Source organism: Zavarzinella sp. (assembly GCA_041399155.1).
In the GTDB taxonomy this organism is placed as follows: domain Bacteria; phylum Planctomycetota; class Planctomycetia; order Gemmatales; family Gemmataceae; genus JAWKTI01.
Genome location: JAWKTI010000001.1, coordinates 1,441,787 through 1,499,457, shown reverse-complemented (window position 1 = coordinate 1,499,457; position 57,671 = coordinate 1,441,787). Strand labels below are relative to the sequence as shown.

Genomic DNA, 57,671 nt, shown 5'->3' with positions numbered 1-57,671 from the left:
GTTGATTTTCCAATGGATCTGCTCAAATCAACTTCATCAGGAGTTTTGGCTTTACAGAGTGCTATTACCAGACTGGATCATGTTCTTGGTCACGACGCGGCTGGCGAATTAATCGATCACGCCAAATACTCCCGTGATGAGGTGATACCTGCAATGAGTGCGGTAAGAGAAGCAGCTGATGCTTTAGAATCGATTATTGCAGATGATTTGTGGCCATTGCCAAAATATCGCGAAATGCTTTTCATCAAGTAATGTAATTGAAAATACTTCTCGATTCACTTGTATTTAAAAAACTGTAAATGAACTTGAAATGCCAAGTCACACCGGTTAAGCAAACAATTCTTTCACGACACGCCCGTGCACATCGGTCAGCCTGAAATCCCTTCCTGCATATTTGTACGTTAACTTTTCATGGTCCAGTCCCAGAGCGTATAAAATTGTGGCGTGCAGATCGTGCATGTGTACTTTGTCTGTAACCGCTTTGGAACCAAACTCATCGGTAGCACCGTATGTCAATCCTGGTTTGAACCCACCTCCAGCCAACCATACAGTAAACCCACCCGGGTTGTGGTCTCGCCCAGTGCCATTACCCTGGGCATAAGGTGTGCGTCCAAATTCCCCACCCCACCATACAATTGTGTCTTCAAGTAATCCCCGTTTGCCCAAATCTTCCAGTAATCCCGCGATCGGTTTGTCTACCGCACGTGCGTGATCGCCATGTTTCGGCATGTTGGAATGCTGGTCCCATGCTGGGTTCGCGGAGTTGTCTCCATAAGTCACTTGAATGTATCGAACTCCAGCCTCACAGAGACGGCGAGCCATTAAACATTGTTTGCCAAAATTGTCAGTGGTTTTTTCCCCAATTCCATATAGTTTTTGCGTTTCTTTTGATTCTCGAGAAATATCAAGCACCTCGGGTGCATTCTGCTGCATTCTCCAACCAAGCTCAAAAGACTTAGCAACGGCTTCATAATCCTGATCACCAGGACGTGCTCGCAACTGCTCCTGATGAAGTTCTTTTAATAATTCAAGCCTTGCTGTTTGTTCTGCCAGAGAAAGCTTGGCTCGAATATTACGTATGTTCGCATCCGCTGCTGGTGAGCCCGCACTGCCTAAGCCAGTTCCCTGAAATATCGCGGGCAAAAATGCATTACCGTAATTTCGTGCGCCACCATTGCCTGAAGAAGGTGAGATTGAAATGAACCCAGGTAAATTCTGGTTTTCGGAACCTAAACCATACAAAACCCAGGAGCCCATACTGGGGCGGATGAAGTTTGTTGAGCCACAATGCAGAAAAAGTGTCGCAGGACCGTGGGCAACACCTTCGGTATGCATGGAATGAATCATGGTGACTTGATCCAGCTTCCGACAGGTATTGGGAAATAATTCACTACCCCATTTTCCTGCCTGACCGTGCTGTGAAAACTTCCACAGCGGCTTCATGACTCGTTGATTCGTATTTTTCTTTCCAGTATTAGCTCGAATCCTAGCATCATCAAAACCGAACTGTTTACCATCTTCCTTGATCAGCATCGGCTTATAGTCGAAAGAATCAACATGACTGACCCCACCCTGCATGAAAAGAAAAATGACTCTCTTGGCACGTGCAGGGTGATGAGTTACTGGTGCTGCCTGTAATTCACGTGATGCCAGTGCGGATAACGCCAGAGCACCAAAACCACAACTCGTATTCGCCAGCCAGGCTCGTCGATTGATTGTAAGTTCCATCATTTCCTCTCTTTCAATTTGGGCAGAAAGTACGTTTCTAATTCACATAGTTGTTACTTGACAAATCGGAATTCAGCAGACGAAAACAGCGTGTGGAAAACCCCTGTCCATGCTGTCTGCGGATCATCACTACTCAAAAGATAGTTCGAAATTAATAACGTTTCTTTCTGACTGGGCTTACGACCATACACAGAAAGGTATGCTCGGTTGATGAGTTCCTGTTCCGTTTTCAGTGGCAGTTTTCGCAATTGTGCGGCCGCGTAAGTCGCCTGTTCCTGTACGAATGGACTGTTCATCATAAACAATGCCTGTGGAGCTACGGTGCTGGAAGTTCTATTTCCTGTCACCATGTTTGTATCTGCAGGATCAAACACTGAAATTATCTCTGGCAGTGCGTTGCGGAAATAAGGAAGATAAACACTTCTAATAGTTGCTTTCGTGACGAACGTGTAATCAGAATTCAGTGAATCCGGAAAGTGCTTACCTCCATGAGTCTCCTGTAACTGGCCACTCACTGCCAGGATTGCATCACGAATGCACTCGGCCTCTAATCTTCGATGGTTCATTCTGCCAAAAAATCGATTGTCAGGATCAGCTTTGATTGTGTTTTCTTCTGCTGTAACTGATTGCTGATATGTTTGCGACAGAACAATCTTTCGGACAATTTTTTTTACAGACCAACCTGAGCGAACAAATTCAGTGGCTAAATAATCCAGCATTTCCGGATGAGATGGCTTCTCGCCAGTGGTTCCAAAATTATCTGTGGTTCGGACAATTCCAGATCCCATCAACCAATGCCAGACTCGATTCACCATAACACGTGCAGTTAACGGGTTATTATCATCAGCAATCCATTCTGCAAGTTCTTTTCTGCCACTTTGGTCCTTGGGTAATCTCGCTGGCTTATCCGTGATCACGCTCAGAAATCCACGTGGGACAATCGACCCCAGACTGCTGGGGTTACCACGGATATGTATCGGCATGTCTTCTATCTTCGATTCTTCTATGACAGCCATCACCATTTCTTGTTTAGGTAACGTTGTTTGGAGCTGCTTTAACTCTTGCTGTAATTTTGCCACTTCGTTTTGCACATTGTCAGGTGTAGTTTTTCCTTGATCAACAGATTTTAACAAAGTAGTTTTTCGATTCACCGCAGCAAAAATCACTGCGTCGGCGGTAACATGCCCCGATGTTGCTTCTGTGGTAATCATGACATAAGCCTGGCCATCTTTTTCGAAGCGATATTTCCCCAGGCTGACAAAGCGGCCTTCGATTGCTGGCAAAGGTTGCATGTTAATTTTTGTCGTCTTTTCACCATCAGCACTGAATACGGTCACGGGAACAGCTTTCGATCTGCTCTCACCGTGGGAATATGCCAGCAAGACTTCGTATTCTCCCGGAGGCAAGCTTACAGGTTCAAATGTTAGTGTTTTTGACCCTTTGTCTGCGTTCATATCGTGCAGATAACCCGTATTGATATAGGAGCCTGAATGCACGGATTGCTGCCAGTCTCCTACCTTCTTTGCAGCTGAATCGTCTACCACTATAGCATCGATTTGATTTAGCGGAATGATTCGATTAACAGTCTTTTTGGAGGACTTTGCAGTCAGTGCTTTGAGTGATGCGTTGATCTGTGCAATACGAACTTCAATCCGTTTCGCATCTTCCTGCATGTTTGCCGGCAATGGCAAAGGCACTTCCATCCATTTCGACACATTGGAATTTACCAAGGCTTTGGAATTCCGCAGGATACCTGCCAGTGCATAATAATCTGCCGTAGGTATTGGATCAAACTTATGATCGTGACATCGTGCACAGGTCACCGTTTGTGCCAGAAATCCTTTTGTAATGACATCCAGTTGCTCATCCACAACGTCCAGTCGAAGAAGGTTTTTGTCTTGATTTTCCAGATTCGAATTGCCCATTTGTAACATTGTAACTGCTGTCAGCAGACGGTGCTTTTCCTGAAGAGATGCCGCAGGCAACAAGTCGCCAGCGATTTGTTCCAGAATCATCCGATTGAATGGAATATCCTGATTGAAACTGTCAATCACAAAGTCCCGGTAACGCCAGGCTTCTTGAAAAACCAGTCCGCGCAAAGTCACCGAATCAGCATATCGCACAATGTCCAGCCAGTGCCTCCCCCAGCGCTCACCAAAAGATCTTGAGGCGATCAACTGATCAATTAGTTTTTCATATTTCTTTGGATCCTGCGATGTTGTGTATTGTTCGATCGCTTCTACACTGGGCGGTAAGCCCGTTAAATCGAAATACACACGGCGAAGCAACTCAAGATCGTTAGCTCGTTTTGCGGGTTTTAAGTTGTTTTGTGAGAGTTTCGACCATACAAATCGGTCGATTTCTGATTGATTCCAGTTTTCGTCGCTTACCACAGGTGCTGGGGATTGTTTTACGGACTGATAAGACCAGAATTTTCTGCCTTCTGCAATCGTCAATCCAACTTGTTTGCTGGTTGTTGTTGTAGAAATCCTGGGATCAGGCGCCCCCAACTTGATCCACGCCTCGAAGTTTGCAATTACTTCCTTGGGTAATTTCCCTTTCGGTGGCATTTGGACATCGTCTTCATAATTCAGAGATATAAAAAGCAGACTTTTTTCAGGTTGCCCCGGATGGATCACAACACCACTGTCACCACCTTTTTCCCATCCAGACTTACTGTCCAGCAACAGGCCCCCACGCAACTTATTTGTTGCTTGTGCCACGGCTGAATGGCATCGATAACAATGTTCCACCAGAACTGGCCGTATCTTTTCTTCGAAGAAAGCAAGGTCCTTTCCAGAAGGTTCTGCTGCTGAACCAACTACTGTTGCAAGTACAAATGAGATCAGGAACAAGTTGTGCCGTAAGGGAGAACACAGCATAAGAACTACCACCAAACTAAAATTGTATTTTGACATAATCGGCGGATCTTTACAACCAAAAGATCTAGGCAGATTACGAAACAAGGTCAATGAGAGATTTCGATAGATGAAATCATGTGAACTTTAATTCACTAGTAGTATAACGTAGATCAAAGGAAAAAGTTTGTGAAAAAAATCTAATTTTTAGTGTTTTTTTCTAAGCCCTTGTTTATTAAGCACTTAGAACTGTATTTTTTATACTTCCAGCGAAACCCAGTTTGAAATATCCACTCGGTTGTGGCACCCAGCATCATGAACATCAAATGCTGCGTTATAAGCAGATTCAGCCAGATGGCCTAATTGTGGGATGGTATCCACCGGAATGTTGTAAATCAGACGCATCATTACAATTTCCTGATCAGCCAAACCAAATTCTTGAATTGTACCCGGCAATTGGGCTTGAGCTAACTGCTTAATTTGAGCACCGGATTCCCCAGTGGGGATGTTCATGATTACTTTTTCAAAACATTCGTGCGGTCCAAGCTGGAACCAGGGACCAGCCAGATTGTACAACTGATCGATTGCATCCGTCGCTGAATATTGGTCCGAAAATTTGGCAAAAAACATTTTGCCTACATCGAGGGCCCCCATTCTCTCCTGCAAAAAACTTTTTGCCTGTGATTCCACCACTTGTCGGAAACTGTTAATTACCCCACGCGTCGTTGAAACACAAACATTAAAGAGTGAGTTGAACTCTTTTTCAATCCGTATTTGCAACTGTTTATCGAATCTGCGAATGTCATCCTGCGTGATTGCTTGACGAAGCATTTGTTCAGCCGCTTCAAACGTCGGTATCCCTTGGGAAGAAGCATTCGGTCGGGAGTGGGCATCCGCTGATCGATCACTGCTTCCACTTCTCGACACACTTCTTCGAGTTTGGTTTTGCTGAACTGAAATTGTTGTTGCTGATCACCAATTCGTTGTTTGATCGCACTAAAGAGTCGAAATGCCTGACGTTCAATCAGGCTCTCGTATCGATTGACCGCAAACGTGTGCAATGCTTTTCCAAGGTCTGTATTACTGCTCCGTTTCGCACCTTCTGGTGGATTGAGGTAATAGAAAATGGCGTAATAGGCCTCCAAACAACTGCTTGCCTTAGTTGTGAAATTGTTTTGTAGATCCGCAAGAAAACTCTCAATGATTTCTTGTACTTGAACGGTGGCTTGTAATGCACCGATCAAACGATAATCCGGGTGTTCAAATAAAGTCATTGCGAGTCGTAAAAACCGAGATTCCAATTCTCCAGCCAGATTGTCAGCGCTTTGTTCAAGGAAGTTTTCCAGTGTTCCGACAGTACGCTGCATCGAGCGTTCATCTGGCATCCCAAGAAATGCGACAAGTCGAGATAATGCAGCCTGCAGTTTGATCGGATCGGGGTCTTTCGCAAACCACCCTTTCTGAATAAATTGTTCAGCAGCTTCGCTGAACATATCTTTGGGTGGCGATTTCAATTTCTGCTCAATCGCCTGGGTGAATTTCTGCATCAAAAATTTGGGCAGTAACTGCTCTGATTCCCATCGGGAATGCAGCCATTTCTGCACATACTCGCTGATGATATCGGCTCGACCACTTAACCAGCGTGAGAGCACCGATGCTGACAACCAACGTGCAGAGCGGCTCAGCAGTGCATGTTGTGGCCAGCAATACGACGCGAGCCCCAGCACCTGGAATGGGTTTGTTGAATTGTCAGCAACAATATTTTTGCGGAGTTCATTGAGTCCGCGACTGGAATTGGAGAATAATTCCTGCTGCAATATGTCGCACGTTTCAATTACCGTAGTTAACCTGGTTTCGAGTTGTGAACTGGATCGGCCAGACTTGCCCGGTTCAATTGGAACCAGCATACATCTGGAAAATGGACCTGCAGACTCCGAAATTGCACCATCTTTGTCTTCATACTGTGCTTTAAATGTCGTATCTGGTTGAGAAAAATGAAAAATCTCTCTCAATGCCGTATAGCTGTTCGCCATTGCCTGGGAAGGAGTCGTTTTAATCGCAGCTGGCAGCAAACAGATACCAACAACTTCCGGATTCTGGTAACCAAGATGACGCAACTTTAGTTGTGCCATGTAACCCAGATCAAGCATCATACCACTACCGCTGCCACCTCCTAGTCCTGCGACCACGTAAACAATCGGGCGATTGGTCATCATTCCCAATTTCAAGAAAGAATCCGTACGAGTGATTGCATCAGGTGTTGTTGCTTCCTGAATCGAGGTGGATAATTTATCTGAAATGACCCGATAATGATCCAGAAACGCAAGTCGACCCAAAGAGCGCATGCCATTAGTTACAGGATTTCTCGGGATTTTGTATAGTTGGGATGCATCAAACCAGCCTTCTATGAGACTTCGGCCATTTCTGCGTGGTTTGAGATAATGTGCTGGGCGGTTCAGTCTGGCGGGGACTACTTCGTTTGGCAGCAGTGCTCCAGCTCCTTCAATGATCGCATTCTGAAGGTCTGTCGAATCAGTATCGATATAAATCAGTTTTAATGTCTGAATTTTACGATGGTCACCAAATTGGTCACGCAATTGAATTCGGAATGCTTTCAACATTTCCATTGCAACCCCACCCGCGCCGATAATGATTGCTGGGCGTAGTGCACCATTTCCTGTAATTTCCGGTGGTGCATTTTTCACTGGGATCACGAAATCAGCCATTGAAGTGCCCGCAACTGCATCGCGTTCAAACGGCTTTGAACGTAGCTGAGTATGCGGGGTTTCCATCGGATCTTGCAATGGTGATCGGAACGCCTCTTGCTGTGGCGTAAACATGCTCACAGGCGTATTTGTCGTCGAACTACCGCTGGTGCGCAAGGGCTCGCCAGTATGTTGCAGTGCATTCACAAAGTCCATGCAGGTTGGAAAGCGGCTTGAAGGCTCTTTTGCGAGTGCCTGTCCCACAGCAGCACGATCGGCGGGAGGCAGCGGTGCGAGATTAGGGGCTTCTTTTAAGTGCTGAAACAATAATTGCTGTCCCGTAGTTCCGGCGAAAGGTCGAACACCGGTTAGTAATTCCTGATAAACGATTGCGAGACTGTATTGATCACAGAAACGGGTAATAGTACCATTAAAAGTTTCAGGCGCAGCATAAACAGGCGTGACTCCACCCGTAATCGTACCCTGAATCCCTTCCAGATCCTTCACTAGACCAAAGTCAGCTACCTTGACGTGGTTATACACAAGAAACAGGTTTTGTGGTTTGATATCGAGATGCTGTAATTGATGCTCTTTGTTCATCATATCCAGCACTTCAGCGGATTCCCTTAGATAGCCGAGCAATTCAGCGCGTGGAATCCCCAGCTGGCCTTGGTTACGGTAGTGCTTGAAGCGATCCCACAAATTGCAATCGGCCAATTCCATCACAATGAACAGCCTACCGTCAATAATGTCGTAGCGTTCCAGGGAGAGAAGATATGGATGGCGAATCGCCTGTAAGCGTTTTAAAGCTTTTAGTTCCTGCAGTGCATGATAATTGCTGTCATCATCAACTGCATGCATGCTTCCGTGGATAATTTTGACTGCCTTGTGCAGTCCACCTGGTGCCTCGGCCTTCCAGACTTCACCGAATCCCCCACCACCTAATCGATCGATCAGGCGATATCCAGGAACCGGTTCGGCATTCGCAGTTGCTTGAAAACCCATTGTTGTACTTCAAGATGATACGTTTATCAGAATTGTGCACGCCACTACGCGGAACACTACGTACTGGAGCATAGTTCACACAGTTGCATTCCGCAAATTTGTTAAATCTTACTTTCCAAAAATGTAGCAAGTTAAATCTGTTACAACCGGAAATTCAGGCAGGACCGGAAATTTTTACCACCGTAGATCATAGCGGGAATGGGGAAATGGAATTGAACCTAGATGTTCTTCAGCTTCATTGATGATACGTATTTGACGGATCAGTTCGTTCAAATTCGTCTTCTGATCTTCTAGAATAATTAAGCCATCGTCCTTGGCGATCGTGTGGTAGACTGTATTTGTGAGTCGTGCAGTAATTGCTTGTTGGACGGAATCGTCTTTGCAAAAGGGTAGTCCAAGGAGAGTTTTTCTTTCACTTGGCACCATAGCAAACGATGACAGTGCGATCCCACACTGATCAATTAACTCTTGAATCTGTTCGAATATCGATTGCCTGCTGTGCAGTTTAGACGTCAAAACCTGGGTAGTAGTTTCTTTTGGGACATATTTTTCAGCAGCTTTGATGCACTCATCGGTCAACAAAGAAATGAGCGATCTTTCATATTCGTGCGGTTTCAAACAGATATTTACAAGAGAATGAAAATCAGCTTTAATTTTTGCACCAATGTTGGCATCAAGCTCATCAAGCGTCGTTCTGGGAAGTATCTTTGCGAAATAGTTGATCTCTTCTGCAATATTCGTGGCGTCTGCGTGGAGGAGAAAATCGCTGATTTTTGGCCGTACGAGTGCCCCCACGGTGATGGTGTTGGTTCTGATCACTTCCTGAAAATGTGACAAGCTAGATTGACACGACTTAAAATCTCTCACAAAATCGGTAATCTGGTTGTGCAAAGTGGAATAAAACTGGGCAACATGTGTCAAAATTGTTGTCCGGTATTTAGCAAGGTACCATTCTTTGATCCTGTTGATTGCGTCTATTTCAACTGCCTTCTTTGAAGTAGTTTTTTTTGCGTTCAACAATGTCAATATGTAATTTTCGACTTCAAACGAACTTTCCTGGAGGATACTGGAAATCGCCTGTTGTTCGAGTTGAATTGACGACACCTGCTGCTGCAATTCCTGGTCCCAATTTTGGATCAGTTGGATCACCCCGCCCAGTCTGAATTTGGGATTTTCAGCCACATAGATGAAGAATGCAGACAACCGTTTGCTTTTTGACTGCAAGATAGCCTGCAACGATTCGGTACACCAGTTACTCAATTGACTTGGTACAGTCAATTGAACAGAGATGGGCATGCCCATCAGCATGGTGATACGCGATATGATTTCTGATTCAGGTACAATCATCGACCCAATTGGCTGAGAGAGCATATCAAAAGTCTGATTGATGTACTGGGTTGCATTCCCCTTGAGCGCCATACCAATCGATTCTTCAATCGCATTTTCTATCTGAACCTGGTTCAACCCAACTTTCTTGGGAAGCGAAGCCATCATCTCCTTCATATCTTCCGTATTAGGTATCGCAATTCGCCATTTTTCCAATAATCGATCCACTAAGTCTCTAGCAGTCATTGTGACGATTGTTTTTCGAGGCCAGATGCTCTTACGATAACCAACCAGATGGACCGTTTGTGGATGAATATTGTTGCTGATCGTTTTGGCAATCGGACTGAACATCAACGAGTGGGTCAATTGAGCAGTCGCAACGGGACCATTCGATTTTGCAGAATTCTCAGGCTCTCGATAAGGCTGAAAAAACATTCGTGAAAATGGCGGGCCATCATCAGCAAAATTTGATTCACTACGCAAGAATTTTGGCTGGTAGTTGGATGATGAATTACAGAAATAGGACAATTCCTGCAGCAATGCATTTACATTTGCATCGGTAGCTGCTTTTGTAAGTTCGGGCAGTGCTATGACACCAGCAACACTTGCAGGAAATCCAGCAAGATAAAGTTCATATTTCAAGTGGTATGCTAAGTCAATTAACATGCCAGAACCAGTACCACCTCCACACGAACTGATGATGCAAATCTCCAGATCCCGGCTTCGGGTTTCCAATCCAGTAAGTTTATTTGATTCTTCTAGCAACTTTGGATCACTTAGTTCAGAAATAAATCGTTTGATTTTTTTTAAAATCAACGCAAAGTGATCTGCAAAAGCTAATCTACCTAAAGCTCGATACCCAAGAGTGCTGTGGTTTCTCGGGATGGCATGTAAAATTTCAGATGGCACCCAGCGTTCGACATCACTCAGCTTGGAGTGCGTGATGTAGTATCCTGGACGTTGCAATCCCACATGAACCACTTCGTCTGAATTCAATGGATAGCGGTTTAACTGATTTGTCTGCTGTTCAATATGCCCGGGATCAGTGTCAATCCCAAGTAATCGCATGTGGGGCAGGGTAGAGCGTCCAAATCGTTCGGCAATTGACCTTTTCAGGGAAACAAGTGTTTCAAGTCCGAAACCGCCCAACCCCACAACGATAGTTGGTGCTAAACAGTAGCATTTTTCAGAACTTTCATTCGTGTGGAAGTGTTCAGAGGATGAAAAGTGCTGTTTCGCGCGTTCTGCTTCTTCAGCAACTTTTGTCGATAATTTCTGTGAAACAGTTACTAAGCCCGGTAAAGGCCTTGAGTGTGTACTCAATGGCTTGTTGATATTCGTGGACTGAGCTGGCTGGGCTTTCGTTGACTTCGCTTGTGGAACAAGATAATTAGTAGGTGTACTTCCAGGAACATAGTTTGCTGTTCGGTGGTTACCCCGTTTCAGCTCTTCTACAAACGCTGCGCAGGTGGGGTAGCGGTCGTCAGGTTGCTTTGACAAAGCCCGATGAATGACATGTCGATCCGAAGGATCTAGACTGGTTAAATCGGGATTTGCAGTCATGTGTTGCATGATCAGATGGCGTGTATTTTCTCCCTGGAAAGGTCGAGCACCTGTAAGCATTTCCTGGTAGACAATCGCCAGACTATATTGGTCGCAACTACGGCTTACCCACCCTTCAAACGTTTCTGGTGGTGCGTAAGTAGGCGTGACACCTCCGGTCATTTTTGAACGTAGACCTTCCAGATCTTTGGCCAGCCCGAAATCTGCCACCTTAATATGGTTGTGGATCAGGAAAATATTCTGCGGTTTAATATCTAAATGTTGAATCTGGTATTCGATATTCAGGAGATCCAGTGCTTCGGCTGCCTCCGTCATGTAACGCAACAATTCTTCCCGTGGGATCCCTTGGAGTCCACGCTTTTTGCACTCGAGAAAGCGATCCCACAAACTACGGTCAGCCAACTCCATGACAATGATCAGTTGTCCTTGAACGATTTCAAAACGTTCGAGTGACAACACAAATGGGTGGCGGATCGACTTGACGCGATTGATCGATTTGTATTCCTGCTCTGCACCTTCGGCTTGTTCGCCGATGGTTTCCATGTTTCCATAAACAAGTTTGATTGCTTTGAGGATACCGCCCGGGGCTTCCGCTTTCCAAACCTCGCCAAAGCCACCTCGGCCAATCCGTTCAATTAATCGATAACCAGGAATTGGTTCTGTATTCACCAGTAACGACAAGCAGAAACCCTCCTGCAGTAATTACCCGCAGTTCTATTTACCCATCTGAACACTAGCTTAAAACTGGAAACCTTAGAGCAAAAATGGCATCGAAATTTGGAATATTTGAACATGATTCACCACGCGAGCAAATTTATTTTGGTCAGAACTGAATTTTGGTGATTAGTTTCTAATCCCTATTCGAACGTGGTGCATAAAATTCGGCAAAACTCATCGTGGTAGTTGCACTGCCCGAATTACTTTGATTGCAGGGCGCAGACCAAGTGTGGTTTGAATATAGTCTGGCGTATCCTCGCCATCTTCCGCATCTTGCGTGGTATGAAAGCCGGTAAGGATTACTGGCAATGACTTTTTTGCTGGACTGGAATCGTATATTGAATTGTTTGCTGGATTACCATATTGCGAAATTGCAATATTACCATTTGATGGCAGCATTCTGGCAGTAACTACCGGACCTGCTTTGGGAACGTATACAGGACGAGCCACTGAGTTTGCCATTACTCCAGTTTTCTCATTTATTCTTAATGAGTTTTCACCAGGCAGCACGTAAGTGGGGCGGGGCAGGGGGGAGCGGAATTCAAATTTTCTTTCGTAAGCACTTAATCCGTAACTACTTGGGTAAGAATATCCTGTGATTGACAGCGAGATACATTCCAACAACAACACAGCAACGTTTGACATGATCAGTCCCAGTTTACACATTTGATCATTCGGCAGTTCAGGATCTTCTGCAAAACAGGAATACGGAACTTATTGCAAAAACAACTTGAAAATGGGTGAATTTTTCGATCAGGTAATTTTCTGGCGAGATGAGCACTACTTCAGGGGAAAAATCACGATTGCACCGACTGAAAAGCCGATAAATTCGTAAATTGAAATTTTGTCTTAGGTAGTTATTCGATGTCGGAACAAAACGAACTTTATCGGCTCGTTGAAACTTTTGCGGACGATCCCAACATGCGTGCAGAATTTGTTACCAAACTCCTCGGAGAAGGTGCTGCCCGCCAGATTGGAATTTATCCCATCCCTGTCGGCTTCAAGTTGAGCGTGGTCATTCCCGTATTCAACGAAGAAAGGTGGGTGCGAGAGATTATTCGCCGGGTACAGGAAGTACCTATTCCCAAAGAAATTATCCTTGTAGACGACTTTTCGAAAGATTCTACCAGAACCATTCTGCAGAACGAATACAGCAACATACCAAACATTACCATCGTCTATCATGAAATGAATCGCGGAAAAGGTGCTGCACTTCGTACTGGTTTTCAGCACGCAACCGGGGATATTGTTCTCGTGCAGGATGCTGATCTGGAGTATGATCCCGCCGAATATCCCAAGTTAATTCAACCAATCATCGAAGGAAAAGCAGATGTGGTGTATGGTTCCAGGTTTATCGGCGAATCCCACCGCGTGCTTTATTATTGGCATTCAATCGCCAACAAAATGCTTACTACACTGTCCAATTTTTTTACAAACCTGAATCTTACCGACATGGAGACTTGTTACAAAGTTTTCCGTAGGGAAGTGATTCAAAGCATCAAGCTGAAATCCAATCGATTCGGTTTTGAACCAGAAGTGACCGCCAAAATTGCCAAAAAACGCAACCCAGCCTGGCGAATATACGAAATACCAATCAGTTATTCTGGTAGAACTTATGAAGAAGGGAAGAAGATTAAGTTAAAAGATGCGTTTAACGCCCTATACTGTATTTGTCGGTATTGGCTAAAAGATTAACTCTTTGTCATGTTTTTGCTGGCTAAATCAAGAGTATTCAGGATGTTGGCGAGAATGAGATTTCTCTCATTTTTTTGCCGGAACTATCACCAACCGATTGAAGGCGCCAATCTGGGTTTTCGCATTAAACTAATGACCAAACAACTGTTCGAATGTCAAAATCGTTAATCTGGATAATTTGTGGAGTCTTTGCTGTTTACTGGATAAGTTCTTGGGGTTCGGTAGGCGTTAGAAAACCCCAGACAGGGCTAGTTTCACCCCAGATATCTGAAATATTCAGCAAAGAAAAAGGCGATCGGAAGATCAGGGGAGTGGTGACTTGGAAAGGCGATCCACCTGTCATTGTGCCTGAATTGATTCCTCCTCGCCCATATTTGGCAGAACAATTGCTAGATATACCTCCAGCATTTGTCCCACAGATTCATGAAAATTCTGGCGGGTTGGCTGGAGTCGTGGTTTATCTGGAACCCGACCCACAACTAAATGAAATTGCTGGCAGTTTTCCCCCACTGACCATTTGTTCTGAAAAGACTTCGCTACGAATTCTTCAGATTGGAAATCCTTCAACCCAAGTAGGTCTGGTTCGACAAGGGGAAGAGGTTTCACTTACTGCGTTCACTGCACTGCAGGAATCGATTCGATTTCGGAATGCCGATTTTTTTACGCTGAAATTGCCCACGTCCCATGAAGTCGTTCCTTATCGGATGAATTATCCGGGTAGAGTAGAAGTAACAAGCGGATCTGGACATTTTTGGAGTGGGGCATCAATATACGTTACTCGGCACCCGTTTTATACCATCACAAATCAAACCGGGAATTTTGAATTGAGCGGTATTCCAGCTGGTCGCTATCGGCTGATTGCTGAATTATCGAGTTGGGAAATCCACAATGAGTTGCTCGATCCGGAATATCAGACAATATACCACCGTACCTGGGCTGCACCATTCCGCAAATCTGCAGATATTGACCTCGGTAACCAAGGTAAAGATGCAACAGCCTCGTTCACATTTCCATGATAACGTGGGGTTCATTTTTCCAGTTTCAACAACTGCGAAATTTCGGCAACCAATTCTGGCTCCTGGGCTTGCACTTTCTTAACAAATTGAACTGCAAGCGGTTCAGGGCAAGAGAGGGCATATCGAATAATCGCTGATTTCACAATCGGGGACTGGTAATCCTGCTGCCCATACTTGCGGAGAATTAATTCAGTGTGGTTCCAGTATTTCCAGTTACGTAAATCTTCGATGATAATGTCGGCCAGATCAGATCTCGACAGCACCAAGAGAGAGGTTCGAGTTAACTGTTCCTGATATTCTTTCTCATGAAAGTTCTTGGTATAGCGCATCATGCTAAGAATAGCCAGAATATCTTCGTAGGGTCGTTGGCTCTCTTGCAACATCGTTTGCGTAACTTGCCAGCCTCGATTTGCATCTAATTGGATCAATGCTGCCAACGCTCCGGTAAGCATAGCCGTGGTTCTTGTTGAAGATCGTTCCAATAAATGTTCAAGCAATTGAACATCTTCTTTGGTACCTACTTGACCTAACAGAAATGCGTACAACGAAAGCCTTTCATTTGGAGTCTCTTTGTTCAGCAACATGCTGCGTAATTTTTTGAGGTCGAATCGTTTGGCCGCTTTGATAACATCTCCATCACTGCTTTTGGCAAATTCCAGAAAGGCATCCTGGGCAATTGTTTTATCTGGATGATCGAGATAACGAAAACAAATTTCTAAGCGTGCTACAGAATCTTTGCTGTTAGATGCTATCACCTCCTGAAGGTACTCAACTGAGCTGTTTTTAGAAAGTGGCTCCCCACGGAAAGGATCGATTTTTCCTTCATACTGGTCAATAAACACCAAAAAAATTGGTGGGGCTTTAGGATCGAATGGAATCCATTTGGGCAGGGTAATCGTTCGCTTGTCGGTAACTCCCTCGTGTGCTTTTAATACCTTCGTAAGTACCAGATCGGTGCTGCCTTTCTCTGCGATGATTTGTGGATTATCGAGATACCCAATCACAACAGCACGACAAGTAACCGCATCTTCCCGTATTGTTCGTCGATTGCGAAAAGCTGGATCGCAATAACTACAGCCAAATATGATTCGAGATTCCCCAAGCAACAACAGAAGTGCAATTAACCAGCTACGCATTTCATTCCGAGGATGGTATTGAACTGGACTTCATCTCCAATTCTAGAATATTCTCTATATCGTCTAAAATCTCTTTGCTGTCAACGTCAGATCGCATTCGTTCCAACAATTCAACTGCCGGCCAACAGTCCCCTGGTGCAGCAAGAGCATAACGCATGATACTGCGTTGGATCAAAGGGACATCAAATCCTTCTTTGTCAAAATATTGGACAATCTGGCCTGCCAGTGACCATACTTCCTGCCGACGAAATTCTTCAATGACCAAGTCAGATAAATCCTCCTGGTCGAGCAGGGGGGTGAGTACTTCAACAACTTCTGTTCGAGAAATGATATCCTGGCGATAATCCTGAAAGAACTTCAGTCCCCGCATCACAGCATACCGCAAGAGATATTCATTTTTTGTATCGTACAAAAGATCTTTCGCATACTTCATGCCAGACTGTTTGTTCAGAAGAATAAATCCTGCAAGCAGTCCATCAAATCCGGATGCTTCTCTGACCTTGGGATCATCCAGCATTTTTTTTAAAGCTGAACCATGTTTTTCCCAGGTGCCCGCATGTCCTAACAACATACCGTATAATCCGTATCGCACTGAGGAAGTATTGGGATCCCGAAGCCATTTCAGCAGTTGATCTGGTGAAAAATTCGCTGCAACTTTTGCCACATCTTTGTAATCAGCAACGGCAAACTCACGAAGGGCATCAGCAGACACAGACCAGTCAGGAGACTCGAGGTGAGAGAAATAGAACTTCAGACGGGTTTCGATCGGTTTGGTTTGTAATGCCATTGCATCCTGAAGATATTTTGCGATGGGACTGTTGAAATCCACCGCTTCTCCACGATATGCATCTACCTTGCCTTTATACATTTTGCAGAAAACCAGGTACTTTGTCTTATTGTCTGGATCGGTGGGGATATATCTGGGAATCAAGACAGAAGCCTTGTTTTTTAGATATTCGTGGCTTTTCACAACGGTATCCAGAACTAACTCCGTTTCACCTACTGCAAAGTTTGCAGGGTCAGTTCTTTTAGGATTTTGCAGTTTGCCAAAGATTACAAAATCTGCCTGCTGGATTTCGGTTAGGAAAGATTCGCCTTCCGGTGCACAAAAAGGACAGCTTAACAGTACCGTAGTGGGGCAGATCGCAAAAATGGCAACAAATAAAATTCGGATCAACATTATTTCCCTCCCGCCTTTCTTTAATTTATTCTAAGCGAACTAGCACTAATTACACGAACAAGCTGACAGGGAATGTGGAAATTCTTTTCAAAATTGCCAATATTAATCGTAGTTGACCGGTTCCACCCCAGTAACTATGTCGTTCATATCTTCTACAGTGATGATAGGAATCCACTCTCCTTCGGACTGTTGAAATGAAATTACCCCTTTCACACGCACCCATTCCGACTTTTGGGCACCTTGCAGAGTCTCCGGTGCGACAATGGTCACCTTTACAGGAACAACGTCAGCCCGACAACAGGTCATTTTCAGGTAATACAAAGTAAACTGTTTGTCACCCTGGGGCCAGAACTGACCCGAAATCGTGCCCACACGATCGGTATAGTTTTCTCGCATTGTTTTCCGTGGAGCAGCATCAGCCAATTCTGGGAATTTCAGATTGATTTCGCCACGATTTGGCATCGCCTTCGTCCAGGCAATCCCACCCACCACTGAGGAGAGGGGGACGCGGACATTGCCGAATTCCGCATTTCCCAACTGCATCGCCAGCCGCTTTTCACTGTAGCCACCTTTGGGAAAGCCCAGGAGGTACAAAAAGATCGGAACAGCTAGTACCATGTACCGCCATGGTGCCCAGTTGTGGTCGTGGTGGTCCTCTTCATCTTCTTCAACGGCTGAGTGTGCATGGCTGTGCGAGTGGCTATGACTGTGGTTGTGGGAGTGATGATGTTCCGATTCATCATGAGAATGTTCGTGGCCGTGGGATGGGTGGTCGCAGTGTTCCGCCGGAACGGGCTCTGCTTTTGCGGCTTGCCAAAGCGACGCTGCCCGGATAACCACCAGCAACATCACCACTATGCCCCCGCCGAGGACGAATGGCCAAAACGACTTCTGCAGAATTTTTTCCAACGTGCCATCCTGGTGCATCATGATGGCAACAATCGCTAATGCACCTGAAACCAGAACCGTAAAGATCTGATCCATAACATAGTTGTTATCGTTGCCATGGGCGTGACTATGTGCCATGGGTAACTCCTATTCCGGTTTAACAAATTTCGAAACATAGACATGGACTAACAGACTATACAAGAAAACCTGTATCCAGACTGCTGCTACGATGGTGATAATCGTTTTAGCTCGAAATACGCGGGAGAACATAAAGATTAATTTAATGTCGACCATCGGTCCAGACACGAGGAATGCGATCTTCGAAGCAATTGAAAACTTTGTCAGGCTGGCAGCCACGAATGCATCTGCCTCACTACACAAACACATGATGAAGGCAATGAAAATCATTACCCCGATGCTGATGAATGGATTGCCATAAAAAGTGTCAGCAATTGCTTCGTTAGGCTCGAGAATAAACAGTCTCGCTCCCGCAGCCAGAAACGAACCCAAGGTCAGAAAAACCATGATGTCGATGAAGTCGTGTAACGCGGTTTCCGAAATATTTGCGAGCCTTCTGAATAAACTCGCCTTTTCGCCAGCCCGATTTTCGGATGGGTGCACCTGGGGCAGGGCAGTGGTAGTCGATTTGTCTGCGTCTGGAATCGAAATTGGGTTCAGCATGGAATTCCCCAATTTTCGAAACATACTCTGGATAATCAGGCCAGTCACCACAGCGGTGATAATCCCCATTCCGACGCGGATATAGACCATTTCTTCACCGTATCCGTATCTTCGAAATGCAATCCAGGTACTACTAATCACAACAATGTTTACAATTGGACCTGCAAGCATGTAGGCGACGCACGTACCCAGTGGCAATCCCTTTCGTAAAAGCCTTCGCATGACTGGGACAATCCCACATTCGCACATGGGAAACACTATCCCAAGCAAACTACCAATCAGCACTGCAAGGAAAGTATTTTTGGGAATCAGTTTGGCAATTGCCTGCTGGGGAACCATTTCTTCAAGAATCCCTGCCAGCACCGCACCGATAACGACGAAGGGGAATGCCTCCCAGATTACGGAAATTGTGATCGCGGCAAGTTCTAAAACGGCTTGGTTCATCTTTTCGTCTCGATAATGAGAGTATTACGTTGTTTTAGGGGTTGAGGTTCTCAAAAGTACCTCCAGAAGTACTGAAGGACTAATGAGGTAGGGAATTATGCCGAAAAACACACCCACCCGAGATTGGAATGTGGATTCAGCCACCGATTAGAACGGTTTCATTGTGCTGGCAAAGCGAAAATTAATTAGTTTTCACTAATTTTTGTTTGAGACTACGAATGACCATCGATAATGCAAATAGCCCAACACTGATGCAGATGATTGTGCCACTGGCACCAAATTCAAGCGATCGTTTGAATCCAGGAATTTGAAAGCGATAAAAACTTAACAGCAATCCCACAAATCCAGATCCAATGCTGAAAATGATGCTGTAGCGGAACATCTGTCGTAAGTTCAGGGTAATATTCGATGCAGTGGCAGCGGGCACAATCAGCATTGCATTTATCAGTAGTACCCCCACTGCAGAAATAGAAAAGTTCACAATTAATGCCAGTAAAACGATAAACAGGTAGTTACTCCAGGTCACGCGAACTCCTCGTGACCGTGCGAGACTGGAATGCACTGCAATCTGCAGAAAGTCGTTGGTTTTCCATGCAAGAATAATGAGAACCAGCACAAACAGTAAGACAAGGTTTAGAATATCAAACCAGTTTACCAGAATTGGGCCGCCAAACAGGAATCGCTCTGGATCAAATACGTTGCGGTCCTGGATCGCTTTCAGAAGCATGGAGCCGAAGCCCAGGGCGCCAGCGAAAAAGACACCGATTACAGTATCCGATGACAAACCGGTGGTTTCCCGAACGTAGGCAATTCCCACACCAATCAGAGCACCAAACGAAGCCATAATCAGTGGCACTAACCACTGCATTTCTTTGCTTCCAGGCGATAAGCCGACGGCCAGAGTGATGAGAATACCTAAAGAGACGCCAGCAAAAGTACAGTGCGCCATCGCATCTGAGAAAAATGCCATGCGATTGCCTACAACAAACGGACCGATGAGCCCACAAATGATGCAAATCAGACCTACGGCAACGAAAGCTCCAATCTGAAAACCACTCATGCCAAATGGTTCGCCGATTTGCTCTAACAGGGGACTGGTGGCTGCAAACAAGGGAAAACTCAGTTAAACAACAGGTTGTGCAAATTCCAAACTCTGATTGGGTTGATTACGATTAATCGACGAAACCAGTTCATGAAGATGTTTCAGAGAATCGGTCATTAGTTTCATTGCCGTGGTCGCTTCTTCGAGTGTGATGGTCAACGGAGGAGACACACGAATCACTTTTTTTGAAAGTGGACCTAACAAATGAATACCATCGCCACCGACTCCTTTGTAACATGCAAGAACAAATGCATTGGCCCATTCATTTGCTGAGTAGCCATCGTGTGATTTTGTTTCAACCCCCCAAACCATTCCACGTTCTTCACCACGAATAGCTCCAATGAACGGAAATTGTTTCAATTGGATCAGCCCTTGCTCGATAATATCAGAGACTACTGCGACTTTTTCAAAGATGTTCGTAGTTTCAAAAATGTCCAGCGTGGCTAAAACTGCTGCACTGCTTAATGGATTTGCACTCCAAGTATCAGATGCATCACCATAGTCCAGGGCATCGAACAGATCTTTGCGACCAGCCGCCGCAGCTACTGGAACGCCATTACCCAACCCTTTGCCTAACACCACGATATCCGGTTCTAATTCATAATGTTCAAACGCAAACATCCTGGAGGTTCTGCCAAAATTCGCCTGAACTTCGTCAAGAATAAAGACAATGTCATTTTCCCTACAAAAATGCTGCAACATCTGCAGATACACTTTCGGGGGGTGATAGGAGCCACCCCCACCAAGATACGGTTCCGTAATCAATACGCCTAGCTTACGGCCAAAACGCGCCTTGAGCTGATCAAGTTCCTGGCGATAGGGTTGTGGGTCGAATGGCTGATTTCGCATATCAAGATCGTGGATCTCTTTCATCGGAAAGCCAATGAATTGCACCCGAGGGTCACGCTCTGTATCATTTTCCGAACCGGAAACCGCACCAGATAACCCCTTTTTGCCGTGAAATCCGTGTCGCGTTGCAATAATCATCTGCCGTGTTTTGTCACGACCCATTGCTGCCCACAATGCCTTCTGAATCGCTTCAGAACCGGATGCAGCCCACATGACCTGGTGTAATCTGCCACCACCCTGAGAGCGTCGAAGTAACGATACCAGTCGCTTACTTGCTTCCGATTCCACGGGAGTAAATGCGTTATATGCAGTGAGTGGCAAAGCAGGTAAATACGCCAGATCCGATTTACCATTCGATGAAGATTCTGGAAAACCCTTCGTGGGCCAATTCATGTATTTGAAAAGCTTCTTTAGCCACTTTTCCGGGTTATGACCCAGGTTGGCTACCAGCACACCAGAAGTAAAATCGTACAGTCGACGATTTTCTGGTGTCCAATGGAATACGCCCTGACTTTTACTGATCACTGCCTGGGTGGGCGTAAATGTGCGTAAACCTTTGGGCTCGAAACTGAGCGCAGAGGCCCTCTCTGCATTAGAGGCAATTTCAGAAGGGTGTACGATTGCAGGGTTTGACATCTTTCGCCTAACTTAACAGGTATTTCACCTACCAAGATCATTGTAAGCGTCTCGATTGTCAGTTGCTATGGCAGAAAGGAGAAAACTTGCTCTGAAGGTCCTTTAAACCAGAGAATCGCTTACTGTGGAGGAAATGACCGACTTTCTACCATCAAAATAACGCTGAATCACGCTACCACTACTGTTATTAAACTCGCACACCGTCCACTCGCCTTCACTAGCATACGTCGCAAGAATTACTTCCAGGCACTGAACCACAGCAACAGAATTACGATCACTGCGGATGTCGTTATATTCTAATTGAGCAATCTCATCGTAGCGAGCTTTCCGGTCTTTCTCTTCGGCAAACTCCACAAACGCCAGTTCCTGAAAAAATCGTTCAATTACTTCAATACCATACCCCCGCTGAGTAGTTTCGTTCCAGGGTTCGGTGAGCAGGGCATTATAATGGTGGTTTGGTGTTTCCTTCAACAGTTCTGGAGTCTTACCAACTACAGCCAACTCAACACCACGTTTCCGTTGGTGTGCATTCCAATGGGCATTGTCAAAACGAAACTGCACTTCTTGCTCTACGTAACCAGGAAAATTGTCGGGCATTACCCAACTGGTGTGGATGTCAAAAGTAGCTTCCCGTCGATCAGGATATTGGTAAGTGATCTGCAGCTGAACCGAGTCCCATGTCTGTGAATCCGGGGAAGCAACAATTCCACGCTGACCGGTAGCAGCGACGCGTTTCAACTTCCAATCACAATTGAAGGTGAAATCAATTAACTTTACGTAATGGATTGCGACGTAGGTAGCTGGGTTCCTACCCTTGATCCACTCTGAAAACTGATTTGCAGATATCTGCCGGGGTTCCAGCAAGGAACAAAACCCGTTGTTTACATGCTGAAGTGTGCCGTTTAACACAAGGGTGCGTAATCGTTTATGGTCGGGATCCAATAATTTGTGGTAAACCACTTTGCACAATTTCTGCTGATCTGCTGCCAACTGGATCAGACGATCTAATTCTGTCAGAGAAAGTACCGACGGTTTTTCGATCAATACATGTTTCCCAGCAAGTAACGCCTGTTGAGCGATTTCAAAATGGCGATCATCTGGCGTGGCAACACAAACCACATCTACATGTTGTAACAGTTCCGTCAAAGCAGTTTGTCCCGCGAGATTCCGCACAGTGGAATTGCTATCCTGAAAAAGCTGCAGGTATTTTTGGGCTCTCGCTCCAGTGCGAGAAGCAATCCCGTAAAGCTGCACCTGGACTGGACCGGTACCAACGGAATAAAGCGGGCGACTGCACTGTTTCAAAAAGAATGGAAGATAGGTTTCTTCAAAAATCATTCCCGCACCAATCATTCCGACTTTGATCGTCTTCATAAAGCCCCAGATTCGACTGTTTGCGAACAGGATAGCGAAAACCACGTAATTTCAAGGGGAGTCAGTGATCACAAGTTTAACATAAGATAGATTATCGGACGTTTGTAGTTTATGTGCCCCATGCAGATTCAAGCAGATTGTCAATCTCATAACGTCCGATAATGTATATTATGTTAAGTAATTGATTGCATTTTACCTGACCACAACTACATGCTGGAATGTCACCAGTTCCAATATCATTTCCAAAAGAACCACTTTCTGGAGACCTCCCAAATGAAATTGCTGATCTCAGCCTTGTCAAGCCTGCTGTTCGTTGTTTCTGGTTCAGCCTTGGAACCAAAAGAACTCTTACTGATTGTTAACAGCAACATAAAAGAATCAAAGATCCTTGCCCTCGATTACTGTAACCTCCGTGGTGTTCCAGTTCAGAACATTGTTGAGTTTCCCCTTCCCGAAACAGAGGACATTTCTCGCAAGGATTACAACGACAAACTAGCTGCACCATTGAGAAAAAAACTGGCCGATTTTCCAGGGGTTTTATGCCTGGTCACTTTTTATGGTGTGCCACTTCGGGTTCAGGCACCCGTCCTATCGGATGAACAACGTGCGGCTGTGATTCAGGTTCGGAAGGATCTTGAGGCATCCACATCTGAAGAAGAGAAAAATCGCTTGCGGACTCAGGAGCGTTTGCTCAGTTTCCGCGAAAGCGTGGCAGCAGTCGACAGTGAACTGATGTTGGTACTGTGGCCGGATTACCCACTGCAGCGTTGGCAGGTTAATCCACTTTACTGGAAGGCACCACCGAAAAAGATCCCCGCGAAAGTATTTCTAACCGGGCGTATCGATGCTCCCACTGTTGATGTAGCAAAACGACTAATTACCGACGCAATCGAAGCAGAAAAATCTGGTTTGGTGGGTAAAGCCTACATCGATGCCCGTGGGTTTCGATTTGACCCCAAAGCCGGAAAAGATTCGGGGACTGGATATTCTGGTTACGATGAGTCTTACCGTGAAACAGCAGAAATTCTGAAACGAGCAAAGATTGAAACCATCCTTGACAACAAACAGGAATTGTTTGCCAAAGATAGTTGCCCGGATGCTATTTTTTACTCCGGGTGGTATTCCCATGCCAGCTTTATCCCGAGTTTTCAGTTCAAACCAGGCGCGATTGCTTGGCACCTCGCCAGTTCCGAAGCGGTGTCGCTGAAAAGAAAAGATGCGCCATACTGGTGCCCTAACCTCTTACGCACTGGGGCCGCTGTCACCCTGGGACCTGTGGGAGAACCTTATACGATTGGCTTTCCGAAACCGGCAGAATTTTTCTCCCACGTGCTTACTGGGCAATACACTCTCGCCGAGTGCTTCGGACGCACCACCGTTTTAACAAGCTGGATGATGACGTGTATTGGCGATCCACTCTATAACCCCTTTCGTGGGATGGGGTTAATGAAAGTTGAAGATATCCAGCTCAGCCCACGTGGAGCACCCTTGTTGTTTGAGAAAAATAAATAGTTAATATATAAGTTACTTAGTTGGAAGTATTTTAACTCCAATTAACTCAATGGTAAGAATCTTACGTTTAATTAACTGATGTGTAATTTGTTTGCGTATGCTTATTTGACTACAAGATGTTTTTCGACAATTTCATCCAGCATTTTGCCAGCTTTTTCACCAATAAGGGATTCTACTTTTGTGCCGTCTTTACCGAAAATGTGGATTGCAGGAAGGCTGTTGTGCTGCCATATTTTGTCCCACTTTACCTTATTTTCCTCCGAGTCATCCAAAAGATAGTTCGGAAATACCGCTTTTTGCGATTGCAGGAAATCTACCACATCCTTTTCTTCATCCGTGAAGTCCACGCTGAGACTAATGATAACCAATCCCTTATCTTTCAGTTTGTGGTGCATGGCCACCAAGTGGGGGTATTTCGCTTTGCAAGGTGGGCAAAAAGTCCCCCAGATATCCAGGACCACCACTTTTCCCTTGTGGCTTTCAACGGCTTTTTTCAGCTGCTCAAATGTAACCTTCTCGAGTTTCACATCATCTGCACTCGCACTTGGGGCATCAATCTGCCAACAAAATGAGAAAGCTATCATCATTAGAAAATTTTTCATCCATACTCTCCTGAATAAATCGAATTACGTGCCTACTCGCGTTTTCTACTACTGGAAAATCTGGCCAACCGTGCTACAATGATCTGGTAGTCAAAATTACAGGAAACGACGCTGGAATATGCCTGCGCCGAAATATATTCGCAATTTTTCAATTGTAGCCCACATCGACCATGGGAAAAGTACCCTTGCCGACCAGTTTCTGTTGCAAACGGGAACCATCACTCAGCGTGAATTCCGTGAGCAACTTCTGGATGGTATGGATTTAGAGCGTGAACGGGGCATTACTATTCAAATGCACCCTGTCACCCTGAATTACCGTTACCAGGGCGAAGATTATGAATTAAATCTCATCGATACCCCTGGTCACGTGGATTTCACGTACGAAGTCTCTCGTAGTCTGGCAGCGTGTGAGGGTGCGGTGCTCCTCGCCGATGCATTTCAGGGAGTTCAGGCGCAAACTGTTGCCAATGCGTACCTTGCGATCGAAAATGATCTGACCATCGTTCCTGCGTTGAATAAGATCGACCTCCCTACTGCCCGCCCAGAAGCAGTGATGGCTGAAATGGAAACTGCCGTTGGTGTGCTGGCGGAAGACTGCCTCATGGTGAGCGGTAAGACGGGTATTGGAGTTCCCGATCTGATTCATGCAATTATTGATCGGGTACCCCCACCTTCCGGTGATCCCTCGGCCCCACTGAAAGCTTTGATATACAACAGCCATTTTGATTCATTCAAAGGCGTGGTGATTTACATCCGCATCTTTGAAGGCACGATGAAAATTGGCCAGAAAATCGTTCTGATGCGCGGACGGAAAGAATACACTGTCGTTGGGTTGGGTCAGTTTCGACCCCATATGGTGTCTTGCGATTCACTCGGAACCGGACAAGTAGGCTTTGTATTAGCCCAGATCAAAAACATTCAGGAAGTTCACATTGGTGACACGATCACCGAAGCGGACAACCCCACCCTGGAACCACTTGCTGGCTATAAAGAGCCACAACCAATGGTTTTTTCGGGTTTATACCCTGTCAACAACAACGATTTTGAGCAACTCCGGGAAGCTCTGAACCGCTTAAAATTGAACGATTCCAGCTTTACCTTCTTACCAGAGGTGTCTGAAGGCCTTGGGTTTGGATTTCGGTGTGGTTTTCTAGGAATGTTGCACCGCGAAATCATTGGGCAGCGGCTCGAGCGTGATTGTGAACTTGACCTGGTCCACACAGCACCAAACGTTACATACCAGATCTTAAAGACCGACGGGTCCGAAATCCTGGTGAACAACCCACAAGATGTACCAGATGCAGGACAAATCAAGGAATTTCGAGAGCCGATCGTTAAAATTAATTTCCTGCTTCCATCGAAATGCATTGGCGACATCATGCAGATGGCTTCAGATCGTCGTGGGATCTATCTGAAAACAGAATATTTGTCTCCAGAACGAGTTTTTATCAGTTACGAATTGCCCCTCGCAGAAATGATTTACGACTTGTACGACAAGCTAAAATCTGTTACCAGCGGTTATGGAACCATGGATTACGAGTTTCTCGAGTTCCGCCCTGCTGATCTGGTTCGATTGGATGTTCTGGTGCACGCTAAAAAAGTGGATGCGCTGTCCATTATCGTCCACCGCAATCAGGCAGAGCGACGTGGGAGAAAACTAATCTCGAAACTACGAGAAGAAATTGATCGTCACATGTTTGAGATTGCGTTGCAGGCAGCGATAGGCAGCCGTGTGATTGCTCGTGAAACGATTACTGCTCTTCGAAAAAACGTCACCGCTAAGTGCTATGGGGGTGACATCACTCGAAAGCGCAAACTGTGGGCGAAACAAGCCGCTGGGAAAAAGAAAATGAAACAGATTGGTCAAGTAGAGATACCCCAGGAGGCATTCCTGGCGGTATTGGAATCTGATCAGTAACTGAGGGAAATTTGTAGTGGCTCCGATTGGTGATAAAACAGAGATCCTACCCCTTTCAGTGGAAACTGTTCCCCAATCTACAGAACTCGACGCAGCACCCGAATCTGCTACTCAACATCCTGTCACCATCACTGAAACAGGATTTCATTACAAATCACCAGGACTTTTCCGCAGATCGATCGAACATTTCGCCATATTCCTGATCACGATCCTTTTTTTGCGGGTAATTGCCGTAGAACCGTATGGAGTTCCCACTGGAAGCATGGCGCCCAGCCTGATTGGAAATCACTTCGTCAAGGCTTGCCCTCGATGTCATTACCCAGTGGTATTAGGCCAGTCGGAACCAGTGGGCGGCCATCCAACTGGCTTTTGTCCGAACTGTGGGAAATCAAACATTGATATGCAGGAAGTCCGCACCGTTCCTGGCGACCGAGTGTTGGTTGACAAAACAATTTATCATTTGCGTCACCCACGTCGCTGGGAAATTGCAGTTTTCATGAACCCATCTGATTTGTCCAAACCCTATGTGAAACGAGTCATCGGACTGCCTGGTGAAAAATTACTGATCAAAAACGGAGACATCTGGGTAAATGGCGAACTCATTCGAAAATCCTTCAGTGAAGTTCAGGAATGTATGATTCCTATTTTTGATGCAGATTTTTGCCCACCTGGTGGATGGTATCGCAGGTGGTATTCCGAAAACCAGGAACCATCTTTCAACGCCACCGCAACGGTAGCACCACCAGAATGGTTAAAAATTTATCATAAAGAGTTGGCGATCCACGCGAAAGACAGCACCCTGCCCCGTCTGGCTGGATATTGGCAAACATCAATTGACCAAAATCATGTCGAAGTTCTGAAAGATCAATTTAGTTATAATGGGGATCCCACTGGGAACAGTCATTATGCTATCCATGAATTTATCCTCTCCTTCGAAGCGCAATTCCAGGGGTCTGGCGAGTTAATTGCGGGAATCAATGATGGTGCGAACCAGGTGCGAGTTGCTTTATCAACCAATGATCAGGCCAATGTGGGCAAATTCCTGGTTGACCAGAAACTGGTAAGCACTTTTCCGCACCAGACTTTGGGAAATGATGGCAAAGTGATGGTGGAACTATCGTTTGTTGATCGACGATTGATCGTTGCAATTAATGGTCGGCCTTGTTTTACGCATGATTTGCCTGTCGCTACCAGTTTTCAGGATGTACGATCTCCATGTGTTGTTGGTGCACGAGGGATTGATACCCACTTTCGTAATATTCGGATCTATCGAGATATTTACTATCGCCCAACTGGCCAGCATGCTGTTCAGAAGGAACTCCCAATCGCCCAAAATCATTATTATCTGTTGGGAGATAATTCTGCGAACTCCGACGATAGTCGTTCATGGAAAATCCCCACGGTGCCGGAACGGAATTTTCTCGGTAAACCATTCTTTTTACACCAGCCTAGCAAAGCGAATGGTTGGGGAGGTATTAAGTCAACTCGTGGTTTCCAGATTGATTGGCAAAGAGTCCGGTTGTTAAGATAATTCCCAAACACACCTAGGCACACCTTGATTTTTTGGCAGAATAATTGAAGTTAAGGCGAAGAGGATTCCATGCTAGCAAAGATATTTCGGTTTATCATCGGTCGACCATCGCCTGAATCACGAAAAAAGAACAGCCACGGCGACGCCACACGAGAAGTAGTGGAGACTGTCGTGTTTGTAATTTCGCTCGTTTTAATCCTCAAACTCTTTGTAGCAGAAGCATTTGTCATCCCCACCGGGTCGATGGCAGATACTCTCTGGGGCGACCAGATTGTGGTCGAATGCAGCGAATGCAAGCATAAGTTTCCCGTCTCATTTTCCAATGGAGAACACCAGGAAAACGACATTCGTGGAATGGGATTACCGGTTGCCTGCCAGAATTGTGGTTTTGAGCAGTTTGCACGTGTTGCTGATTGGGCAACGGGTGACCGTGTTCTCGTAGCAAAATACGATCACCATATCCGTGCACCAAAACGCTTTGAAGTTCCAGTGTTCAAGTTCCCTCAGGAACCTTACAAACAGGTAACAGGCGCAAACGATTACGCCCACATGAATTACATTAAACGCCTTGTTGGCTTACCTGGTGAGACGATTGGTATCCTCGGCGGCGATCTGTTTGTTTATCGTGGTGAATTATATCCAGATTTACCAAAGCCAGATTCCAGGATGGATTTGTGGAAGAAAGATTTCTGTTATGTATCAAACGCCAAAAGTATCTCACTTTTTCAAGAAGGGAAGTTTGAACTGATACGAAAATCGCCTGACGAAATTCTGAACATGAAAAGGCTGGTATTTGATACAGATCACCTCCCTTCTAGTGTGCGTGGTGCCTCTCAAACCCGCTGGCATATTCATCCGGACAGTGCTCAAGCTGCTGGATGGCAAGAAAATGAGAAAAAGTTCATTCATAATGGGCCAGATTTGGGTTGGATTCGCTATCAACATGTCCAACCTGGGTGGGATCGTTCAACGAACATTCGCCAACCCGCACCGATTCGGGATTTTCTCGCTTACAACAAAGGTACATCCTCAACCGCAAACGTTGTGGATTTAATTATTGAGGCAGAGGCTGAATTTAATTCCTCTCAGGCCAAAATATCGTTTGAGTTAGCCCGCTATGGTGTGGTATATCATGTGGATTTTGTTGGTGGGAAGTGCTTGTTGAGTAAATCGACACTGAATCAGGTGCCTGTTGCTTTTGCAGAGTCAACCACCAAAATTGTTGATAGTGGCAAGTTCGCCATCCGGGTTGCTAATGTCGATTGTCGCCTGACGGTTTGGGTAGACGGCAAGGTTCTTGATTTTAGTGGCAAAAATGACTATCCCCCTACTCTGTCAATCCCTGCGGATTCCGACCCACGTGATGTGAATGAACCAATCCGCATTGGAGCCAGTGGAGACATTTCCTTGGGTAAACTCAAATTGTTTCGTGATATTTACTATCTTCCAAACGAGTCATCTCATACGGTACCTGAGACATATTTCGTTCAACCTGGGCATTACTTGTGTTTCGGTGATAATTGCATTGCATCTGCAGACAGTAGGTCCTGGGGAACAGTACCCGAACGACTGATGTTAGGGCGTGCGGTGGCTGTCTATTATCCAATTTCACGGTGGGGTTTAATTAAATGAGTAGCCCGGAACACGGAATTTGCGAAATCCGAGTTCGTTATGCAGAAACGGATCGCATGGGTTTCCTCCACCATGCCAATTACCTGATTTATTTTGAACAGGCTCGCACCGATTTATTGCGTTCAAATGGTTCAACTTACCGAAAAATGGAAGACGAAGGGTATCTGCTGGTCATCACCAAAGCAGAGGTAAAATACCTACGCCCTGCACATTATGATGATGTGCTTGTTATTCGCACCAGTGTCAAACGAATTACACCCGTGCGAATCGAGCACATTTATGAAGTGACTAGAGGCACAGAACGTATTGCGACAGGCGAGACAACTCTTGCCTGTGTTAATCGTGAAGGCAAACTACAGGCACTGCCTGACTGGTTTTTAGATTTGAAGCAATCGGCTGGTAGCAGTTGAAATTCTCAACAGAGGGACGATTGTGCGAAAACAAGGTATTGCGTATCTTTTACCAACCTTATTCTGTCTGGTACCAGGCATTCTGGGCCTGCTGATCTTTTTTGCCATTCCTAGCGAAGCGATGCGGGATTATCTTGCAAGGATCAAAAATTCGCCCATCGATTGGGTCATCCTTGGGTTAGGATCACTACTTTTTTCTGCACAGACTTACCTGGCATGGCATGCCCTGCGGTGGCAGATCGACGACTTTAATGAGAAGCCAGATCGTTGGCTGAATCACCTCGCCAGTGCTGCCGAATGGTTTCCACTGCTGGGATTAATCGGAACGGTGGCTGCCATCCTGCAAACATTCAGTTCGATTGGTGCACCGGGTGCTACACCGGAAGATACGATGCCACGGGAAATCATCAGACGTTATGCACCGGCAATTACGGCAACAGGAAGTGGGTTATTTATGGCATTAATGAATATTCTGCCAACCTGGACTGTTCAAATTGGGCGAGATATTATCCGTTCTCTTGCTGGTACCCCCCTGCCCCGCGAGGATCAACGGTAATGATCGAACGTCCCAAACGAAGTGTTACTCGCTTTTTTGTTCCGTTAATCGACGTGCTGATTCTGCTGTTCTGTATCTTTCTGTTGATGCCTTTTGTGGAAGATCCCAACATTAAAGGCAAGAGTAAAGAATCACAAAATGTTGATATCGACTTCAAATTGCGTGCAGCCCAACAGGAAATTAAGTCGTTAGAAGCTGGGTTGCAGGCTGCGAATGAAAAAATAGCCCGCATGCTACGTGAACAGAAAAATGTAGCAGAACGACTGCACGTCAAAGTGCTTGAAATCGATCCTGAAAACGGTCGCTTGTATTACCTACAGAACAATCAGCGGGAATACATCACCACACAGGCAGAAGCAGAAGATGTCATTACTTTACATTCTCGCAGTGCCCCCAGTAAAGAACCATTCTTTTTGATTTTGTACCCGCGACAACGGTCGGGTTTTCCAGAACAACGTCAGGCAGATACATACGCCCGCTGGTTCAATGGAGTACAATATCAGTTTGATCGTCCTGGTGCCCCACAACCCTAGCAGGAGATTCGCGCATGCTCTTTGCAATTGCGTTCGAAGGTTTTGCCAATGTCCTGATCGGATTACTTGCTATCGTTGGCGGGTTTATTGCAGGTTACTTTTTAGGGTTGCTGCTGACAATCCTGAGTGATCGCTACATTTTTAACAAAAAAATCCCGCGATTTCTACGATCATGGATCAGGGTTTTTTCAGGCGCTCTATTAGCGCTAATTGTTGCGTTGTTTGTTTTTGGCAAAGGTGGGTTTGGCTTTGGTGGGTCCGGTGGGGGTTTGCTGGGCGGCAATGACACCGATTCTGGTGGAAATACTGCAAGCAGTTCCACAGCAACCGCCAAAACTACCATCATCAATCCAGCAACCAGCACCTCCCCAATATTGAAAGTAACCATACTGGGTGGCGATGCTCAAGATGGAAAGTTCTACGTTGTTGATGGCTTACCGGTTGCTCAAACACTTGAGCAGGTGAAACAACAAGTGCTTGCGAGAAATCAGTCCAAAAATCCACTCACCAGAATGATTATTTATGTGTATGCCAACAGCGCTTCGCGAGAAAATCCCGTGGTGCTCGATTTGTCTCGTTTCGCTCAGGAAATGAAGTTAACAGTAGAATTTCCACCAGTTCAAAATCAACTGCGACCGTAACTGTTGGAGGAAAGGTCGGTGCTGCCAAATCAAGATGAAATTCCTTATCGGCCGGTCGCCATCGATGCGGAAGCACTGCGTGTCGTCGTATTCGGTATGCCCGAAGCTGGCAAATCCACTTTTCTTGGTGCCAGTTTATACACTTCAGAAGTCCACGACCCAGCCATGGCAGGGTACATTGTTGATCTGACCAGTGGGCTGACGGAATTACGACGACGATTGTTTGCTGAAATCCACCGGCATACTGAAGATGAGCTGATTTCATATCCCGTGAATTTCGTCCGTGCCGGTGACCCCGCGACGCATGGAATTTCGGTAGTCCTTTACGACTGCGATGGCCGAAGAGCGTTTGATCTACTGAAAGGTCCACAGAGCATCAAACAGTCTCAACGCGTGGGCAATCTTGCGGATACGGTGCTGCGGGCAGATGCCATGATCCTGGTACTGGATGGTTCAAGTGATTTTGAATTCATTGAGAACGACATCCAGATTTTCCTGCATTTTCTGAACATGCTGAAAGAAATCCGGGCAAAAGAATTATTCGTTACGGATTTTCCGGTGCATCTGGTTCTCAGCAAATGTGATTTGGTTGGTGGTGGGCAACTTGATCGAACCAGTTGGGAGGATGCCGTCTGGCATCTCACCAAAGAAGTCGCCAAACGCTTTCACGATTTTCTCAGCGATTCAACCAGGTTGCCCGGCTTTGGCAAAGTTGTGCTGCACGTTCATCCCACAGCGATTCGCCTGCCTCAACACCTGCAGGTTCCGGGCGAACCAGCGGGGACGTACGGGATCTCACAGGCTTTTCGAGCCACCGTGCTGGATGCGTATCAATTTCGACAGCAACGAGACCGGGCTAAATTCCGCCTCAGAGCAACTCTTCTCACAATTCTTTCATTTTTTGCTGGCATAATTCTGCTCGCCGTAACGATGAGTAGTTTTCGCCCAGACGACACAACACTTGTGCAATCATTAGAATCTCGAGTGCTGGCTATCCAACGTGGGGAACCAAAACCACCAATTCAACGGCTGGAAGTAAATCGATTGCATTCGCTGTTCCACAATTTGTCGGGTATTCGTTCTGATCCTGACTTTCCTAAATTGTCGGATTCATTACAGGAATTTGTTCGTACGCGTTTACAAGAAGCCGAATTATATTTAAGCTTCGTTGAAGGAATTTCCAAAATTCCCCCACCTTCGCAAGCATTGAGTCTGAAAGAACTGGCCTTCATTGAAGAACAGTTAGCCGCACTTAAAGGGCCAGAAGAATTTCCGGACTGGCAAGCGACCCCAGAAGTGCAAGGATTTTTTCGATGGCGTACTGAAGTCAAAGAAATTAAAGCTGTAGCTTATCGATACAACGATTTTTACGTCAATCTGGAGAACCAATCCGCATTTTTGCTTTACCGAGCTGGAAAACTATCTGAAAACTGGTTGAAACAGTGGCAGGAACTTCAACTAACCGCAGAAAATGTCCCCACGAGTGCTCTGCCAGCTGAAGTCCTTGAAAGAGTAATTCGATATACCGAAATCGTTCCAGTGCGTGCCGCATGGAATTCGAACCGCCAGAAATTGGAGCAAGTTCACCTCATTGCGGGGTGTTTTGGTGTGCTGCACCATACAAAAGTTGCTTCCCCCTTCCCCAAAGATGTGGGGGCACTTCCGATCAAAGATTTTGAAGTTGTTACCAATTTGTTACAAAAAAACTTCCCCCAGCACCAATCCTGGAGGCTGGAACTGATCCCGGATGCTTTTCAGGAGCAATTGCGGGCAGCGATTCGGATTCGGTTGAACCAGGGAATTGAATCTGGCAGAAAACTGGCACTGAATTCTTGGCAGGCAGCCACCAACAGTGGGAAAGAAATACCTTCTGATTGGCCAAAAATCGCCAAAGTCCTTACCTCAGAAGATGCAGAAGCCTGGCGTGAAGTGATGAAGTGGCTGCAGCGATTACTGGAACCCGAGGCACCATTGTTGCTGGAAGAGGCAACAACTTTCGTAAATAGCCCCGAATTCACTCTGGAATTTGCTGAAGTTCGACTGGAAGTACCAGAGCGCCTACTCCCGGAATCAATCCGTCTGGATGGCAATATCGCAATATTGCACACTAGCAATTCAGGAAAAGAGGATTTGGTGCTGTCGCAAATCGATACTTCTTCTGTTTCCAATCAGGTGCGGCAGTACCCACTGAAAAGTAAAGAGCGGCTGATCATTAAGTACATACCTGGAAACGACTTAGAAATTATTGCCCGTTTCAAAGGCCTGAAAACCGGGCGGGAATATCAGTTTGTTTGGAAGGCCGATTCCCGCACCTATCAATTTGATTGCTTCTACCAGACACCTACCTATTTTGTCACTGCCCTGGGTGGGGATAAGCCCACGCCCGCAATGGGCGTTCAATTGAAAGTAATCGATGGAAAAATACCCACGATACCTGCCCTGCTCCCCCAGCTGAAAAAATTTCCCTTGAACTGAAAATTTAATTTTTCTGACCGAATTTAGTGATTTCGATTCATTTTTTTTGATTTTTTCCAGGTTACATGTTCTGAATTTTGCTTCCAAGCTTTGTAACTTCTCCAAATCTGTTCTAAGTAACTTGCGTAGAGATACGTTCATTCAGGTGAACTTACTTTCGAACAGAGAAACCCATTATGTATTTGCGGCGAACAAACAGAACAAATCGACGACGGGCTGCTGCTGCCGTTGAATTTGCCTTTGTGTTACCCCTGCTTCTCCTACTGATTATCGGTCTGTGGGAATTCGGCAGAATTATCCATGTGCAGACAATCATGAATAACGCTGCACGTGAAGCTGCACGTCTGGGTGCACAGGCACAAATTGTCAATACCTTTGGCAGCTATACGGAAATCAAGTTCAATACCGGCACGCCGAATATTAACGACACAGTTCGTGCGTATCTTACCGGCTCTGGTATTACCGATCACACGGGATTGGTTGTCGAGTTTCAGTTCATTGAGGGCGATGCCTATGCCCCTGCCCCCGTCGGACCAGGTCCCGATCCGAGAGCCTCTGTTGATCCTCACAAAGGTGTGAAAAACCAACGGTTCCGTGTGCGTGTCACCATTCCCTACGACAATGTCCGTTGGTCGACTCTGACACTGATTAATCCCACTACGCTTACTGCAGAATGTCAGTGGCAGTGCCTGGTGGACGATCCCTTCACTGTTAACACTGTACTTCCTGGCTGGAGTCCATGATGAAAATATTAAAGAAATCTCATTTAAATCGCCCACGTTCAGGTGCTGTTGCAGTTGAATTTGCAGTGGTGGCACCATTGTTATTGTTGATGCTGTTTGGCATCTTTGAATATGCCCGCTTCTTGTTCATTTATCATGTGACCAATAATGCCTGTCGCGATGCAGCACGCTTTGCGGTGTGCCACACATCGGGCGGTACGATGCCAGGTGAGCCAGATGTGATTACCACGCAGAACATCCGTGATATCGTGACTTTTGGGCAGTTTAATGGCACGAACTACGGCACTGGTATGGGTGGAGCAAACAACAGCCTCGACAACTACACAGTGAATGTCTTCGGTGTAACTCCAGCTCACTTGACGGCAAATCCCCCAAATCTGGATCCTGCTGGCAAGCCAGCATGGGATGAAACCGCATTTCAGGACAAAATTGCTGTGCAGGTTACTGGGGACTACCGACCGATGTTCCCGCAGTTACTGGGTTTGAACACGGTTGTCCCGTTCCGAGTCACCATTTTAATGAGCAGCGAAGCCAACTAGTTTCGATTCTTGTCCATGGGAGGATAAGTTGTGAAAAGAATAGATGTGAAAAGAAGAAGCGGTGCAGTATTGCCACTTGTAGCGATCTGCCTCGTGGCATTAATGGCCTTTATGGCCCTAGCCATTGATATCGGCATGATGGCGGTCGCGCGAACACAGGCTCAGTCCGCAGCGGATGTTGCAGCGCTTGCAGGTGCGAGAACACTCAACGGTTTGCCGGGAAATAATGTAACAAATGCTACTGCTGAATCGCGCGAGGCAGCTCGTTCGAATTCGATCCTCAATGCGCAGATCACCAATGCACAGGTTACCACAACCCAGGTAGGGATTTACCGCTACGATACCGCCGCCAATCGCTTTCAGGCAGTATTCGGCAGCACCCCAGCAAGCAATGAAGCATATGGTGCAATGCAGGTTTCGCTGACTACTGCGCAACCAACATTCTTCGGAAAGATCCTTGGGGTCAATTCGTTGACAATTGGTGCCCAGGCAACTGCGGTGCACCGACCTCGCGATATTTCAGTGGTACTGGACTTCTCTGGTTCGATGCGATTCTCCAGCGAATTCAACTACCCATCTGGTAGCAGCGATGTTCAGGGAGCATTGAATCCCGATGACCGTTATCCCCGTTTTGGTCCATGGATACGCTATCAGCCGGTTTCGGGAACCAATGTCAATCCTTTGCAACGGCTGACAGCATACATTGATGGTGGTGGTGAAACGCACGCAGTTAACAATCTCACGGTGGAAACAACCAACGGCCCACCAGTGATTGACAACTTCATGACCACAATTGGAGCTGGTGCCAACGCTTTTGTGTATAACGGTGATCTAACCGGCAGCGGTTTTAACATTTCCAACACACCGGTATGTACTCCCACACCGGACACTTGGAGCAGTCAGTACGCCTCTGGGTATGTCGGAGATCGCTGGCCACAGGATAATCGTGGTACCAGTACCAATCCCTCTGCAGCTAATTATGCGAAGCATGTTGCTGATTTATTAAATATCTCCTCCGTCAATAACGGAACTAGAAATGCGACATGGGAAAGCACTGGATACGATGGGATAAATGGGTTGAACGAATCGAATACCTTTTTAGGGTACAGCATGGGCCCGGCATACTACGGAAAAACGTTCTACATGTGGCCACCCGACCCGCGTGAAGATAAAGATTGGCGAAAACGATTCTATCGTTTTCGAAGCTCCAGCTCTAGCACTAAAGGTCCTGTGTTGGATGATAATACAGCGTTATTTGATAGTACCGGTCGCTTTTATGCTCAGTACAACGGCTCTACTCCGCGATATGTGCCTGACTACGACAATATCCTTGCCTGGATCAAGTCAGGGCCACAGGTTCTGCCACCAGCGCTACGTGCAGGGCGTGTTCGATATTACGATGAAATACCGGATACGCTTCCAATCGACTGGAATACTGGTCGCATCAGTGGTTCTGCAACTCTCACAGAACGATTTTGGAAAGAATATATCGACTTTGTGATCGGTGCTGGTCGTCATAACATGAAGAAGACTCTTACTGGTTATCCGAACAATAATACTTTCGGTGGCACCACGTTCGGATCTACTCGTATCACAGCAAAATCAAGCTTGTACGGCACCTCAGGCAACCCACCACCGTACATGCGCTATGATGATTGTCCTGTTCATCCGATTGGCCATTTCTGGTTTGGCCCTTATTCGATGCTCGGCTTCCTGGCGGTCAGCAGCAATACGGTCAGCTACAACTGGTTTGCAGGAACCACGTATGAAGCACAGACCTGGCAATTGAAAGCAGGGATTCAGTCAGCTTTGGAAGATATTCGTTTAAACCATCCAAACGATCTGGCATCGCTGATCTATTTTTCCAGTCACAACAGCTACAACTCAGCTCGCGTTGATATGGGTAAAGACTACACACGAATGAAGAATGCTTTGTTTTATCCCAACAGCTTGCTGAACAGTTTGGGTAATACCAGTTCCGAAATGGTGCCCTACAGAACTGCATCACCATCAAGCAGTAATCCAAGTGGCTTCAATCCTGCTAATTATGCTGGGAACGTGCCACTTGCAGATGGCGGGACAAATCCAACCATGGGGCTGATGAATGCCTACAACGAGTTCAACTGGGTGGGATCTGCAACTGGACGGAATGGTGCTACAAAGATTGTGATTCTGGAAACAGACGGTGTAGCAAACCAGACTTGCAATGGTTCATTGAGTCAGGTTGGCAGTACTGGTCGATATCAATGGTCAAGTATCAGTAACGGATCTGGTGTAGGTAACGGCCACCCGGATGCACTTAATGAAGGGATTACGTTAGCGTGGATTATTGCTCAAAACGAAAGTGGAAGCAATTCCTGGCCTGTCAGTTTCCCCAGTGGCAACTCACGGACTCGCAAGTTTACCGCGTACCGGGCCAGGCTTCTCGACAAGCCGAAATCCAGCTCGAGTGCATGCTTTGGCATTCGGTGAACTTTTTGAGCCTTCAACGCGGAACAATTCGAATGGTGCAAACACCCAGGATTCCGCACTGCAGTTTTTGCTCGATGTTCAGTTTGTGGGGAATACCTCTTCCAGCACTGATACCTCGATCGAATCTTACAAGATCATCACTGGGGACTATAACCAGCGTGTTGACAAGATCCGAGAAGCTTTGCAACGGATTATGCAGGGTGGGGTTCAGGTTGCTTTGATTCAGTAACTCATTTTCGCCCACCTCTTTTTCAATTCACTGTATAAAACAATAGCAAGAAAACTTATTTGGGACATTCTTTGTCTGCCGTTGCTGAATTTCACCAGGTAACCAAGATCTTCCGCAGTGGGCTTCTTGGAAAACAACGTCATACTGCGTTAGACAATGTCACTCTGCAAATTCCCGTGGGAATGGTCACTGGTTTGCTTGGTCCTAACCGTGCCGGCAAAACCACACTTATAAAAATTTTATTAAGATTGAACTCCCCCACTTCTGGCAAAGTGGTGCGATTGGGGCACGATGCATCTTACCAGAATACTCTCGCACAGGTGGGATATGTTCATGAGAACCAATATTTCCCTAAGTACTTATCTGCAAAAGAGTTACTGACTTATTACGGTTCACTCACCTATCTCCCACCCATGGAATTAAAAGCAAAAATCCCACAACTCCTGAACAAGGTGGGGCTGGCCGATCGCGCCGATGAACAGATTCGCAAGTTCAGCAAAGGAATGGTTCAGCGCCTCGCGATTGCTCAAGCGATTATGAATGATCCAGAGTTGCTGGTACTTGATGAGCCCAGTGAAGGACTCGACATCTCGGGTAAAGCAGTTCTTCGCGATGTTATTCAGGAACGGAAGTCACTTGGTAAATCAGTGATCTGCGTCTCACACAACATGGAAGAAATGAGCAAAGTGGCCGATTTTATTGTTGTCTTAAAAAACGGGCGAGTAATTTCACAGCGGCACCTGACGGACAAGGATCGAGTTCCGGGAGCACTTGAAAGTCAACTGCAAGCACATTTTCAAGAGGTGCCAGCATGAACCTGCCCATCGCACTCCGCACAATTCGCTGGATGATTATTGATACGATTCGCCAGTCCCTCGCCACGAAAGTTTTCTGGGCGATGGTATTGTTCAGCGCCTTGGTCATGGTTTTTTGCCTGGGAGTAGAACTTTCCGGAAAACAACAATCTGATGACAGTCAATACGTTTTGCCCCCAGATGATCCCGAATTGAAGAAACTCTCTCCAGAAAAAGTGAAAGAAGATGGAGTGGATATCCTTGGACAAGACAAATTGTCTTTAGGTTTTGGCCTTTTCCAACTGAATACGGCACGTGGGGCAGATGATTCTTTTCGCTTTCTGCTTACCTGGTTATCTGGCTTGATTGCAGGCACTTTGGGTGTATTTTTGGCAATTATCTGGACATCCGGGTTATTGCCCACTTTTCTGGAGCCAAGCCAGATTACAGTACTGCTGGCAAAGCCGATCCCACGGTGGAGCTTTTTACTCGGTAAAGTAGTTGGGGTAATGGTTCTCATTACCTTTCATGTCAGCTTTTTTGTAGTGGGAACCTGGCTGACCCTGGGTTTGGCGACGGGCCGATTCGATGCCACCTATTTTCTGGTCATTCCGATTCTGGTGATCCATTTTTTTGCCTTTTACGGCTTTTCGGTGATGCTGGCTGTCTGGAGTCGCAGCACCGTTGTGTGCGTATTTGGCACATTGTTATTCTGGACTGTTGCCTGGGGAATCAATTACGCCCGCCATGCGATCCAGGTTCATCAACCGCCGGGAATGACAGCCACCAGCAATTTCATGTTGGAAACCAGCTACTGGATACTGCCTAAACCAGCTGATCTGAACATTGTTTTCGAAAAAACGCTCGATAGTCGTGGGATTTCAGCAGAAGTGCCAGAGTTTGAACAGGCTTTGGCACAAAAGAAAATCCGTCTGGAATGGTCGGTGTTTACCTCTTTCCTGTTTTCGATAGCCATGTTGGGCATATCGTGTTACGAATTTAGAAAAACCGAATACTGATGCACCCGACCACTATTGTTTTTGATTTTGGTAATGTGATCGGATTTTTCGATCACCATCGCTCCGTAACGAATCTAACTCCCTATACTACAGGCACTTCAGAAAAAATCCTGCATGCACTCTATCACTCCCCCGTCGCCCACGATTACGAATGTGGGCGGCTAACCACTTCCCAATTTCAAAGCTGGCTTGCCAAGGAAATCAAATTAGAGTGCACTGAACAAGAATTCGTGCGACATTACAGCAATATTTTTACGCGAAATGAGGAAATCTGTGACGCGATACCCAAGTTGGCCGGGAAATACGAGTTGGTATTAGCAAGTAATACCAACGATGCCCACTTTCAGTTCTTTGCATCAGACTTTGCCGATGTGCTGCAGTACTTCCAATTCTTAGGGGTTTCTCATCAATTAGGAGACCGCAAGCCTGCCGAGCAGTTTTTTCGCGCTTTGGAAGAGAAATCAAATCTGAAGCGATCAACCAGTCTTTTTGTGGATGATTTACAGGCCAACACCAGTGTTGCCGCCAAATTAGGCTACCGGACAGTCACATACGAACCGAATGGGACATTTATGCAATTAATTCATGAATAATTATTCATTTTTACTGTTTTTCCCCTTGTGCCCACGAAACTTCGGGTATATGTGAAAGCATTGTTTATGCAAGCAAGAAAGCCAATGTCTGTGGGCAATACGGATTACGTTTGGCAACGGGTGGTACCACGTTCAGACCGTGGCAACGCCCCAGAACCGGATATTGCCCTCCTAGAGCGTCTGGCACGACGGGAATTGTGGCGTGATGAACGCTCGTTGAAACCACTACCTGTGTGTGCTGAAATTGGCAGCGACGACTGGTTTGAAGCGATTGCAACTCGTCGATTTGAACGGCATGGTCGTTGGATCCCCCACCTGTTCAAGTTTGATCGTTACCGTGATGAAACGATTCTGGCTTTTGGGGATACCCTTGGCCTGGAGTGGGCTGAATTTGCAAAGAAACATGCGAAATTGATCGTTGTTGACCCATCTACCACCTATCTGGATACGATTCAGGCACATTTCCATGCTCGTAATCTATCAGCAACTTACCACCACAGTTTTTACAACCGTGTGCCAATAGCCGATGAATCTGTCGACGTTGTGGCTGTTTTCTTCAACCACATGAACCTGGAAAATCTCTGTTCGATTATTGAAACGGCACAGCGGGTGTTGCGACCTGGCGGAAGATTCATGGGTGTGGTACCTGCCAGCAGAAACATGAGCGATGTTAAACGCTGGTTAAGACCGTGGGCTCCACCTGGTGAATTACCTGGCAGCATGATTGCAAAGCAGATCAAAGAACAGCTTACAGGGTTCAATGCTGCAAAAATTCGCAAACGCGGCCTGAAACGATCTCAGGTCCCGTATTTGCTGCGCATCTACTCTTTGGGACTTTTGGAGAGGTTGTTTGGGTACTACCATTTCATTCGTGCCTACAAACCATTTCAACCACCCCAGGCAATACGCCTGGCTGCTTGATTTCTACTGAAATCCCCACAATTACTCACTGGGTGAAACCAGAGAACTTCGTACACTTTTTGTTGTAAGTACTTTAGATGCGTGAATTTATGGCGAATATCGTCCTTAGTTCCGGTTTGGGCATTGCCCTTTTCCTGCTGTTAACGTGGGAATGGATGAAAAAAAATGCCCTCCCCATTTTGTTGGGGGTCGGTGCCACTACGATTTGCCTGTTCCTCTATATTGTGAACAATCAACTCAACTTCCGATTCCAGTCATTCTTTGGTTTGCTGGCATTAATCGCACTGGCGGCAATGTTCTCGAAAAATCTGCGAAATGTCCACTGGCGAACAATCATCGTTGGTATTGGACTTCAGGTGTTGCTTGCAACCTGCATTCTTCGAATTGAGGCAATTCGCAGCGTTTTTCGATTCGGTGGGGAATTGATTAAAAGATTCTTAGAATTCACCGATGCAGGTGCCCGCTTTGTTTTTGGCCCACTGGTCAACCATCAAACTATGGAACAAGTGTTTGGATTGAACAATGGATACATTTTCATTATTCGTGCCCTGCCCACCGTCATTTTTGTTTCCAGCGTCTTCACAGTCCTCTACCACCTGCGGGTGCTGCAATTGGTGGTTTTCCTGTTTGCCAAAGTGATGATGCTGATTTTTGGCAAAAAAAGTATCAGCGGAGCCGAATCACTCGCTGCTACAGCAAACGTTTTTATGGGTCAGACTGAAGCTCCACTGATTATCAAGCCGTTTATCGCAAAAATGACCCAATCCGAACTGCTCGCCTTGATGATCGGCGGTATGGCAACCATTGCAGGTGGGGTCATGGCAGTGTATATCGGTATGGGGGCTGACCCGGTGGCCATTCTGGCGACGAGTGTCATGGCAGCACCTACGGGGTTGTATTTGTCGAAGCTGTTACTGCCTGAAACAGAACAGCCTGTCACTGCGGGCACTGTGCGACTTGCAGATGAACGCCCCCACTCAAACGTTTTTGATGCTGCCTCTAGCGGTGCTTCTGATGGCATTTTTCTGGTAATAAACATTACCGCTATGTTGATCGCATTTATCGCTGGGATTGCGATGATCAATGCACTAATCGGCTTGCTATCACCAGATTGGAGCCTGGAACGGATTTTTCCAGTTTGTTTCAACCGGCTGCGTTAATGATGGGTGTGCCATTGGAAGATGCCCCACGCGTAGCAGAATTACTTGGGAAAAAGTTGGTGCTGAATGAGTTTATTTCTTTTGACAGCCTGACGACCCTGAATCGAGATGCTGCCACCGGTGCAATTACTGGAATGTCCGAGCGGAGTTATCTGCTTACTACATTCGCCCTAACAGGATTTGCAAACTTTTCTTCGATTGGAATTGTTCTTGGTGGGATCGGTGGTTTAGCACCTAGTCGACGGAAAGACTTAGCCAGACTGAGTTTACGAGCATTATACGGTGGTTTTCTTGCAACACTGATCAACGCCAGTATTGCAGGCATCGTTCTTTAATAGATTTCTGCATTCAGTATCGCCTCCAGCATTTTTGCCGCATCGACTGCTTCACGCACATCATGGACACGCCAGATGTGGGCTGTCCCACGAGAGGTAGCATCGCAATGAATCGCCAAGGTGCCTGCCAGGCGCTGATCAATTGGTCGGCCAGTAACACGTTCAATTAATCCTTTCCGAGACGCACCCAGCAGTACTGGTAGGCCAAATTGGCGTAATTGACCTAACTCCTTCAAAATCAGTAAGTTATGGTGAGTGCGTTTGCCAAAGCCAATGCCGGGATCAAGAACCAGTTGCTCCTTGCTCAGCCCCACCTGCAAAGAAAACTGGATTCTTTCCGCAAAAAAATTGCAAATCTCCCCCATCACATTCTCGTAATGCGGGTCTACCTGCATTGTCTGTGGGGTGCCCTGCATATGCATCAACACGCACCCTGCCCTGGTTTCTTTGGCAAGTTGGGCAATGTTGGGTGCAAATCGAAAGGCACTTACATCATTAATGATGTTTGCCCCTGCATCCAGTGCAGCTTTGGCTACTTCCAGTTTGGTGGTGTCAATTGAAATAGGGATCGCTGAAAATTGGCGAATTCTCATAATTACAGGCAACACCCGCTCGATTTCGACTGATGTGGGTACTTTCTCAGCACCAGGGCGGGTCGATTCACCACCGATGTCAATAATATCTACACCGTCATGCAGCATCGTCTGTACGTGCCGAAGTGCCAGTTCTACAGTCAGGTGGCTGCCACCATCGGAAAAACTGTCGGGTGTTACATTCAGGATGCCCATCACCAGCGGTTTGGTATCTATTTCCAACTGCAAATCGTGTGCACAGTGCCAAATCATCCTGCACCTATTGATGAATTAATTCTCATTAATAAATTTTCCGATAACCCAACTGATCCCGCATTCATCCTCTTCGATACAGTTACCGATACAATTGACAACGGTTGTTTGAAAAACTTCGGTTTCATTGGTGGTTGACATGGCGACAGATATTCGGATTAAAGAAGGCTTAACAAGCATAACCGAAGCACTGGTCGGTAGTTACACGGAATGTAGCAAGATTAACCACCTGGGGCACGAAGCCCTGCCCAGCCGAGATGCCATTTTTGCAATCGTGGCGGATATTTACGAAATTATTTATCCTGGATTTGGTCGTCGGCAGCATTTGCACAATGGCAATGTCGAATACTACATCGGCAGTCTGGTAGATTCATTGCACGATCGCTTGACGGAACAGATTGCCCGTGCATTGCGGCATGATATGTGTCGGGAATCGCCACACATCGATTTTGAAGCATTCGCACAACGCAAAACGGTCGATTTTCTGTATCGGCTACCTGATATCCGGTTGACTTTAAATGAAGACGTCTCAGCTGCTTTCCGTGGAGATCCAGCAGCAAAAAGCCACCACGAGATTATCTTCTGTTATCCCGGTCTGGAAGCAATTACCATCTATCGTGTTGCCCATGAACTATTAAAGCTGGGTGTACCGTACATTCCCCGCATGATGACAGAATATGCCCACTCCCGCACTGGCATTGATATTCACCCGGGTGCTACCATCGGCCCTGGATTCTTTATTGACCACGGTACGGGTGTGGTCATTGGCGAAACATGTCTCCTGGGCAAAAATGTGAAACTTTACCAGGGGGTAACGCTGGGTGCACTTAGTTTCGACCGCGATGATTCTGGTGAATTGATTCACGGGACTTACAAACGGCATCCCACTCTGGAAGACGATGTCATTGTCTATGCCAACGCCACCATTCTGGGTGGGAATACCGTGATTGGTGCTCGCACGGTGATTGGTTCGAACGTGTGGATCACGAAATCAATCGAGCCCGATACAGTCGTCATCCTGGAAAAACCATTACTGCGATTGAAAGGTACAAAAAAAACGTCAGATTCACTTATGTACCATATTTGATGAATTATGTGATTTTCATAAATGAAAAATAGACAAAAGCATACATTAACCAACATTTGCCAGCTGTCCAATTTCCGATTTCACAGTTTTTTCACAACAATACTTGACGCAATCCAACGTTGAGTTACAATGAAGCTAACAACTAAGTTGTTTGATATGGGTCGAGAGATCCTCATAGCTTTGAACTGAGTGGGCGACAGTTTTTAGCTAAATCTCTCGGCCCACTTTTTTGTTCACTTCAGTATAACAATGTCTTACTTTGTATATTGTTTTTGATTATTCACCCACCTCATGTGCCACCTTTCATGTATAATTTCATCTGCCAATCAGTTTTCAGATCTTAACGGAAACAGAACATGAATGAATCTGACATTCAAACAACAAACGGATACACCATCCGCCACATTTCAGAAGTATCCCCAGTGCTCTGCCCATGTGGTTGGAGCCAGCGGATTATCCCTGCCAGCGAGAATCGCGGTTACAGCTTCCATGTCACGACGATTCGCAATGCAAAACTCCATTACCATGAACGAACGCAGGAAGTTTATTACATTCTCAATGGTACTGGCACGATTGAGTTGAATGAAGCTGTTTTTCCTGTGACCCCGGGAATGACGATCACCATAGAAGCAGGCACAAGGCATCGGATTCAGGCAGATTCTGAAATCCAGACGATTGTCCTCGCGATACCTGGATTCGATCCCAGTGATGAGTTTCTGGTACCCGGGGACTAATCTCTCGTTATAATTCAGAATAACAGTAACTCCGTGCGACCCTATGTTCAAAAGAACCAGAGCTTTTCTACGTCATTTAACCGGACACCGCAGTGATTATGAAGAAGAAAAACGCGGTTATGGTCGTCTGCCTGCCAACCTTGAAACCATTGCCAGAAAAGTGAATTCCGAAGAGGAATTTGTCGTGCGCTTGCAAAATATATCCCGAAGTGGGGTGGGATTTGTATCGGCAGCCCATTTTTCGCCTGGAGCAATGCTTCGAATCGAACTTCCAGGTGCTCCCAATTTGCCCCACCCTACTCTGCTGGCGTGCGTCATCCATTCGAAACTGCTGGAAGACGGCAACCACTACATCGGCTGCATGTTTTCTATGGATCTCACAGATGATGAAATGAAAATCTTTGGTGGGGAAAAAAGGGCTTCCACCGCCAGTTCTGACCAGCGGGCGTGGGTGCGTTATCCCGCACAGGGAGAAATTGAATACAGTTTGGTGCCTGACGATGGTCAGCGACGGCAGGCAGCCCTGGTGGACATTTCCCCTACTGGTGCCGGGTTAATATTCCCCAACGAAATGCAGGCTGGCAGCGTGATTACCATCTATTTCCAGAAAGACAACGATCCCAAAGAAATTGCCTGCCTGGCCTGTATTGTCTACATGGTGCACCACGCACCCCAATCGTGGGCTGGTGGCTGCAATTTCATGAGAGAATTATCAGATTTTGAAATCTCCCATATCTCCGTTTCGTGATTCGAAACCGGCCTTGTTCTTGTGAAAATTCATGGTATTGGCTGCACCTCCCACAAGGATGTGGGTTCACACAAGGCAAGGATGCCATGCGCTTTTGGTATTTTCTTATTATTTTTACTGCATGGCTTGAAATTCCAGGCCGTGCAGGTGCCGGGTGAGCACCTGGTGTTCCATGTCCGGAACCGATTGGTGGTTCACCAATCCCTATGAATCGAAATACTCCAGTGTACGTACCGAAACCGCGTATTCCGGAGTTACGGCCTGTAGTACAACCAGTGCCAGTGAAAACGATAACAAAACCGGTTTATGAGACTGGTAGAACCGGAATTCAAACGGTGCATCTGCCCACCCCTGATGAATTGGGAATACCTTCGGCAAATCAGGTGGCACCGAAGACAAATATTTTTGTTGAGCCAAATGTGCCATACCAGATTGAACAGTTAGGTGATCGATATCTGTGCCTTGGTAGAATACAAGGCAAAACGATCACTGGAATCGGAATCACCAAAGCTGCCGCCTTCAGTGACTTTCTGAAGAATATTCCCACAGAATGAATGAAATCAAATTGACAGAATTTCCCTGCGTAGTTTAGAATAATACTACATGGAGTTTACTCCACCATTCTGTTGGCGGTTCGGCACACATTTCCGGGGGATGTTTCTGTGGTGAAATCGACTGTTCACGAACATCCCGCAAGTGATGATCACGAACCAGTATCGAATGATCCTGTCCCAACCAGTGAAAAATTGGATCAGGACCAACCATCAAACGAACCACCTACGGTCATTCGGAAGAACAACCTTTCGAAGCATGTACCAGCAAAACAGTATCACCAGATTTCACGGCATCTGGCCCACTTTGAAATTATTGAGCCAATCGGTGCGGGTGGGATGGCTGCAGTCTTCAAAGCTACTGACCTGTCACTCAGCCGGATTGTTGCACTGAAAATCCTCCCACCTGGCACGGATGAGGATCAGATTGAGCGTTTTCGTCAGGAAGCCAGAGCTGCGGCGAAACTGGACCACGAAAATGTCGCCCGTGTATTTTTCTGCGGTGAAGATCAGGGAACGCACTTTATTGCGTTCGAGTTTGTAGAAGGGTTTAATCTGCGGGAAATTATGGAAACAGGTGGGGGAAAGGTTCCTATCCATCAGTGTGTTTCCTACATGCTTCAAGTTGCTACTGGGCTGAAGCATGCATCAGCACGTGGTGTCATACACCGCGATATCAAGCCATCCAACATTATCGTCACACCAGATGGTACGGCGAAAATTGTCGATATGGGCTTGGCCCGTAACCTGGATAACCGTGCAAATGCCCACTTGACTCACACGAACACTGCACTGGGAACATTCGATTACATTTCACCAGAACAGGCCATGGAACCGAGACTTGCAGATATTCGAAGTGATATCTACAGTCTTGGCTGCACTTTTTACCATCTGTTAACTGGTTTTTCGCCTGTTCCAGATGGAACCCCTGCCAAAAAATTGGAAGCCCACCGTACGCTACCACCTACTGATCCGCGAGCATTTACTCCTGAAATTCCAGACGATCTTGCAGCAATTCTTGGCAGGATGATGGCCAAAGACCCCCTGCAGCGTTACCAGCATGTGGAACATCTCATTCAGCATCTGAGTGTCGTGGCTAGAAAACTGGGTATCCAGCCCAGCACAGACTCCCAGGTAAATTTTCCACGTATCGAAGGTCCCCTGCCGCCTGCACCAGAAATCTCCATGTGGTGGTACGTTGCAGTGACACTTCTGGTGGGTGGGCTTTTTGCAGGGTTCAGCTACCTGGCAAGACAAGATGAGCAAAAGATAACGCAGGACAATAGTTGGCCAGTTTATGAGAAAGGAATTGTTCAAAATCCGAACGATGGTCAAATAAACCGTTCTCAGGATCCCGTGCAGCCATCACCACCGGCAGTAGGTACCAACGCGACTACGATTCAGGAAATGCTTGCTTTGATCAAAGCAGGTGTCACCGATATACGTCTGACAGCAGACCGCTACGAGATTTCTGCAGAACAACTTCCGGAGATCGCACTGCCGGAAAACTCTTTACGAATTGAAGGGGTCAATTCACCGCTCATTCGGATTCATGCTGTGGCAAATTCATCCAACGGAGGAAGTTTTACATTAAAAAGTGCTGGAGACATCCTTTCCAGTGTATTCTGGCGTGGTGTGATCTTTGAACTTACTGGCGACAACCATCCTACAATTAGTTTCAACCAGCTTGATCGACTGAGTTTTGAAGAATGTCAGTTTATTGATAAACGAATCAGCCCCACTACTGCCGCATTTCAAGTGACAGGTTCGAATACACCGCTGATTAGTTTGAATCGCTGTTATTTTGGCCCAGGTCACACCTGGCTTGAATTTCAATTGCCTGTGGATGCTCGTGTAAGTGATTGTACGTTCGCCCCAGCAACAAATATTTTTCAATGGAGCAAAGACATCAGCAAACTGTCCCAGTTGCGTATGCAAAACTGCAGCCTGATGTTTACACAGGGTACTTTAGTAGAACTTGGCAACGAAACACCTTGTGAAATTGTCGCTGGAAAGTGTTTATTTATCGGTCAGGATCGTTTCGGCCCTGATGGTGCGTACCCGGTTCTGATCCATCAACTGGGAAAGTTGGCGCCTGCCACACGTTACAACGCGATGCTGAACAGTAAAAATGAAAGCCTCCCAAATGGCTATCGCAACATCCAGGCATTTAAATATCAGGATGCCGTATACTCGTTCCGAGAATGTTTGGGCAGCTATCCTATTGTGGATGTAGAAAGTACGATCCCTTCACCCTGGGTAGAACGTGATCCGTTCAGCCAGTTGCTTGCAGCACCACTTGCAGGCAAAACAGCATTCATGCCAAATCTTCGACTTGCAGCCATCAGGGTAAAATCCAACATCAATCAGGAATTGCTGGGGAGCAGATTCTTCGTAAAGGACAAGTTCTATGATTTGCCTTTGCCAACAATAGAAAGTGCCACGTTGCCCACAACAGTTAAAATTTGGCAACCTTTGCTCGAAGGAAGTAGCGAATCGTGGCCACCGAATACCTACGCTTCTCTAAAAATGGCCCTTGCTGCGGTGAAACCAGGAGATACGCTGCTCATTCGGCACAATGGTCCATTAGAAATGGATTATTGCGAGTTTGATTTACCTGAAACAGATTTAACAATTCGTGCAGATTCTGGTTCCCGACCTATTTTGATCCCTGCTCTGATGGGGCTTAAAAAAGTATCTGGTATGTTTAAAGTATACGGTGGCAAACTGACCTTGGAAAATCTCCATTTTCGAATGCCGACTGATCGTCCGCCGACAATCGCTTATCTTCCAGGTGGCGGGCAAGTTGTTATCCGAGATTGTCTTATTTCTTTTGAAGAAGGCACCCAACATAGTGTTGTTACACTGGGCAATCCCCGACATGAGATGATTGTAGAGCCCGTTCCAGTGGCCCGAACCGATTTTCTGCCGAAAATCCAATTCGAGAATCTGTTTGTTCGTGGCGATGGCCGACTGTTACATGTCCTTGGCAGTCGCCCCTTTGATTTGTCTGTCAACAATGCTTTATTGGTACTTTCCAACAATGTGATTGAAATTGACCCATTATCCGAAACAACCCAGGGGAAAGGCACAATTCGCATGAAAAATGTGACTGCTTGTCTTGCAAGTTCGCTTTTGAGGTTACGTGCGGGTGCCGCAACGAATATGAACGCAATGATGCCTGGGCTCGTTAAGACGGAAACCAACCTTGAAGACTCGATCTTTCTGCCAGCAAGAAATGGTACACAACCGCTGATTAGTGCTGAGAAATTCAATTCTCTTGAAACGCTCAAGGAAGGGCTGCAATTAAATTTGGAAAAAAGTTACTTGGGTTATCCAGTATCTGATTACCCTGTACTGGAATTGATACCCAGAAGTTCTGATCTTGGAACTCCGTTGGTTTATGCAGCGACTGATTTTGAAAAACTCGTTAAACTGGATTACAGTCCATTTATCGGAATTGAATTTAATACTGCGCCGCCTGAATCTAGTCGTGTGGCAGCATTTCTTGCAGCACGACCCACTGATTTTCTGATCAAATCTGTTAGTGCAAACCTCAGTACAGAAATGTTCGAATCTCTGGGGCAGCAACGCTCCATTCCGATGCCATACCCCGAAGAATAAAAAGATATCTACACTTTGTAATTCTTCAGTTCCAGGCAAAGAAGGTGCAGCTGTGCTCCTCTGGGGATGAAATGGAGATACTCTGGTAACCTTCATGGCTCTTTTTGACAACCAGCTGGAATTGCAGAAGATTTTCCAAACTTGTTTTCAGCAGTAAGAGATCCTGAACTTGAAATACAAGATTCGCACCACCTGAAAGAGCAGTGCTATTGGCTTTCAACGCTAATTTCACTCCAGGGAGTTCTAAGAGTGCAAAATTTCCAACCCGATCCAACAGGAGCAACTTGACATCCAGCACCTGACCAAGAATCTGTTGAAACCAGTCTAAAACATGGTCCAGTTGCCGCACTGTCAGTTCCAACATGTAAAAACCTGTCGAGTTATCGGTTTGCTGCATCATTGCTGCAGTAGCTCTTTTTCGCTATCCAATTGCGGTTTCACTACCTTCAAGCCAACCACTCCAAAAGTTAGCAATCCTCCGATCATTAATACCACAATGACCAATTTCCCGCGGCCATCGTACATGTTCAACAGGCTCAGCACAATCTGCAGGCTAAGTCCAAGGCCTACGATGCCTCCGGTAACCATAATTGCCATCGCAAAATAAGGCCCCACTCCCTCCAGACGTGCCAGCCACCAGCAGGCAATATCTGCAACTTGTGCCACAAGTACCGTGGGTGCGATAAGGCACCGCAAGCTTTTCGAATAGCTGGTGAATGCGAAAATGAGCCCACTGAACGCCCACAACACAGAAAAACTCAACAAGTGCGCGTGGGTGGATTGTGTCAGTGATTCCACGGACAATTGCTTCTGTTTTGCTTCTTTCCAAGGGTCTTTCACATTTGCTACTGCTTTTTTTGGTTGATCGCCAGCAGGTTTTGGTGCTTCCGTGGCAAATGTCTTCGTTAAACCTGTGAAGGCTTTCTCATTAGATAACACGTAAGAATCTTTGTCGTAAGATTCTTTGTCCGAACCAGTTTCCAACCATTCCAGCATCGCCAGTTTTTCAAGCTTTCGACCTTCAACTGCTTTGGGATCACCTTTGATATCGTCCCAATCCAGTGCTTGGTCAGTAAACGCACGTGCCATATCCTTAGCGGACCATTTCACACCCGGCCCTGAAACGGCACTGTGCATTTTGTTGACCGGGTGGGAGCTTTCTTTTTTCAAATATTCTGCTAGAGCTTCCCAATTGTGCATTGGTGCATCGTCTTTCTCACCATCCGGGGAGTGGCACCATGCACAACGTTCATTAATTAATGAACGAATTTTAACCGCCATCACCATTTCACCAGCTGGTTTCGCATCTTTATCCAGCTTTACTTCTTCTGCAGGTTTGGCCGCAGGTGCTTCTGGTTTTGGAACGGTGGGCCATGGAACTCCGGAAAAATGCGCTACCAGCTCTTTGACGCCTGGCATCGGCTGACCTGGCTCGGCATGTTTAAAGTGGATCTGCGCCATGCCCCAAAAATACCCCAGCCCCACAGAAAGTAAAAATACCGTGAGAACCAGCTTCACTGGCAAAGGAAGCTGTTTTAAACCCCACTCGGCTTGGCTATCATTTGTCATCTGGCCCACCCATTAAGAATTACTCATATTTTTGGCAGCAGTTCCTCAACCGCTTTCATCACCAGTTGTTTTGCGTGCGGTAAATCCGTGTGGATCATTGCACCAGCAGCCATGCGATGGCCACCGCCTGAAAACCTTTCAGCCAAGAGACTTACGTCAACGGATTCACTACTGCGAAAGCTGACTTTGGTGCCTCCGGTTGGCTGTTCGATGAAAATCATTGCCAGTTCCACACCCATGATCGAGCGTGGGTAATTAATCAGATCTTCCGTGTCTGCAGGAGTAGCCTGGCATTCCATGTAATCGTTCAAATAGATTTCTGTGGAAGCAACTTTCCCAGCAAATTCCATCGAAATCCTGCTGAGAGCCACTCCAGTCAAACGAAAACGGCCAAAACTATTGTTCTCGTAAAGTAATTGGTACAGTTTCGTGGGGTTGGCACCACATTTCACGAGATGGGCAGCAGCTTCGTAAGTAGAAACTTTTGTGGAACTGTGCCGAAACCACCCCGTATCGGTGGCAATGGCAGCGAACAAATCGCTGGCAATTTCTACTGTGGGCTGAATTTTGAGGTGTTGTGCAAAATCATACACCATTCTTCCAGCGGCTTCAGAGTTCGTATCCTGCATCAACACACCACCGAATCCATCCTGTGTGCGATGGTGATCAATGACCGCACGGGGCAAGTCGGAATTTTTTAGAAAATCACCAAAATCACCGAGTTGGTTATAAGTGCCCGTATCCAGAATCACAATCGCTTGAATATCCTTCAATGTGGGATCTTCAACGTTGAATCGTTCGATTGGAGAGTGGGGGCGGTCAAAAAACTGATACCGCGGGTACAAATTGCTGGCGATGAAAACTCTGACCGATTTTCCCAGCGTTCTGAGAATACCGGCGAATGCCTGCTGGGATCCCAACGCGTCCGCATCGGGCCGCACATGGGTCATCAGCAAGAATCGATCATATTTTTCGATAAAAGTTTGTAGCGGAGACCAATTCACAACAATATGTCCATCCAGCGGTAATACGGCAATTATAGTCGATTTCCGCCCAATTCAATGAGACAGTCGTCGTTTCACTGATGAATTGAGTTGAGTTGGGTAATGAAAAAGAATTAAATTCTTACCCAAACACCCTGGTTTAAATATGAAAGAAATCTCATTTGGTATTCTTCCTAATTCCGATTGCAACAATTGCTCCAACTTTGCCGATAGTAATACGGATTATCCAATTAGCTGATGAAGAGATATCTGTATGACCGTCAGTCCTTCGCGCCGAGAAGTCCTCCAAACTGCAGCAGTAATCGGTACATTGGCGACCATGACCCAAAGCGCCTCTCCTGTGCAGGCGCTGGGAATGAAATCTTCGAACGGGTCAGTGAAGGGCAAGATGTCCGGCGCAATGGCGGTGGTGGAATCTCTGATTCAGGAAGGGTGCGAATGCGTCTACGGCATTCCTGGTGCACAGGAAAATGAACTGTGGGATGCAATGAAAACCAAAGGATTACCTTATCTCCTTTGTACACATGAATTTTCAGCATCCTGCATGGCTGATGGCTACGCACGCAGCAAAGGTAAACCGGGTGTTCTTTGCGTGGTTCCTGGGCCTGGTGTTACGAATTCATTAAGTGGTATCGGCGAAGCTCTGATCGATTCTGTCCCACTGGTCTGCATTGTGGGGGATATAGCACAGGGGAAAGAGTTTCGACCATTTCAGGTACACTGCCTCGACCAGGTTGCCTTATTGAAACCTGTCACGAAAGGTGTTTACCACGTTGAAGACGTTTCGCAAATAGCCAATGGTGTCCGGCATGCGTTTCGACTGGCAATGGAAGGTGAACCTGGCCCTGTTGCCGTTGTAATCCCATTTACCATGTTGGTAGAAACAGCAGAGTTCGATTCCCCACCGCTGGAACCAGCGCCATTACCATTTGATGAAAAAACTTTCCAGGAAGCACTAGCCCTTTTGTCCAAACAGGACCTTCGGGTGGGCATCTATGCTGGCCAGGGCTGTCAGGATTATTCAGAACTACTCGGCAAACTAGCCGAGGTCCTTCAGGCCCCAGTGGCTACCAGTGTTTCGGGCAAAGGGGTGATTTCTGATCGTCATCCATTTTCCGTTGGCTGGGGATATGGTTCCCACGCTACCCACTGTGCCGAAAAAATATTTACTCCAGGAATGCTTGAAATGCATGGTGGGGTAGATCTGGTGCTGGCGATTGGTGTTCGTTACAGCGAAGTTTCAACAGGGTTTTATAACCAGCCCAAAATGAAACACGCCATCCATGTGGATGCCAATGCAGCGAATCTAGGCAAAGTTTTACAGACAGATGTCTGTGTGCATGCTGATGCGGGTCTGTTTATGAGTAAATTATTAGAATTTGCTCCCATCCTGCAGCGGGAAACAGATGAAAAATTACTGAAAAAGATTCGCACTTGTCGAATGGATGATCGCAAAAAATACGCAGAACTACACACGAAATGTGGCTGTGATCCCATGGCATTCGTCTTGCAACTACGGGAAGAACTGCCTGATGATGGTTTGACATTCGTTGATGTCACAGTCACAGAACATCTCGCCGCAGAAGCATTTCAGGTGGTGCAGCCACGGACTTATTTTAATCCCACGGACAATCAGGCGATGGGGTGGTCGATTCCTGCGGCTATTGGTGCCCAGCGAGTACACCCACACCGGCCAGTAGTCACGATCACTGGCGATGGGTGCATGCTGATGTCTGCGATGGAAATGACCACCGCAGCTCGGGAAAATCTACCAGTGAAGTTCTTCATTCTCGACGATCAGGCTTACCACTACATGCAAATGTTGCAGAAAGCTGCTTATTTACGCACCACTGCGACGATTCTGGCTCGCATGAATTACCCCGAAATGGCAAAGGCATTTGGTTTGGGATATCTGGAAATCGACCATACTTCGAAGTTAAGTTCTGGCATCAAAGCAGCGTTGGAATATCCTGGACCGGTATTAGTGCGAGTGGTAACCGATTATCGCGATCGTAGTATTCGCTGGCTGGAAGCAGTTCGACGAAGGTACACCAGGGAGCTAACCACTGCACAGAAATTGAGATTTGGGTCGCGTTTAGGCAGTCGAGCAATAGAATTCCAGCGTGCAAACGATTAATGAGCAAGGTTTATGAAAGCATTTTTGGCCACAGCGCTATTCTTTCTGTGCAACAACCTTCTGCAAGGTGGGGACCCATTTCTAGAAAAAGCAAAGCCACTTGTGGACAAAATTGTTGATAAGGAGCTAGCTTCGATTGCACAAATATACAAAGAACTACATAAGAATCCAGAATTATCACTTCAGGAAGTGCGGACAGCAAAAATTTTAGCCACAGAATTAAAACAATTAGGTTTTACAGTTGCGGAGCAGATAGGCAAAACGGGAATTGTGGGGGTATTAAAAAACGGTGAAGGGCCTGTTGTGCTGGTCCGCACCGACATGGATGGTTTGCCGATTGTGGAAGCCACCGGTGCAGAATACGCAAGCACCATCCAGACGCGGGATCGTGTGGGACGGGAAGTTGGTGTCATGCACGCCTGCGGACACGATATCCATATGGCAAATTGGATCGGTACCGCACGCACATTAGTACAGATGAAAGAACATTGGCGTGGCACGTTGGTAATGATAGGTCAACCAGCCGAAGAAATTGGTGCCGGGGCCCGCATGATGTTGGCTGAAGGCCTTTATCGCAAATTCCCAAAACCCGATTTTTGCATTGCTTTGCATGCCGATTCGCAATTGGCTGCTGGCAAAATCCATTACACTTCTGGTTTGGCAATGGCAAATGTGGATACGGTCGAAATTATTATCCATGGGAAAGGTGGTCACGGATCGGCTCCCCACGTTTGTATTGATCCGATCGTCATTGCTGCAAAACTGATTCTGGACCTCCAAACCATCGCCAGTCGTCAGACCGACCCGAAAGATGCGGTAGTGGTGACAATTGGCTCAATTCACGCAGGTACAAAGGCGAATATCATTCCGAATGAGGCAACGCTACAGATCACTGTCCGTACTACAAAAGAAACGACTCGAAAAGCAGTTTTGGAAGCAATTGAGAAAAAGGCAAAAGCAGCAGCCCTGGCTTCTGATGCCCCACCACCAGAGGTGAAAATATTCTGGGATGAATTTACGCCAAAACTGGAAAACGATCCGAAATTAACAGCCAGCATTGCAGGTTTGTTTGAGGACTTGATCGGGAAAGAAAATGTGATTCCACGGCAATTTATTCTGGGTGGAGAAGATTTTTCCCGCTACGCCTTGAATGGACAAATTCCGATCTTCATGTACTATCTTGGAGCTGTGGAACCTGAAAAATATCAGGAGTCTATCGAAAAAGGCATCGCGTTGCCTGGTGCCCACACAGATAAATATCTCCCAAACATCAATTTAACATTGAAAACCGGTATGACCACACTAAGCCTGGCAGTGATGAAATTGTTGCCAGCAAAATAACAGGGATCCCAAAACAAACTTTAGTTTGACAGGATCAATCGCCGATTATTTTACTGTTAGTGCCTGCAAAATCGGATTATTGTGATTGATTCCACCCCCATGCTCGACCGCATTGCTTTGCTCAGCAATCGAATTGCTGACTTGGGGAATTTGTCCGCACGAAACAGAGTGACAGAGCAGTCGGCGACGATTCCAATTCTTCAGCCAACGACCACACAATTTACGACTGCGCTCTCGACAGATTCCAGCCTCAGATACCTTTTGAAAGAAATCCAGGTAATCCATGCGCAATTACAACGGATTCATCAGGAACTTGGAACAATAACTGGTATTGGTCCTGAATTATGCTGGCAGTTGGTTCAGTGGCATCTGAAACAATGTGTTCGGGAAGTGCGGGAATTGTTGCAATTCTTTCAGGTGCAATACCACGCACCCCAACATGTTGAACTGAATCTGACAATACCAGCGACATCTCTGGAGCAGATTCAAAAAAGAAAGAAACACCTGGACAAG

Annotated in this window: 48 protein-coding genes (2 of these 48 running past the window's edge); 30 read left to right on the top strand and 18 right to left on the bottom strand. The window is 46.3% G+C overall.

Annotated features, from left to right (window positions below; translation table 11 throughout):
* Positions 1 to 252: the final stretch of a glutamine synthetase III gene (locus tag R3B84_06270; GenBank protein MEZ6140160.1), read on the top strand. 1,926 nt of this gene lie to the left of the window's left edge; the window shows 252 of its 2,178 coding nt (coding positions 1,927-2,178); the start codon falls outside the window, past its left edge; it ends in the stop codon at positions 250 to 252.
* 75 nt (positions 253 to 327) lie between these two features.
* Here the strand turns inward: R3B84_06270 and R3B84_06265 are convergent, their stop codons facing one another.
* The 6 genes from R3B84_06265 to R3B84_06240 form a co-directional block, all read right to left on the bottom strand.
* The gene (locus tag R3B84_06265) at positions 328 to 1,731 is read right to left on the bottom strand and encodes a DUF1501 domain-containing protein (protein ID MEZ6140159.1); all 1,404 of its coding nucleotides are present in this window, start codon (positions 1,729 to 1,731) and stop codon (positions 328 to 330) included.
* A gap of 50 nt (positions 1,732 to 1,781) precedes the next feature.
* Positions 1,782 to 4,610, bottom strand: coding sequence for a DUF1553 domain-containing protein (locus R3B84_06260; GenBank protein ID MEZ6140158.1), 2,829 nt, complete (start codon positions 4,608 to 4,610; stop codon positions 1,782 to 1,784).
* Positions 4,611 to 4,844: 234 nt separating this feature from the next.
* Positions 4,845 to 5,240, bottom strand: a complete 396-nt coding sequence (locus R3B84_06255) for a hypothetical protein (protein ID MEZ6140157.1) — start codon at positions 5,238 to 5,240, stop codon at positions 4,845 to 4,847.
* Positions 5,241 to 5,296: 56 nt separating this feature from the next.
* Positions 5,297 to 8,296 carry a tubulin-like doman-containing protein gene (locus tag R3B84_06250; GenBank protein MEZ6140156.1) on the bottom strand — a complete coding sequence of 1,000 codons (3,000 nt, stop codon included), beginning with the start codon at positions 8,294 to 8,296 and terminating at the stop codon, positions 5,297 to 5,299.
* A 174-nt stretch (positions 8,297 to 8,470) separates the two neighbouring features.
* Positions 8,471 to 11,854: a tubulin-like doman-containing protein gene (locus R3B84_06245; GenBank protein MEZ6140155.1), complete on the bottom strand. Its 3,384-nt coding sequence runs from the start codon at positions 11,852 to 11,854 to the stop codon at positions 8,471 to 8,473.
* A 222-nt stretch (positions 11,855 to 12,076) separates the two neighbouring features.
* Positions 12,077 to 12,547, bottom strand: a complete 471-nt coding sequence (locus tag R3B84_06240) for a hypothetical protein (GenBank protein MEZ6140154.1) — start codon at positions 12,545 to 12,547, stop codon at positions 12,077 to 12,079.
* 219 nt (positions 12,548 to 12,766) lie between these two features.
* Between R3B84_06240 and R3B84_06235 the strand changes: the two genes are divergently transcribed.
* Together R3B84_06235 and R3B84_06230 are read left to right on the top strand one after the other, a co-directional pair.
* Positions 12,767 to 13,597 (top strand): glycosyltransferase family 2 protein, encoded by an 831-nt coding sequence (locus R3B84_06235; GenBank protein MEZ6140153.1) that lies wholly within the window; start codon positions 12,767 to 12,769, stop codon positions 13,595 to 13,597.
* A 314-nt stretch (positions 13,598 to 13,911) separates the two neighbouring features.
* Positions 13,912 to 14,613: a hypothetical protein gene (locus R3B84_06230; GenBank protein ID MEZ6140152.1), complete on the top strand. Its 702-nt coding sequence runs from the start codon at positions 13,912 to 13,914 to the stop codon at positions 14,611 to 14,613.
* Positions 14,614 to 14,624: 11 nt separating this feature from the next.
* On the opposite strand, the gene R3B84_06225 is transcribed toward R3B84_06230, so the two are convergent.
* The 7 genes from R3B84_06225 to R3B84_06195 form a co-directional block, all read right to left on the bottom strand.
* Positions 14,625 to 15,749, bottom strand: a complete 1,125-nt coding sequence (locus R3B84_06225; GenBank protein ID MEZ6140151.1) for a hypothetical protein — start codon at positions 15,747 to 15,749, stop codon at positions 14,625 to 14,627.
* Between the two features lies 1 nt (position 15,750).
* Entirely contained in the window at positions 15,751 to 16,719 is a 969-nt protein-coding gene (locus R3B84_06220) for a hypothetical protein (protein MEZ6140150.1), read from the bottom strand.
* 312 nt (positions 16,720 to 17,031) lie between these two features.
* On the bottom strand, positions 17,032 to 17,955 hold the full coding sequence (locus R3B84_06215) for a hypothetical protein (GenBank protein ID MEZ6140149.1): 924 nt from the start codon (positions 17,953 to 17,955) through the stop codon (positions 17,032 to 17,034).
* Positions 17,956 to 17,964: 9 nt separating this feature from the next.
* On the bottom strand, positions 17,965 to 18,942 hold the full coding sequence (locus R3B84_06210) for a permease (GenBank protein ID MEZ6140148.1): 978 nt from the start codon (positions 18,940 to 18,942) through the stop codon (positions 17,965 to 17,967).
* A gap of 181 nt (positions 18,943 to 19,123) precedes the next feature.
* Entirely contained in the window at positions 19,124 to 20,053 is a 930-nt protein-coding gene (locus tag R3B84_06205; GenBank protein ID MEZ6140147.1) for a metal ABC transporter permease, read from the bottom strand.
* 12 nt (positions 20,054 to 20,065) lie between these two features.
* The gene (locus R3B84_06200) at positions 20,066 to 21,529 is read right to left on the bottom strand and encodes an aspartate aminotransferase family protein (protein ID MEZ6140146.1); all 1,464 of its coding nucleotides are present in this window, start codon (positions 21,527 to 21,529) and stop codon (positions 20,066 to 20,068) included.
* A 102-nt stretch (positions 21,530 to 21,631) separates the two neighbouring features.
* Complete coding sequence (locus R3B84_06195) at positions 21,632 to 22,903, bottom strand: Gfo/Idh/MocA family oxidoreductase (protein ID MEZ6140145.1); 1,272 nt, start codon at positions 22,901 to 22,903, stop codon at positions 21,632 to 21,634.
* Positions 22,904 to 23,176: 273 nt separating this feature from the next.
* Between R3B84_06195 and R3B84_06190 the strand changes: the two genes are divergently transcribed.
* On the top strand, positions 23,177 to 24,415 hold the full coding sequence (locus tag R3B84_06190; protein MEZ6140144.1) for a TIGR03790 family protein: 1,239 nt from the start codon (positions 23,177 to 23,179) through the stop codon (positions 24,413 to 24,415).
* Positions 24,416 to 24,516: 101 nt separating this feature from the next.
* Here the strand turns inward: R3B84_06190 and R3B84_06185 are convergent, their stop codons facing one another.
* Complete coding sequence (locus tag R3B84_06185) at positions 24,517 to 25,017, bottom strand: TlpA disulfide reductase family protein (GenBank protein MEZ6140143.1); 501 nt, start codon at positions 25,015 to 25,017, stop codon at positions 24,517 to 24,519.
* Positions 25,018 to 25,135: 118 nt separating this feature from the next.
* Here R3B84_06185 and lepA point away from each other — a divergent pair, with 118 nt between their 5' ends.
* From lepA to R3B84_06095, 18 genes are all read left to right on the top strand, one after another.
* Entirely contained in the window at positions 25,136 to 26,935 is a 1,800-nt protein-coding gene (gene lepA / locus R3B84_06180) for a translation elongation factor 4 (protein ID MEZ6140142.1), read from the top strand.
* Positions 26,936 to 26,951: 16 nt separating this feature from the next.
* Entirely contained in the window at positions 26,952 to 28,466 is a 1,515-nt protein-coding gene (gene lepB / locus R3B84_06175; protein ID MEZ6140141.1) for a signal peptidase I, read from the top strand.
* A gap of 69 nt (positions 28,467 to 28,535) precedes the next feature.
* Entirely contained in the window at positions 28,536 to 30,098 is a 1,563-nt protein-coding gene (locus tag R3B84_06170) for a S26 family signal peptidase (GenBank protein MEZ6140140.1), read from the top strand.
* Entirely contained in the window at positions 30,095 to 30,508 is a 414-nt protein-coding gene (locus R3B84_06165; protein ID MEZ6140139.1) for a thioesterase family protein, read from the top strand. Before R3B84_06170 ends, R3B84_06165 begins: the two co-directional genes overlap by 4 nt.
* A 22-nt stretch (positions 30,509 to 30,530) precedes the next feature.
* Complete coding sequence (locus R3B84_06160) at positions 30,531 to 31,064, top strand: MotA/TolQ/ExbB proton channel family protein (GenBank protein MEZ6140138.1); 534 nt, start codon at positions 30,531 to 30,533, stop codon at positions 31,062 to 31,064.
* Positions 31,064 to 31,597 carry a hypothetical protein gene (locus R3B84_06155; protein MEZ6140137.1) on the top strand — a complete coding sequence of 178 codons (534 nt, stop codon included), beginning with the start codon at positions 31,064 to 31,066 and terminating at the stop codon, positions 31,595 to 31,597. The genes R3B84_06160 and R3B84_06155 overlap by 1 nt, the downstream gene beginning before the upstream one ends.
* Before the next feature lie 14 nt (positions 31,598 to 31,611).
* Positions 31,612 to 32,238: a hypothetical protein gene (locus R3B84_06150; GenBank protein ID MEZ6140136.1), complete on the top strand. Its 627-nt coding sequence runs from the start codon at positions 31,612 to 31,614 to the stop codon at positions 32,236 to 32,238.
* A gap of 18 nt (positions 32,239 to 32,256) precedes the next feature.
* Positions 32,257 to 34,713: a GTPase domain-containing protein gene (locus R3B84_06145; GenBank protein MEZ6140135.1), complete on the top strand. Its 2,457-nt coding sequence runs from the start codon at positions 32,257 to 32,259 to the stop codon at positions 34,711 to 34,713.
* Between the two features lie 176 nt (positions 34,714 to 34,889).
* The gene (locus R3B84_06140) at positions 34,890 to 35,456 is read left to right on the top strand and encodes a pilus assembly protein (GenBank protein ID MEZ6140134.1); all 567 of its coding nucleotides are present in this window, start codon (positions 34,890 to 34,892) and stop codon (positions 35,454 to 35,456) included.
* Complete coding sequence (locus R3B84_06135; protein MEZ6140133.1) at positions 35,453 to 35,995, top strand: pilus assembly protein; 543 nt, start codon at positions 35,453 to 35,455, stop codon at positions 35,993 to 35,995. Before R3B84_06140 ends, R3B84_06135 begins: the two co-directional genes overlap by 4 nt.
* A gap of 30 nt (positions 35,996 to 36,025) precedes the next feature.
* On the top strand, positions 36,026 to 38,467 hold the full coding sequence (locus R3B84_06130; protein ID MEZ6140132.1) for a pilus assembly protein TadG-related protein: 2,442 nt from the start codon (positions 36,026 to 36,028) through the stop codon (positions 38,465 to 38,467).
* Positions 38,454 to 38,696: a hypothetical protein gene (locus R3B84_06125; GenBank protein MEZ6140131.1), complete on the top strand. Its 243-nt coding sequence runs from the start codon at positions 38,454 to 38,456 to the stop codon at positions 38,694 to 38,696. Before R3B84_06130 ends, R3B84_06125 begins: the two co-directional genes overlap by 14 nt.
* A 71-nt stretch (positions 38,697 to 38,767) precedes the next feature.
* The gene (locus R3B84_06120; GenBank protein ID MEZ6140130.1) at positions 38,768 to 39,511 is read left to right on the top strand and encodes an ABC transporter ATP-binding protein; all 744 of its coding nucleotides are present in this window, start codon (positions 38,768 to 38,770) and stop codon (positions 39,509 to 39,511) included.
* Positions 39,508 to 40,509, top strand: a complete 1,002-nt coding sequence (locus tag R3B84_06115; protein ID MEZ6140129.1) for an ABC transporter permease subunit — start codon at positions 39,508 to 39,510, stop codon at positions 40,507 to 40,509. Before R3B84_06120 ends, R3B84_06115 begins: the two co-directional genes overlap by 4 nt.
* A complete protein-coding gene (locus R3B84_06110; protein MEZ6140128.1) occupies positions 40,509 to 41,102 on the top strand; it encodes an HAD-IA family hydrolase in 594 nt (197 codons plus the stop codon). The genes R3B84_06115 and R3B84_06110 overlap by 1 nt, the downstream gene beginning before the upstream one ends.
* A gap of 66 nt (positions 41,103 to 41,168) precedes the next feature.
* Positions 41,169 to 42,023: a methyltransferase domain-containing protein gene (locus R3B84_06105; GenBank protein MEZ6140127.1), complete on the top strand. Its 855-nt coding sequence runs from the start codon at positions 41,169 to 41,171 to the stop codon at positions 42,021 to 42,023.
* A gap of 77 nt (positions 42,024 to 42,100) precedes the next feature.
* On the top strand, positions 42,101 to 43,183 hold the full coding sequence (locus tag R3B84_06100; GenBank protein ID MEZ6140126.1) for a Na+ dependent nucleoside transporter N-terminal domain-containing protein: 1,083 nt from the start codon (positions 42,101 to 42,103) through the stop codon (positions 43,181 to 43,183).
* Positions 43,162 to 43,518 (top strand): nucleoside transporter C-terminal domain-containing protein, encoded by a 357-nt coding sequence (locus R3B84_06095; GenBank protein MEZ6140125.1) that lies wholly within the window; start codon positions 43,162 to 43,164, stop codon positions 43,516 to 43,518. The genes R3B84_06100 and R3B84_06095 overlap by 22 nt, the downstream gene beginning before the upstream one ends.
* Here R3B84_06095 and folP read toward each other — a convergent pair.
* Complete coding sequence (gene folP / locus R3B84_06090) at positions 43,515 to 44,363, bottom strand: dihydropteroate synthase (GenBank protein MEZ6140124.1); 849 nt, start codon at positions 44,361 to 44,363, stop codon at positions 43,515 to 43,517. The two genes, R3B84_06095 and folP, sit on opposite strands and share 4 nt — an antisense overlap.
* Before the next feature lie 139 nt (positions 44,364 to 44,502).
* Between folP and R3B84_06085 the strand changes: the two genes are divergently transcribed.
* The 5 genes from R3B84_06085 (at position 44,503) to R3B84_06065 (ending at position 51,107) form a co-directional block, all read left to right on the top strand.
* Positions 44,503 to 45,450, top strand: coding sequence for a serine acetyltransferase (locus tag R3B84_06085; protein ID MEZ6140123.1), 948 nt, complete (start codon positions 44,503 to 44,505; stop codon positions 45,448 to 45,450).
* A 356-nt stretch (positions 45,451 to 45,806) separates the two neighbouring features.
* Positions 45,807 to 46,184 carry a cupin domain-containing protein gene (locus tag R3B84_06080; GenBank protein ID MEZ6140122.1) on the top strand — a complete coding sequence of 126 codons (378 nt, stop codon included), beginning with the start codon at positions 45,807 to 45,809 and terminating at the stop codon, positions 46,182 to 46,184.
* A gap of 43 nt (positions 46,185 to 46,227) precedes the next feature.
* Positions 46,228 to 46,932 (top strand): PilZ domain-containing protein, encoded by a 705-nt coding sequence (locus R3B84_06075; GenBank protein ID MEZ6140121.1) that lies wholly within the window; start codon positions 46,228 to 46,230, stop codon positions 46,930 to 46,932.
* A 224-nt stretch (positions 46,933 to 47,156) separates the two neighbouring features.
* The gene (locus R3B84_06070) at positions 47,157 to 47,486 is read left to right on the top strand and encodes a hypothetical protein (protein MEZ6140120.1); all 330 of its coding nucleotides are present in this window, start codon (positions 47,157 to 47,159) and stop codon (positions 47,484 to 47,486) included.
* A gap of 111 nt (positions 47,487 to 47,597) precedes the next feature.
* On the top strand, positions 47,598 to 51,107 hold the full coding sequence (locus R3B84_06065) for a serine/threonine-protein kinase (GenBank protein MEZ6140119.1): 3,510 nt from the start codon (positions 47,598 to 47,600) through the stop codon (positions 51,105 to 51,107).
* Between the two features lie 25 nt (positions 51,108 to 51,132).
* On the opposite strand, the gene R3B84_06060 is transcribed toward R3B84_06065, so the two are convergent.
* The 3 genes from R3B84_06060 to R3B84_06050 are packed head-to-tail and all read right to left on the bottom strand — an operon-like array spanning position 51,133 to position 53,680.
* Positions 51,133 to 51,471 (bottom strand): hypothetical protein, encoded by a 339-nt coding sequence (locus tag R3B84_06060; protein MEZ6140118.1) that lies wholly within the window; start codon positions 51,469 to 51,471, stop codon positions 51,133 to 51,135.
* A gap of 32 nt (positions 51,472 to 51,503) precedes the next feature.
* Positions 51,504 to 52,676, bottom strand: coding sequence for a hypothetical protein (locus tag R3B84_06055; protein MEZ6140117.1), 1,173 nt, complete (start codon positions 52,674 to 52,676; stop codon positions 51,504 to 51,506).
* A gap of 23 nt (positions 52,677 to 52,699) precedes the next feature.
* The gene (locus R3B84_06050; protein ID MEZ6140116.1) at positions 52,700 to 53,680 is read right to left on the bottom strand and encodes a bifunctional oligoribonuclease/PAP phosphatase NrnA; all 981 of its coding nucleotides are present in this window, start codon (positions 53,678 to 53,680) and stop codon (positions 52,700 to 52,702) included.
* 388 nt (positions 53,681 to 54,068) lie between these two features.
* Between R3B84_06050 and R3B84_06045 the strand changes: the two genes are divergently transcribed.
* From R3B84_06045 to R3B84_06035, 3 genes are all read left to right on the top strand, one after another.
* Positions 54,069 to 55,817 carry a thiamine pyrophosphate-binding protein gene (locus R3B84_06045; GenBank protein ID MEZ6140115.1) on the top strand — a complete coding sequence of 583 codons (1,749 nt, stop codon included), beginning with the start codon at positions 54,069 to 54,071 and terminating at the stop codon, positions 55,815 to 55,817.
* Positions 55,818 to 55,829: 12 nt separating this feature from the next.
* Positions 55,830 to 57,158, top strand: coding sequence for an amidohydrolase (locus tag R3B84_06040; protein MEZ6140114.1), 1,329 nt, complete (start codon positions 55,830 to 55,832; stop codon positions 57,156 to 57,158).
* Between the two features lie 81 nt (positions 57,159 to 57,239).
* Positions 57,240 to 57,671 carry the 5' end (the start) of an HD domain-containing phosphohydrolase gene (locus R3B84_06035; GenBank protein MEZ6140113.1) on the top strand. The gene runs 975 nt beyond the window's last position, so 432 of the gene's 1,407 nt are visible here — the first part of the coding sequence; it begins with the start codon at positions 57,240 to 57,242; its stop codon lies beyond the right edge, outside the window.

Coding starts and splice junctions, on each gene's coding strand:
- R3B84_06105 (MEZ6140127.1), top strand. CDS start 41,169: ATGCAAGCAAGAAAGCCAATGTCTGTGGGCAATACGGATTACGTTTGG.
- folP (MEZ6140124.1), bottom strand. CDS start 44,363: ATGATTTGGCACTGTGCACACGATTTGCAGTTGGAAATAGATACCAAA.
- R3B84_06080 (MEZ6140122.1), top strand. CDS start 45,807: ATGAATGAATCTGACATTCAAACAACAAACGGATACACCATCCGCCAC.
- R3B84_06235 (MEZ6140153.1), top strand. CDS start 12,767: ATGTCGGAACAAAACGAACTTTATCGGCTCGTTGAAACTTTTGCGGAC.
- R3B84_06135 (MEZ6140133.1), top strand. CDS start 35,453: ATGATGAAAATATTAAAGAAATCTCATTTAAATCGCCCACGTTCAGGT.
- R3B84_06225 (MEZ6140151.1), bottom strand. CDS start 15,749: ATGCGTAGCTGGTTAATTGCACTTCTGTTGTTGCTTGGGGAATCTCGA.
- R3B84_06115 (MEZ6140129.1), top strand. CDS start 39,508: ATGAACCTGCCCATCGCACTCCGCACAATTCGCTGGATGATTATTGAT.
- R3B84_06255 (MEZ6140157.1), bottom strand. CDS start 5,240: ATGGGGGCCCTCGATGTAGGCAAAATGTTTTTTGCCAAATTTTCGGAC.
- R3B84_06240 (MEZ6140154.1), bottom strand. CDS start 12,547: ATGTCAAACGTTGCTGTGTTGTTGTTGGAATGTATCTCGCTGTCAATC.
- R3B84_06085 (MEZ6140123.1), top strand. CDS start 44,503: ATGGCGACAGATATTCGGATTAAAGAAGGCTTAACAAGCATAACCGAA.
- R3B84_06055 (MEZ6140117.1), bottom strand. CDS start 52,676: ATGACAAATGATAGCCAAGCCGAGTGGGGTTTAAAACAGCTTCCTTTG.
- R3B84_06195 (MEZ6140145.1), bottom strand. CDS start 22,903: ATGAAGACGATCAAAGTCGGAATGATTGGTGCGGGAATGATTTTTGAA.
- R3B84_06210 (MEZ6140148.1), bottom strand. CDS start 18,942: ATGAACCAAGCCGTTTTAGAACTTGCCGCGATCACAATTTCCGTAATC.
- R3B84_06265 (MEZ6140159.1), bottom strand. CDS start 1,731: ATGATGGAACTTACAATCAATCGACGAGCCTGGCTGGCGAATACGAGT.
- R3B84_06155 (MEZ6140137.1), top strand. CDS start 31,064: ATGATCGAACGTCCCAAACGAAGTGTTACTCGCTTTTTTGTTCCGTTA.
- R3B84_06045 (MEZ6140115.1), top strand. CDS start 54,069: ATGTCCGGCGCAATGGCGGTGGTGGAATCTCTGATTCAGGAAGGGTGC.
- R3B84_06140 (MEZ6140134.1), top strand. CDS start 34,890: ATGTATTTGCGGCGAACAAACAGAACAAATCGACGACGGGCTGCTGCT.
- lepA (MEZ6140142.1), top strand. CDS start 25,136: ATGCCTGCGCCGAAATATATTCGCAATTTTTCAATTGTAGCCCACATC.
- R3B84_06100 (MEZ6140126.1), top strand. CDS start 42,101: ATGCGTGAATTTATGGCGAATATCGTCCTTAGTTCCGGTTTGGGCATT.
- R3B84_06260 (MEZ6140158.1), bottom strand. CDS start 4,610: ATGCTGTGTTCTCCCTTACGGCACAACTTGTTCCTGATCTCATTTGTA.
- R3B84_06040 (MEZ6140114.1), top strand. CDS start 55,830: ATGAAAGCATTTTTGGCCACAGCGCTATTCTTTCTGTGCAACAACCTT.
- R3B84_06250 (MEZ6140156.1), bottom strand. CDS start 8,296: ATGGGTTTTCAAGCAACTGCGAATGCCGAACCGGTTCCTGGATATCGC.
- R3B84_06150 (MEZ6140136.1), top strand. CDS start 31,612: ATGCTCTTTGCAATTGCGTTCGAAGGTTTTGCCAATGTCCTGATCGGA.
- R3B84_06190 (MEZ6140144.1), top strand. CDS start 23,177: ATGAAATTGCTGATCTCAGCCTTGTCAAGCCTGCTGTTCGTTGTTTCT.
- R3B84_06165 (MEZ6140139.1), top strand. CDS start 30,095: ATGAGTAGCCCGGAACACGGAATTTGCGAAATCCGAGTTCGTTATGCA.
- R3B84_06200 (MEZ6140146.1), bottom strand. CDS start 21,529: ATGTCAAACCCTGCAATCGTACACCCTTCTGAAATTGCCTCTAATGCA.
- R3B84_06075 (MEZ6140121.1), top strand. CDS start 46,228: ATGTTCAAAAGAACCAGAGCTTTTCTACGTCATTTAACCGGACACCGC.
- R3B84_06110 (MEZ6140128.1), top strand. CDS start 40,509: ATGCACCCGACCACTATTGTTTTTGATTTTGGTAATGTGATCGGATTT.
- R3B84_06060 (MEZ6140118.1), bottom strand. CDS start 51,471: ATGTTGGAACTGACAGTGCGGCAACTGGACCATGTTTTAGACTGGTTT.
- R3B84_06215 (MEZ6140149.1), bottom strand. CDS start 17,955: ATGGCACATAGTCACGCCCATGGCAACGATAACAACTATGTTATGGAT.
- R3B84_06185 (MEZ6140143.1), bottom strand. CDS start 25,017: ATGAAAAATTTTCTAATGATGATAGCTTTCTCATTTTGTTGGCAGATT.
- R3B84_06170 (MEZ6140140.1), top strand. CDS start 28,536: ATGCTAGCAAAGATATTTCGGTTTATCATCGGTCGACCATCGCCTGAA.